This is a genomic window from Geodermatophilus siccatus (assembly GCF_900103785.1).
GTDB classification, from domain to species: Bacteria; Actinomycetota; Actinomycetes; order Mycobacteriales; family Geodermatophilaceae; genus Geodermatophilus; species Geodermatophilus siccatus.
The window spans coordinates 5,270-62,940 of sequence record NZ_FNHE01000008.1; the positions used below are offsets into that span (position 1 = coordinate 5,270).

The 57,671-nt window shown below is 72.6% G+C and carries 52 protein-coding genes, 2 tRNA genes, 4 pseudogenes and 1 other annotated feature (1 of these 59 cut by a window edge); of the genes and pseudogenes, 43 read left to right on the forward strand and 15 right to left on the reverse strand.

The genetic code is table 11. The features are described 5' to 3' along the window. Positions 1–1,323 (forward strand): hypothetical protein (locus tag BLS21_RS15145; protein ID WP_217636144.1); only part of this gene is annotated, 1,323 nt, incomplete at its 5' end. 247 nt (positions 1,324–1,570) lie between these two features. Further along, positions 1,571–2,671 carry an ISAs1 family transposase gene (locus BLS21_RS15150; RefSeq protein WP_175479580.1) on the forward strand — a complete coding sequence of 367 codons (1,101 nt, stop codon included), beginning with the start codon at positions 1,571–1,573 and terminating at the stop codon, positions 2,669–2,671. 139 nt (positions 2,672–2,810) lie between these two features. On the opposite strand, the gene BLS21_RS15155 is transcribed toward BLS21_RS15150, so the two are convergent. Beyond that, positions 2,811–3,947 carry an SUMF1/EgtB/PvdO family nonheme iron enzyme gene (locus BLS21_RS15155; RefSeq protein ID WP_091219980.1) on the reverse strand — a complete coding sequence of 379 codons (1,137 nt, stop codon included), beginning with the start codon at positions 3,945–3,947 and terminating at the stop codon, positions 2,811–2,813. Positions 3,948–4,687: 740 nt separating this feature from the next. Here BLS21_RS15155 and BLS21_RS24690 point away from each other — a divergent pair. The 5 genes from BLS21_RS24690 to BLS21_RS25600 all read left to right on the forward strand — a co-directional run bounded on the left by BLS21_RS24690 (position 4,688) and on the right by BLS21_RS25600 (position 9,004). Beyond that, positions 4,688–6,223 (forward strand): phage tail protein, encoded by a 1,536-nt coding sequence (locus BLS21_RS24690; RefSeq protein WP_139177152.1) that lies wholly within the window; start codon positions 4,688–4,690, stop codon positions 6,221–6,223. A gap of 226 nt (positions 6,224–6,449) precedes the next feature. Beyond that, entirely contained in the window at positions 6,450–7,172 is a 723-nt protein-coding gene (locus BLS21_RS15160; protein ID WP_091219982.1) for a CBS domain-containing protein, read from the forward strand. 53 nt (positions 7,173–7,225) lie between these two features. After that, positions 7,226–7,828: a hypothetical protein gene (locus BLS21_RS15165; RefSeq protein WP_139177154.1), complete on the forward strand. Its 603-nt coding sequence runs from the start codon at positions 7,226–7,228 to the stop codon at positions 7,826–7,828. Between the two features lie 26 nt (positions 7,829–7,854). Further along, complete coding sequence (locus BLS21_RS25595; RefSeq protein WP_217636145.1) at positions 7,855–8,412, forward strand: helix-turn-helix domain-containing protein; 558 nt, start codon at positions 7,855–7,857, stop codon at positions 8,410–8,412. After that, a complete protein-coding gene (locus BLS21_RS25600) occupies positions 8,306–9,004 on the forward strand; it encodes a transposase (RefSeq protein ID WP_217636146.1) in 699 nt (232 codons plus the stop codon). Before BLS21_RS25595 ends, BLS21_RS25600 begins: the two co-directional genes overlap by 107 nt. 31 nt (positions 9,005–9,035) lie before the next feature. Here BLS21_RS25600 and BLS21_RS15175 read toward each other — a convergent pair. Continuing rightward, positions 9,036–9,930: pseudogene (locus tag BLS21_RS15175) on the reverse strand (IS982 family transposase). A gap of 199 nt (positions 9,931–10,129) precedes the next feature. On the opposite strand from BLS21_RS15175, the pseudogene BLS21_RS15180 reads away from it, so the two are divergent. Next, a pseudogene (locus BLS21_RS15180) lies at positions 10,130–11,378 on the forward strand (IS3 family transposase). Continuing rightward, positions 10,408–10,535, forward strand: a sequence feature (AL1L pseudoknot). Its footprint overlaps the pseudogene before it by 128 nt. On the opposite strand, the gene BLS21_RS15185 reads toward BLS21_RS15180, so the two are convergent. The 3 genes and pseudogenes from BLS21_RS15185 to BLS21_RS15195 all read right to left on the reverse strand — a co-directional run bounded on the left by BLS21_RS15185 (position 11,358) and on the right by BLS21_RS15195 (position 13,199). Next, positions 11,358–12,011, reverse strand: coding sequence for a tetratricopeptide repeat protein (locus BLS21_RS15185; protein ID WP_245700454.1), 654 nt, complete (start codon positions 12,009–12,011; stop codon positions 11,358–11,360). The pseudogene BLS21_RS15180 and the gene BLS21_RS15185 sit on opposite strands and share 21 nt — an antisense overlap. A 38-nt stretch (positions 12,012–12,049) precedes the next feature. After that, a pseudogene (locus BLS21_RS15190) lies at positions 12,050–12,876 on the reverse strand (IS5 family transposase); the annotation flags it as partial. A 249-nt stretch (positions 12,877–13,125) separates the two neighbouring features. Beyond that, positions 13,126–13,199 (reverse strand) — tRNA-Gly (locus BLS21_RS15195). Between the two features lie 108 nt (positions 13,200–13,307). On the opposite strand from BLS21_RS15195, the gene BLS21_RS15200 reads away from it, so the two are divergent. The 5 genes from BLS21_RS15200 (at position 13,308) to clpX (ending at position 18,109) form a co-directional block, all read left to right on the forward strand. Further along, positions 13,308–13,381, forward strand: a tRNA-Pro gene (locus tag BLS21_RS15200). Between the two features lie 119 nt (positions 13,382–13,500). Then, on the forward strand, positions 13,501–15,000 hold the full coding sequence (gene tig / locus BLS21_RS15205) for a trigger factor (RefSeq protein WP_091219990.1): 1,500 nt from the start codon (positions 13,501–13,503) through the stop codon (positions 14,998–15,000). A gap of 271 nt (positions 15,001–15,271) precedes the next feature. Then, positions 15,272–15,907 (forward strand): ATP-dependent Clp protease proteolytic subunit, encoded by a 636-nt coding sequence (locus BLS21_RS15210; RefSeq protein WP_425431614.1) that lies wholly within the window; start codon positions 15,272–15,274, stop codon positions 15,905–15,907. A 20-nt stretch (positions 15,908–15,927) separates the two neighbouring features. After that, complete coding sequence (locus BLS21_RS15215; protein ID WP_091219992.1) at positions 15,928–16,554, forward strand: ATP-dependent Clp protease proteolytic subunit; 627 nt, start codon at positions 15,928–15,930, stop codon at positions 16,552–16,554. A 283-nt stretch (positions 16,555–16,837) separates the two neighbouring features. Further along, entirely contained in the window at positions 16,838–18,109 is a 1,272-nt protein-coding gene (gene clpX / locus BLS21_RS15220; protein WP_091219995.1) for an ATP-dependent Clp protease ATP-binding subunit ClpX, read from the forward strand. Between the two features lie 268 nt (positions 18,110–18,377). Here clpX and valS read toward each other — a convergent pair whose 3' ends face one another. Beyond that, positions 18,378–20,963, reverse strand: coding sequence for a valine--tRNA ligase (valS, locus tag BLS21_RS15225; protein WP_091219998.1), 2,586 nt, complete (start codon positions 20,961–20,963; stop codon positions 18,378–18,380). 42 nt (positions 20,964–21,005) lie between these two features. Here valS and folC point away from each other — a divergent pair, with 42 nt between their 5' ends. The 14 genes from folC to BLS21_RS15295 all read left to right on the forward strand — a co-directional run bounded on the left by folC (position 21,006) and on the right by BLS21_RS15295 (position 35,072). Continuing rightward, positions 21,006–22,382 carry a bifunctional tetrahydrofolate synthase/dihydrofolate synthase gene (folC, locus tag BLS21_RS15230; RefSeq protein WP_091220002.1) on the forward strand — a complete coding sequence of 459 codons (1,377 nt, stop codon included), beginning with the start codon at positions 21,006–21,008 and terminating at the stop codon, positions 22,380–22,382. A gap of 73 nt (positions 22,383–22,455) precedes the next feature. Continuing rightward, positions 22,456–22,845: a DUF4233 domain-containing protein gene (locus BLS21_RS15235; protein WP_091220005.1), complete on the forward strand. Its 390-nt coding sequence runs from the start codon at positions 22,456–22,458 to the stop codon at positions 22,843–22,845. Between the two features lie 11 nt (positions 22,846–22,856). After that, a complete protein-coding gene (ndk, locus tag BLS21_RS15240; RefSeq protein WP_091220007.1) occupies positions 22,857–23,279 on the forward strand; it encodes a nucleoside-diphosphate kinase in 423 nt (140 codons plus the stop codon). A 103-nt stretch (positions 23,280–23,382) separates the two neighbouring features. After that, positions 23,383–25,311, forward strand: a complete 1,929-nt coding sequence (locus BLS21_RS15245; RefSeq protein ID WP_091220010.1) for a TIGR03960 family B12-binding radical SAM protein — start codon at positions 23,383–23,385, stop codon at positions 25,309–25,311. Then, positions 25,311–26,075, forward strand: coding sequence for a TIGR03936 family radical SAM-associated protein (locus tag BLS21_RS15250; protein WP_091220013.1), 765 nt, complete (start codon positions 25,311–25,313; stop codon positions 26,073–26,075). The genes BLS21_RS15245 and BLS21_RS15250 overlap by 1 nt, the downstream gene beginning before the upstream one ends. Before the next feature lie 263 nt (positions 26,076–26,338). Beyond that, complete coding sequence (locus BLS21_RS15255) at positions 26,339–29,566, forward strand: ribonuclease E/G (RefSeq protein ID WP_091220015.1); 3,228 nt, start codon at positions 26,339–26,341, stop codon at positions 29,564–29,566. 277 nt (positions 29,567–29,843) lie between these two features. After that, on the forward strand, positions 29,844–30,155 hold the full coding sequence (gene rplU / locus BLS21_RS15260) for a 50S ribosomal protein L21 (RefSeq protein ID WP_072911969.1): 312 nt from the start codon (positions 29,844–29,846) through the stop codon (positions 30,153–30,155). 7 nt (positions 30,156–30,162) lie between these two features. Continuing rightward, positions 30,163–30,420: a 50S ribosomal protein L27 gene (gene rpmA, locus BLS21_RS15265; RefSeq protein WP_091220018.1), complete on the forward strand. Its 258-nt coding sequence runs from the start codon at positions 30,163–30,165 to the stop codon at positions 30,418–30,420. 74 nt (positions 30,421–30,494) lie between these two features. Beyond that, positions 30,495–31,970, forward strand: a complete 1,476-nt coding sequence (gene obgE / locus BLS21_RS15270; protein ID WP_091220021.1) for a GTPase ObgE — start codon at positions 30,495–30,497, stop codon at positions 31,968–31,970. Then, on the forward strand, positions 31,967–33,088 hold the full coding sequence (proB, locus tag BLS21_RS15275) for a glutamate 5-kinase (protein ID WP_217636147.1): 1,122 nt from the start codon (positions 31,967–31,969) through the stop codon (positions 33,086–33,088). The genes obgE and proB overlap by 4 nt, the downstream gene beginning before the upstream one ends. 13 nt (positions 33,089–33,101) lie before the next feature. Further along, positions 33,102–33,587 (forward strand): peptide deformylase, encoded by a 486-nt coding sequence (gene def, locus BLS21_RS15280; protein ID WP_091220024.1) that lies wholly within the window; start codon positions 33,102–33,104, stop codon positions 33,585–33,587. A 28-nt stretch (positions 33,588–33,615) separates the two neighbouring features. Beyond that, positions 33,616–34,398, forward strand: coding sequence for an isocitrate lyase/PEP mutase family protein (locus BLS21_RS15285; RefSeq protein WP_091220027.1), 783 nt, complete (start codon positions 33,616–33,618; stop codon positions 34,396–34,398). Positions 34,399–34,461: 63 nt separating this feature from the next. Continuing rightward, positions 34,462–34,683, forward strand: coding sequence for a type II toxin-antitoxin system Phd/YefM family antitoxin (locus BLS21_RS15290; protein WP_091220030.1), 222 nt, complete (start codon positions 34,462–34,464; stop codon positions 34,681–34,683). Continuing rightward, positions 34,680–35,072, forward strand: coding sequence for a type II toxin-antitoxin system VapC family toxin (locus BLS21_RS15295; RefSeq protein ID WP_091220033.1), 393 nt, complete (start codon positions 34,680–34,682; stop codon positions 35,070–35,072). The genes BLS21_RS15290 and BLS21_RS15295 overlap by 4 nt, the downstream gene beginning before the upstream one ends. A 45-nt stretch (positions 35,073–35,117) precedes the next feature. Here the strand turns inward: BLS21_RS15295 and BLS21_RS15300 are convergent, their stop codons facing one another. After that, positions 35,118–35,777 carry a maleylpyruvate isomerase family mycothiol-dependent enzyme gene (locus BLS21_RS15300; protein WP_091220036.1) on the reverse strand — a complete coding sequence of 220 codons (660 nt, stop codon included), beginning with the start codon at positions 35,775–35,777 and terminating at the stop codon, positions 35,118–35,120. 69 nt (positions 35,778–35,846) lie between these two features. Here BLS21_RS15300 and BLS21_RS15305 point away from each other — a divergent pair, with 69 nt between their 5' ends. Further along, positions 35,847–36,293, forward strand: a complete 447-nt coding sequence (locus BLS21_RS15305; RefSeq protein ID WP_217636148.1) for a MarR family winged helix-turn-helix transcriptional regulator — start codon at positions 35,847–35,849, stop codon at positions 36,291–36,293. Between the two features lie 4 nt (positions 36,294–36,297). Here BLS21_RS15305 and BLS21_RS15310 read toward each other — a convergent pair whose 3' ends face one another. The 4 genes from BLS21_RS15310 to BLS21_RS15325 all read right to left on the reverse strand — a co-directional run bounded on the left by BLS21_RS15310 (position 36,298) and on the right by BLS21_RS15325 (position 39,532). After that, complete coding sequence (locus BLS21_RS15310) at positions 36,298–36,690, reverse strand: Fur family transcriptional regulator (RefSeq protein ID WP_091220040.1); 393 nt, start codon at positions 36,688–36,690, stop codon at positions 36,298–36,300. 73 nt (positions 36,691–36,763) lie between these two features. Further along, on the reverse strand, positions 36,764–37,786 hold the full coding sequence (locus BLS21_RS15315; protein ID WP_091220042.1) for a metal ABC transporter permease: 1,023 nt from the start codon (positions 37,784–37,786) through the stop codon (positions 36,764–36,766). 1 nt (position 37,787) lies between these two features. Continuing rightward, complete coding sequence (locus BLS21_RS15320) at positions 37,788–38,573, reverse strand: metal ABC transporter ATP-binding protein (RefSeq protein ID WP_091220045.1); 786 nt, start codon at positions 38,571–38,573, stop codon at positions 37,788–37,790. Next, entirely contained in the window at positions 38,570–39,532 is a 963-nt protein-coding gene (locus BLS21_RS15325) for a metal ABC transporter solute-binding protein, Zn/Mn family (RefSeq protein ID WP_091220047.1), read from the reverse strand. The genes BLS21_RS15320 and BLS21_RS15325 overlap by 4 nt, the downstream gene beginning before the upstream one ends. Before the next feature lie 74 nt (positions 39,533–39,606). On the opposite strand from BLS21_RS15325, the gene BLS21_RS15330 reads away from it, so the two are divergent. The 9 genes from BLS21_RS15330 (at position 39,607) to BLS21_RS15370 (ending at position 47,838) form a co-directional block, all read left to right on the forward strand. Further along, positions 39,607–40,863: a glutamate-5-semialdehyde dehydrogenase gene (locus tag BLS21_RS15330; protein ID WP_217636149.1), complete on the forward strand. Its 1,257-nt coding sequence runs from the start codon at positions 39,607–39,609 to the stop codon at positions 40,861–40,863. A 26-nt stretch (positions 40,864–40,889) separates the two neighbouring features. Continuing rightward, the gene (locus tag BLS21_RS15335) at positions 40,890–41,777 is read left to right on the forward strand and encodes an AAA family ATPase (protein WP_091220050.1); all 888 of its coding nucleotides are present in this window, start codon (positions 40,890–40,892) and stop codon (positions 41,775–41,777) included. Continuing rightward, complete coding sequence (locus BLS21_RS15340; RefSeq protein WP_175479581.1) at positions 41,777–43,207, forward strand: vWA domain-containing protein; 1,431 nt, start codon at positions 41,777–41,779, stop codon at positions 43,205–43,207. Before BLS21_RS15335 ends, BLS21_RS15340 begins: the two co-directional genes overlap by 1 nt. A 129-nt stretch (positions 43,208–43,336) precedes the next feature. Continuing rightward, on the forward strand, positions 43,337–44,095 hold the full coding sequence (gene nadD / locus BLS21_RS15345) for a nicotinate-nucleotide adenylyltransferase (protein ID WP_245700456.1): 759 nt from the start codon (positions 43,337–43,339) through the stop codon (positions 44,093–44,095). Then, complete coding sequence (gene rsfS, locus BLS21_RS15350) at positions 44,092–44,640, forward strand: ribosome silencing factor (RefSeq protein ID WP_091220056.1); 549 nt, start codon at positions 44,092–44,094, stop codon at positions 44,638–44,640. Before nadD ends, rsfS begins: the two co-directional genes overlap by 4 nt. Beyond that, positions 44,637–45,368 (forward strand): histidine phosphatase family protein, encoded by a 732-nt coding sequence (locus BLS21_RS15355; RefSeq protein WP_091220059.1) that lies wholly within the window; start codon positions 44,637–44,639, stop codon positions 45,366–45,368. Before rsfS ends, BLS21_RS15355 begins: the two co-directional genes overlap by 4 nt. A 50-nt stretch (positions 45,369–45,418) precedes the next feature. Further along, complete coding sequence (locus BLS21_RS15360; protein ID WP_091220062.1) at positions 45,419–46,318, forward strand: DegV family protein; 900 nt, start codon at positions 45,419–45,421, stop codon at positions 46,316–46,318. 80 nt (positions 46,319–46,398) lie between these two features. Continuing rightward, positions 46,399–46,869, forward strand: a complete 471-nt coding sequence (locus tag BLS21_RS15365) for a nuclear transport factor 2 family protein (RefSeq protein ID WP_245700458.1) — start codon at positions 46,399–46,401, stop codon at positions 46,867–46,869. A 135-nt stretch (positions 46,870–47,004) separates the two neighbouring features. Further along, positions 47,005–47,838 carry a ComEA family DNA-binding protein gene (locus BLS21_RS15370; RefSeq protein ID WP_091220064.1) on the forward strand — a complete coding sequence of 278 codons (834 nt, stop codon included), beginning with the start codon at positions 47,005–47,007 and terminating at the stop codon, positions 47,836–47,838. A gap of 254 nt (positions 47,839–48,092) precedes the next feature. Here BLS21_RS15370 and BLS21_RS25935 read toward each other — a convergent pair whose 3' ends face one another. Continuing rightward, the gene (locus BLS21_RS25935) at positions 48,093–48,575 is read right to left on the reverse strand and encodes a hypothetical protein (protein ID WP_245700459.1); all 483 of its coding nucleotides are present in this window, start codon (positions 48,573–48,575) and stop codon (positions 48,093–48,095) included. Between BLS21_RS25935 and BLS21_RS25940 the strand changes: the two are divergent. Together BLS21_RS25940 and holA are read left to right on the forward strand one after the other, a co-directional pair. After that, a pseudogene (locus BLS21_RS25940) lies at positions 48,528–49,949 on the forward strand (ComEC/Rec2 family competence protein); the annotation flags it as partial. The gene BLS21_RS25935 and the pseudogene BLS21_RS25940 overlap by 48 nt on opposite strands. A 331-nt stretch (positions 49,950–50,280) precedes the next feature. Beyond that, a complete protein-coding gene (gene holA / locus BLS21_RS25945) occupies positions 50,281–51,273 on the forward strand; it encodes a DNA polymerase III subunit delta (protein ID WP_245700461.1) in 993 nt (330 codons plus the stop codon). Positions 51,274–51,504: 231 nt separating this feature from the next. Here holA and rpsT read toward each other — a convergent pair whose 3' ends face one another. After that, positions 51,505–51,771, reverse strand: a complete 267-nt coding sequence (gene rpsT, locus BLS21_RS15380) for a 30S ribosomal protein S20 (RefSeq protein WP_091220067.1) — start codon at positions 51,769–51,771, stop codon at positions 51,505–51,507. A 182-nt stretch (positions 51,772–51,953) separates the two neighbouring features. Here rpsT and lepA point away from each other — a divergent pair, with 182 nt between their 5' ends. The 4 genes from lepA (at position 51,954) to BLS21_RS15400 (ending at position 56,925) form a co-directional block, all read left to right on the forward strand. After that, positions 51,954–53,789: a translation elongation factor 4 gene (gene lepA, locus BLS21_RS15385; protein ID WP_091220069.1), complete on the forward strand. Its 1,836-nt coding sequence runs from the start codon at positions 51,954–51,956 to the stop codon at positions 53,787–53,789. Then, on the forward strand, positions 53,786–54,445 hold the full coding sequence (locus tag BLS21_RS15390) for an MOSC domain-containing protein (RefSeq protein WP_091220072.1): 660 nt from the start codon (positions 53,786–53,788) through the stop codon (positions 54,443–54,445). The genes lepA and BLS21_RS15390 overlap by 4 nt, the downstream gene beginning before the upstream one ends. A 144-nt stretch (positions 54,446–54,589) precedes the next feature. Continuing rightward, on the forward strand, positions 54,590–56,398 hold the full coding sequence (locus BLS21_RS15395; RefSeq protein WP_091220074.1) for an FAD-dependent monooxygenase: 1,809 nt from the start codon (positions 54,590–54,592) through the stop codon (positions 56,396–56,398). Then, the gene (locus tag BLS21_RS15400) at positions 56,395–56,925 is read left to right on the forward strand and encodes a hypothetical protein (RefSeq protein ID WP_091220077.1); all 531 of its coding nucleotides are present in this window, start codon (positions 56,395–56,397) and stop codon (positions 56,923–56,925) included. Before BLS21_RS15395 ends, BLS21_RS15400 begins: the two co-directional genes overlap by 4 nt. 34 nt (positions 56,926–56,959) lie before the next feature. Here BLS21_RS15400 and BLS21_RS15405 read toward each other — a convergent pair whose 3' ends face one another. After that, entirely contained in the window at positions 56,960–57,370 is a 411-nt protein-coding gene (locus BLS21_RS15405) for a VOC family protein (RefSeq protein WP_091220080.1), read from the reverse strand. A gap of 54 nt (positions 57,371–57,424) precedes the next feature. Beyond that, on the reverse strand, positions 57,425–57,671 hold the 3' end of the coding sequence (locus tag BLS21_RS15410; protein WP_091220083.1) for a Clp protease N-terminal domain-containing protein. It continues 293 nt past the right edge of the window; 247 of the gene's 540 nt are visible here — the last part of the coding sequence; its start codon lies off the right edge, out of view — the gene reads right to left on this strand; its stop codon occupies positions 57,425–57,427.

Consider the following 57,671-nt stretch of genomic DNA (forward strand, 5'->3'; position numbering starts at 1 on the left):
CACTCCGGCAGGCTCGATCACATCGCCCTCTACCGGCCCGGATTGGGCACCTTCTGGATCCTGCGCAACACCGGGGGTGCGTTCACGCCGGTCTATGCGGAGGGCTCACCCGGGCACGGCATCGACGGCTACGACCTGGCCGACGAGCGGGACCAGGCGTTTGCGGTGGACTATGACGGTTCGGGCAAGCCGGATCACGTCGTTCTCTACCGACCGGGCGCGGGCGTCTGCTGGATCCTTCGCCAGTCGGCTCCGACCATGTTCACGCCTGTTGTGCGGTCTCGCCAGCAGACGCAGACGCTGTACCAGCCTTTAAGCGAGGTGAAGGGCTGGGTGCAGGTCCAACTATCCCGCGACGGCGCGGTCCGTTTCAGCGGGCACGTGCACAACGACCCGCTCATCTCTGAGGCGTTTGACTTCCAGGTGCGCGTCCAGATTGGCACGGTACAGGCCATTGTCCTGCAACATTCGGGACACTGCGGCGGTCTCGGTGCAGGGCCGGAGGCGCGGAATGACTGGTGGGACGAGCAGGACGTTCGCTTTGAGGTGCTAAGGCATTTCGACGCCATCGTGGCGGACAGCAACCTGCAGGTTCAGGAAAGTCGCACAGGGTCTATTACTGGCCCGTTGGCCGACATCGGCGAGTTCGTCCTCGGCTGGGCTCTCGGTGCGGTGGCCATCAATCCACTGACTGGCCTTCTTATCTTCGTCGGGGGAGAGCTGGTGGGCCTTGCGCTATCCGGCGACCTCGTGCCAGTCTCCCGGATTATCGGCGGCACGCTATGGCTTAAGGGCCCATACGGCACCTTGTATGCCCTTGCAGCCGAGGGCATAGCTGCCATCGGATCTAACAGTAGGCAACTCACGCAACAGGAGTATGACTGGGCGGATGCGGAGGTGTTTCAAGGAACTCTGCCTCCTATCGACAAGATCGTCTTGACGGACACCATCACACGCATCGACAACACCGAGAGAGCATTTGTATTCCCACGATTTGACGGGAAGTTCACGCTCAACTTCGGTCCCGCGGGCTTTGCCAACCCGATGGGGCAGCCGCGGACATTCATCCACGAACTAACGCACACTTGGCAGTTGGAGCATACGCAGCTTGGCCTGGCCTGGCTCGCGGAGGCTCTTGCCACTCAGGTTTGCGCCGCTCTTGGCCAGGACGTCTACCACGTCGGCCCCCCCGGACCTCCCTTCAGCGACTTCAACTTAGAACAGCAGGCAGAAATCGTTGCCCGTTGGTGGAGCGGAGGAAAGAGCACAAGTGATCCCTACTATCGCTACATCGCAAGCAACATCAGGCTGGCTTCCCCCTAGCTAGTCGCCAGAGTGTATTGAGCCATTCATCTACTCTCATCCTTTTCTCCAGGTCAGCGCTGCGGATCCCAGCTATGCCAATCTTGCGGACGGTGGGCGTATTCGCACAATCGGCTCTCGGGCGACGCGCCATCGACTCGGGCTCGCGATTGCGGGGTGCACTCTTAGGGGAGGGAGCGCAGGGCTGCTGCAAAGTCGGGAGATGAGCTTCTGAGCTGCGCGTTTGAGGGCGGGCACGGGCCGTGTGGTGATCTGCCTGCCGCCGCAGCCTCTGGACCCGGCCGAGTCGATCAGCCTGCTGCAGGCCCTGACCGCGGTCGCCGATCCGCGCCGAGCCCGAGGACGTCGTCACAGTCTGCAATCAAGTCTGCTGCTCGCGGTCGGCGCCGTGCCGGCCGGCGCCCGCTCGTACGCGGCGATCCCCCAGTGGGCCCGCTGCGCCGAGCAGGCGGTGTCGGGATGCGGGCCGGTGCCGCACGCGACCACGTTCGGCCGGGTGCTGTCCGCCGTCGACCCAGTTGCGTTGCAGCGTGCACTGACCGGCTGGGTCAGGGCCCGCCGCGAGGGCCGCCGGCGCCGGCGGCCCGGCGACGTGCGACACCTCGGGCAGGCCCGAACCGTGGTGGCGGTGGACGGTAAGACGTTGCGGGGCGCCCGCACCTCGGACGGGGAACAGACCAAGCTGCTCGCCGTCTTCGCTCACGCCGATCAGCTGGCGATCACCCAGATCGAGGTGGTCGGCGGCGACGAGCTGGCCGCCTTCGCACCCGTGCTGGACACCGTGCCTGTCCTGCGCGGAGTCGTGGTCACCGCGGACGCGCTGCCCTGTCAGCGCACGCACGCCACCTACCTGCGCGCCCGCGGCGGGCACTACCTGTTCACCGTCAAGGGCAACCAGCCCACACTCCGCCGCGCGTGGGCCTGGCTGCCCTGGGCCCAGGCACCCGCACTGATCGAGCGGCAGGTCGGACACGGCCGGACCGAGTCCCGCTCAATCAAGGTGCTCGACTTGGAGGGCGCGCCGGAGGCCCAGCTGTTCCCGCACGGTGCCCGGGCGATCAAGGTGGTGCGCCGTCGCCGCTGCTCCGGCCGGGCCAAGCCATCGGTGGAGACGGTGTACGCGATCACCTCGCTGGGCCACCACGACGCCGACCCGCGGCTGCTGGCCGGCTGGATCAGCTCGGACTGGACCATCGAGAACTGCCTGCACGGGGTCCGCGACGTCACCGCGGGTGAGGACCACTCGAGCGTCCGGACCGCCTCGGGCCCTCAGGGCATGGCCGCCCTGCGCAACACCGCGATCAACCTCATCCGGCTCCGCGGCGGCACCAACATCGCCGCCGCCTAGCGCAGCTTCAGCTACCGACCCGTCGACGTCCTCGCTGCGCTCACCGCGGCCTGACCGAAGGACGGACGAGCAGGTCGAGCGGCACGTTCACGACTTTGCACGAGTCCTGGCCTCCCGCCCGGGCCACGAAATCTCACGCCTACGACAAATATGCTGGACGGCGAATGAGCCTGAACCCGATCACATAGTTGGAGCGTGTCGGTACTTCACCGTTGCGATATGCCGAGCGCGCACCGTCTGCTGGATAGTCCCAGCCCCCTCCACGAAGCACTTTCTTGACGGGGTCCAGTCTCTGCCCATGCCCGTAGGATCCGTAATACCAGTTATCCACCCATTCCCAGATATTGCCATGGATGTCATACAGGCCCCACGGGTTCGGCCGCTTTAGCCCTACTTCGTGCGCATATTCCGCCACATCTTTCGTTAGATCGCGATACCATCCATAAAACCGCATGTCCCGCTCGTCATCCCCGAAGCTGAAATCAGTGGTCGTACCAGCCCTTGCCGCATACTCCCACTCCACCTCCGTGGGGAGGTAGTAATTGTTATCGGGGTCCATGCGCGACAAGCGATTGATGTAATCCTGGGCATCGAACCAACTCACATCAACAGCCGGGAAGCGCTCGCCTTCGCGGACATGCCGATCGTCGGCCCACGGCTTCGTGCCCACAACTTCGAGCCACTCTTGCTGTGTCACGACATATCGAGCCATGTAGAACGGTGAATTGATGGTCTCCTGATGAGGCGGCCGCTCATTTTCTTCACGATCTGAGCCCATCGTGAACGCGCCGGGTAAGATCAGAGCGAACCGGGACCCCAAGGGACTTACCCAATCTTGCAATCCGACGGCCTTGAGAAGTTGAGCTAGTCCTGAGTGATAGTCCTTACGGAAGTCGGCGTACAGCTTGTCAGCGAGCAGCGGTGGAAGTTCGCAATCCTCGGCGAGCAGAGGGAAAACAGCTGTCGACGAGGACGCAATCTCGGCTCTGTACTTGGACTGCCACTCCCTTTCGACCCATCCTGACTCGACCGCTGCCTTAGTTATCCAGACAGCGAGAAAGTTGGCATGGGCCAAGCCCCGCTGAATGGACTGGGTGATGCGGTCGCCAACACCGATCTCCCATGCGTCTAGCCAGACGTCCAGACCCGCTCGTTTCAGGTCTTCCGCCAGACGGAGAGCATCCGCAGCATCACGGTTGGAATGACTGATGAAAATGCTTGGCGCTGGCACTGTATCGGCCCCCTTCCGTAACTCGTCGGCGAAGCACCCTTTCATGCTTTGCGCTGTTAGGAGTGTCTCGCCTCGGTGGCGTGCATCACCAGGGTCAGATGGCACGAGGGTTGCACCCCTAGAGGGCCCGTACTCCAGAAAACCGCGCAGGATGAAGCGTGATGGCCTCTCGCCAGCATTCAGGGCGCTGGGATTGGGTCACGGTTCGTGCAAAGTCCTCAGACAGGCGGTTGAGCTGCGCGGATGCTGGCGTAGAGAGGCTGTGATTCGGCGCGAAGCCTCGACCGTCACGTAGTCGGACCCACCGCCAGGTCGCTCTGACCTGGACAGGCGTCGAGTGCTCACCTCCAGGTGGAGTGCAGAGCGGTGGCTCAGGAGGCCTGACTCCGGCCGCTAGCCGCCATAACCGCAAATCAGGCCCGGCAAAGCTGACTTTGCAGCGGCCCTGCGGCAGCACCGGTCTCGAGTTCAGACCGTTTCTGTAACCCCCTCCCTTGATGATCGCTCGGTCAGAGTCGGCCATGCGTCCGCGTCCGCATCTGCGGTGACGCCCACGTGACGCTGCGGTGACGCCATGGCCCTAAAGTGCGCGCTCACCGGTAGGGGACGGGTTGGCCTCCGGTTCTAGGTGGCACCCGCCGGCTGGTCTGCCCCGAACCGATCGATCGCGACAAGGTATCCGGACTTCAACTGACGCACGTCAGTGCACCAGCATTGTTCATCCTGAAAGCCAAACCTGGACCCGTGGTCAGGGAAGTCCAGCGTTACGAACGAGGGGACTGACGGTGGCCGGCACCATCATCTGGAATGACCAATTCTACCCCGGCAGAGGTGTCAATAGCCAAACGCAGCAAACGTACAACCTCGGACTTGAGTTTTCCGATCCAATAGCCGAGGCGCCGGGCCAACGCTCCCAGTATTACCTAGAGACACTGACGTCAACGCACGATCTGATGCGGTCCTTGAACATCAGTGCTTCAGCGTCACTCGGTGTTGGCGCCTTCTCGGTGTCCGCTGAGTTCGAATTATCGAAGAACACAGAGATGAGCAGCTATTACACCTACGCTCTGGTACGCGTTCAGGTGCTGAACCCTCCTTTGGTTATACGGAACCCCCGGTTGACGCAGGAAGCTAGACAGCTTCTTGAGCAACGAGGATGGAGGGAATTCGCGGCGGCGTATGGCTGGGAGTACATCACCGGCAAGGTCACCGGCGGAGCCTTTTACGGACTTATTGAGTGTCAGACCACCACTGTACAGCAACAGCAGTCGATTCGAGCACAGCTAAGCGCCAGCTACGGTCCTTTCAAAGGAGAGGGTGAGGTTTCCAGCGAACTGAAGGAGTCCATGTCGCAGGTTGGCCTGAATGTCTCGGTGATAAGGACGGGGGATCAGGGCCCATTCCCGGTCTCGTTTGACGAGATGCTCGAGGCCGCCCGCAAGTACCCGGACAGAGTGGCGGCCGGTGCAAGCCCGGTGGTGGTGTCGGCCCTCGTCAACGATTACCGCAGTTCTGTACCCCTACCGCCTGTTCCTCCCGAGGACTCCTTGGAGGTACTACAACAACGCCTAACACTGGAAGACTTGGGGCGCGAGTACGTGCGGCTTCGTGACTATAAAGCAACATTGGACTTCGTACTGGGGCGCGATCTGTCCGAGTTTGATGATTTCAGAGATCTCGACGCGGCAGCGCTGGAGGCGCAGCGGAAGCGTTACCAAGATTCGCAACGCGCGACAGTGGCAGAGTTGAATGCAATCACCGATAGGGCAAGGAGGTGTCTGGCGGATATACGACAATGCGACACCTATGCTACTACGGTCGAGACGCTTCAGACTCCCACCATAGGAGGCAACCTTATGAACTTGAGGGAGCTTGAGAAGCGAGTCGCCGGACTCGAAACAAGTCTTATTCCTATAGGGACAATTGTACCCTTCTCCGGGTCGCTCGCGGAAGCCGAGGCCAAACGCGAGCATGGCTGGTGGATGTGCGACGGCCGCCTTATAACTGACCCGAGTTCACCGCTCACCGGCCGAAACACACCAGATCTCAGAGATCGATTCTTGATGGGCTCGGGTCATCCGCCGGCATTTCCTCCGGGGGGCAGAGGGGGCGGTACTCAGGCTACAGTCCCAGACCGCGAGGTTTGGGTTACCTCGGACTGGTTCACGGCCGAGGTTCGACCCAACACTCCCGTCGGCGTCCGGGTGGGCGAAGAATGGATCGACCGACACCACATCACCAGCAGGGGGATCGTGCCCGGCGCGACGGTGCAGACAGTTCCTCCATTCACGGCCGTGATTTACCTCGTCAAAGTTCGGTGACGCGAGCGCGTACCAACCGGAGAATCGCCCATCACACCGAACACGGCGGAATCAATGGGGTGCGGTCGAAGGTCGAGGAGCTAGCGCTCCGTACCGGCGCGGATTTGGTTCGCGTGTGATCGCCTTCCGGTAGGGCTACATACTCATACTGTCCTTACCGCAAGTTCTGGGTGGGCCTGACTGCGACTAGGGATGGGCCCGCCGATTGGAAGCGGAGGATTACGCTATGACCGGGGTGTACTCCAGGCGAGCATTGCAGGCCTTCATCATCCTGTTGTTCACCTACGGCTTGCTGGTCGCCATGCTCGTCCTGCTCCATGGGCTTGATATTCTGCGGTTCACAACGAACCTCGAAGGCAGTGTGATCCCCCTAGTCAATAGCCTCCCCTTCGTCGCACTCTACCTCCTAGTGCTACTAGCGGCGACTGCTGGATATGCTCGCGGACAGATTATGTCCAAGAGATTGCCGTTCAATCAGCTCTTGAAGGAGGAGCTCTCAAGCAGTCAGATGGAAAGCGCGGGCATCAAGACTAAGATTCGTAGCCCGGGTGGCAAAATTTATGCCGAGACTACCTTTCGGGAAGCTCTCGCCGCAGCCACCTCGGCGCGCCTGCCGATCCTCGCCGTCGTCGATCAGCAAGATGCTGTAACAGGTGTTATCACAAGCCATGACCTTCTTCAGAAGTTTCAGGACATCGCTAGGAATGAGCAGTCGACCGGTGACGAGTGGAAGTCAATACTTGGCGAGCGAGTGAATCAGGTCATTAACCCGAATCCTCCAGTCATGGCTGGAGTGGACGAAAACGTGCAGGAGGTTCTCGCCCGATTGATCAGCTACCAGCATACGAAGCTTGTGGTCGTGAAGGATCTCGTCAAGAAGGAGTATATTGGCACGGTCGACGCCCTTGATTTAGTGGGGGAGATCTTAGAGAAGTCGGTAGAGGAATAGGTGCAGGGCAAGTCGATCTTGCGGCCTTCGGCCAGGCGATATCTTCCCAGGCCTTGGACATTCAGTTGCCGAGTGACGACCTCGGACGTCTGCAGGAGCACCACGGGGCAGAAAAGCTTGGCTTCTCTGGTACGGCCCGCGACCTCGTGTTCGACTGCAGCAGCGTGGCAGACCGGCTGACCGCCTTCGATGGGCTCGACCGGCGTCGCAAGCCGCTGCTGGGCTATCGACAGTTCGACTACTGGGTGTACGAGGAGCACCGCAACGCGGTTCAGATGGTCGCCCACCTCGCCGGCGCTCGACAGCACCTCGACCCCCGCATCGCGGAGCACGTCGCCCTAGTTTTAGATCTCGCCCGGCTGCACCTGCTCAGTCTCATCCGAATGACCGGCCACATCCGCGGGGCCTTCCTCGGGGACCCCGATCTTCGACTACAGGAGTACATCTTCGGCGGCGCCACGAACCTGCGGGAGAAGGTCGAGACTGCCCGGCTGCTCAACCGTTCCAGTCCCGAAGGCACGGGTCCCCTTGACCATCTGCCGCCCTACTACGCCCCGCTTCGGGAGCTAGTGCCGCGGCTGCCAACGTTCGCCCGTCCCCGGGCGGACGAAGGAGTCCCGGCTGAGCATGGAGGCTGTCACCGTCGTCTCGTCTGATCCTGACTTCCCGCAGGAGATGCGAGATGGCGCAGCCCGTGCAGGTCCGGCCGATCAGCAGCGACGAGGGCAACCGGCTGCTGCGGATCGTGCGCCGCAGCAGCGGGTCGGTGGTGACCTGGCGGCGGGCGCAGATGGTGCTGCTCTCGGCCCAGGGCATGCCGGTGCCGCAGATCGCCGAGGTCACGTTCTCCAGCCCCGACCGGGTCCGCGACGTGATCCACAACTTCACCGCCGACGGCTTCGACTCGCTGTATCCGCGCTACGCCGGCGGCCGGCCACCGAAGTTCACCGTGGACCAGCGGGCCGAGATCAGGAAGGCCGCGCTGAGCCGCCCGGCCGATCACGGGTTGCCGTTCTCCGTCTGGAGCTTGTCGAAGCTGGCCGACTTCCTGGTTGCCGAGGGGGTGGTCGACGACATCTCCCATGAGGGTCTGCGCACGCTGCTGCGCGAGGAGGGCGTCTCCTTTCCAAGCCGTGAAGACCTGGAAGACCAGCACCGATCCCGACTACGAGGCCAAGAAGAACCGGGTGCTGGAGCTCTACGCGATCGCCGACGGACGCCGCCGGCCCGGCGTCGATGACCCGTCCGTCGTCATCTGCTGCGACGAGTTTGGCCCGCTGAACCTTCAACCCCACCCCGGCAAGCAGTGGGCACCGCAAGCGGTCGGTCGTGGCGACCAGTGCCGTCCGCGGCGGCGTCGCCGGCGGGCCACCTACACCCGACCGCACGGCGTGCGGCATCTGATCGCCGGCTACGACTTGTCAACCGACCGGCTCTACGGCCACGTCAAGGCCCGTAAGGGCCGCACCGAGTTCCTGGCCTTCTGCCGCTACCTGCGCTCGCTGCACCCGGCCGAGGTGCGGATCGCGATCGTGCTGGACAACTTCAGCCCGCACCTGTCGACCAGGACCGATCCGCGGGTCGGTAAGTGGGCGGCGAACAACGTCGAGCTGGCCTACGTGCCGTTCTACGGCTCGTGGCTCAACCGCATTGAGGCCCAGTTCACCGCGCTGCGCTACTTCGCCCTCGACGGCACCGACCACGAGTCCCACCGCGAGCAGGCGAGCATGATCCGCCGCTACATCGCCTGGCGGAACCGGCACGTCACCGACCCCAGCCTCCGCAAGGTCATCCGCCGAGCCGACACCATCAAGAGGGCGAAGGTTGCCTGACCCGGCACTAGACGAGTAAGTCCGAATGGGATCAGTGGTCGTAGGCGATCAGTGATCTTGTGACCGGCTGGCCGGTCTGGCGGTTGTGCCAGATGGCGGCGGTGAGGGCGAGTAGGCGTTGGGCGACGCGGGCGGTGACCCCGGCCAGGCTGCGCCCTCCGTGTAGTTCCAGGTCCAGTTGGCCTTTGAGGGTGTCGCTAACCGATTCGATGAGCTGGCGGATCGGCGCGAGCAGCCGCTGGCCGGGGCGCGGCGTGCGGTTGCGGTAGGACGGGCGCAGCAAGCCGATGCCGTGCTCGGTCAGGTAGCGGTCGAGCTCGGCGGAGACGTAGCCCTTGTCGGCGATGAGCAGCAGCCCGGGGCGCTCGGCGAGCAGCTCGGCGTCGTGGTCGAGGACGGTCATGAGCACCTGGCGTTCGTCGAGCTTGGGATGGGCCAGCGCCCAGGGGAAGAGGCAGTCCGGCCGGGGTGCAGATCAGGTGCAGCCGTAGTCCCCAGAAGTAGCGGGAGTGGCTGGCGCAGTAGCCGTAGCCGGCCCATCCGGCCAGGTCCGAGCGCTGCGCCGTGGGCCGGGAGCGGGCGCACTCCACCGGGGTGGAGTCCACCAGCCAGACCGGATCGGCCCACAGATCGGTGTCGGTGGCCAGCGCCCGGATCAGCCGCCGCAGCAGCGGCAGGGTGGCGCGCAGCCGCTTGTTGTAGCCGGACTGGCCGGGCAGATACGGGAACGCGCCGGGCAGGGCCGCGGGCACCGCCCGCAGCCAGCGGGCCTCGGAGCGCACCCCCAGCAGCACCTGGGCCACGGCCAGGGTGAGCAGTTCGGCGTCGGTCAGCTTCGGCGGCCGGCCGGTGCTGCGGCGAGGCCCCAGATAGTCGTCGATGCGGACGTAGAGTGCGGTCAGGAGGGTGTTTAGGTCGGTCGTCACAACCCGAGCCTGAACACCCCCCGCCCGTCTCTGCAGCGGCCTTCGACCCTCCGGGCCGTTAGGACTTATTCGTCTAGTTCTCCGGCTGCTGCGCCGCCCGGACCGCATGCAGACAGCACCGCGGTACGGGGAACTGGCCGTTGCGCTTGTCCCGTACCGGGTCTGATGGAGGCTCGCAATCCACGTGAGGATGAGAGTCATGGCGGCACCGAGGAAGTACCCCGACGAGCTGCGGGAGCGAGCGACCCGGATGGTGGTCGACGCGCGGCGTGACCCAGCCACCCGGTCCGGGGCGTTGAAGCGGATCGGCGAGCAGTTGGGCATCAACCCCGAGACGCTGCGCAACTGGGTGATCCAGGCCGAGATTGACGAGGGCCACCGGCCGGGCATGACGACCGATGACGCGACCCGGTTGGCCGAGCTCGAGCGTGAGGTGCGAGAGCTGCGCCGGGCGAACGCGATTCTGAAGAGCGCGTCGGCTTCTTCGCGGCGGAGCTCGACCGCCCCGCCCGCTGATCGTCGCCTTCATCGACGCCCACAAGCTCGAGTTCGGGGTCGAGCCGATCTGCCGCGTCCTCACCGAGGCCGGTGCGCAGATCGCCCCGAGCACCTACTACGCCGCCAAGTCGCGGGCACCGTCGGCGCGATCGGTGACCGACGCGGCGACCACCGAGGTCATCGAGCAGGTGCACAGCGACAACTACGGCGTCTACGGGGTGCGCAAGATGCACGCCGAACTACGCCGGCAGGGCCACCAGGTGGCCCGCTGCACCGTGGCCCGGCTGATGCGCCGCACGGGTCTGCGCGGGGTGAGCAGGGCGAGAGGGCCGCGCACCACCGTGCCCGACACCGGCCCGGACACCCGCTCGGACCTGGTCGACCGCGCCTTCACCGCGACCGGCCCGGACCAGCTGTGGGTCGCCGACATCACCTACTGCCGGACCTCCTCCGGCTGGGTATACGCCGCCTTCGTCATCGACGTGTTCTCTCGGCAGGTGGTCGGCTGGCAGCTGTCCCGCAGCTTGCGCACCGACCCGGCCCTCGACGCGCTGGAGATGGGCATCTCGACCCGCCGGCGGGCCGGCCGCGACGTCAGCGGGCTCATTCACCGCTCGGACAAGGGCGCTCAGTATGTCGCCGTGCGGTACACCCAGCGCCTCGCCGAGGCCGGCGCGGTCGCCTCCGTCGGCTCCACCGGTGACAGCTATGACAACGCGCTGGCCGAGGCGTTCAACTCGCTGTTCAAGGCCGAGCTGGTCCGCAGCCGCGGCCCGTGGAAGGACATCGACGACCTCGAGATCGCCGTGGCCGAGTACATCGACTGGTTCAACCACCGCCGTCTGCACGGCGAGATCGGCCTGCTTCCACCGGTCGAGCACGAGGACGTCTTCCACCGGCACAACCCCGTGGCGACTACCGTCGCCGCGTCAGTTCCGAGCCTCCACTGAACTCGGTACGGGACAGGGGCCGAGCGCCCGGCGGCAGCGCTGCAGGATGTCCTGGCCGAGGGCCCGGGCCGGGTCCGCCTCGCCCACCGAGAACAGGGCAAGGGCGAGACTGCACGCGGCGGTGAGGGTGTCGGGATGGTCGGGGCCGAGGACTGACCGCCAGCGATCGAGTAGCCGCTCGGAGACGGCCCGGCTCCCGCGGCTGTCGCCGTGGGCCTGCAGATAGCCGATGGTGTCCAGGACCAGTTTTCGGACGGCGTGAGAGTGGTCTCCCAGCGGGCCGGCGAGCACGTGCGGAGCGAGCGCGGCGTAGGCGGGCCAGCCGGCCGGGCCCTCGGGGTCGCCGGGGGAAGCGGCAGCTAGCAACGCCATCGCCCGCTCGGCAGTGGCCTCGTGCTGCTCGGGCGAAAGCTGCTCGCGGATCACCAACTGCACCAGCCGGTGGACCTGAAAGTCGTCGGGGGAGCGGCGGGCCAGGGAGTATCCGACCAGCGTCCCAAGGGTGTCGGCCAGGGCGTCGGGACCGGCGGCGACGCTGCGCAGCGGCTCGCCGAGCAGCTCGGCGTGGTCACTGAACAGACACAGTGGAATGGGTTCGGGCGCCAGGAAGGCGGCCAGCCCCAGCAGCTCCACCGCGGCCGGGTCCTCACATCTAAAAAGACGTTGCAATAGTTTGTCGGGAGCCGGCGGGCGCAGATCAGGATGGCGGCCAGTCGGGCCAGCGCCGTGATGGTGGTGGCGGTGCGGTCGTAGCGCAGCGCGAGGCGTTTGTAGGACAGCAGCCAGCCCAGCGTCCGCTCGACTACCCAGCGATGCCGGCCCAGTCGGGCGCTGGAGTCACGCCCGATCCGGGCGATGCGGGCGGTGATGCCCCGGCGGCGCAGGTAGCGGCGGACCCGCGGGATGTCATAGCCCTTGTCCCCGTGCAGCTTGACCGGCCGCCGGCGGGGGTGGCCGCGGCCACCGATCCGGATGGCCGGCATCGAGTCCAGGATCGGCTCGACGAACAGGCTGTCGTGCCGGTTCGCCGCTGAGACGAGCACGTTGAGCGGCAGCCCGGTGGCGTCGACGAGCGGGTGGTACTTTCTGCCGGCCTTGCCCCGGTCGGTGGGGTTCGGGCCGGTCAGCGCGCCCCCCTTTTCGCCCGGACGCTGACCGAGTCCAGGCTGGCCCGCGACCAGTCCAGCCGACCGCTCTCGCCGAGCCGATCCAGGACGGCCTGGTGTAGCCGGTCGAAGACGCCGGCGTCGGCCCATTCGTGCATCCGGCGCCAGCAGGTCCAGCCTGAGCCGTAGCCCAGCTCGATCGGCAGCTTGGTCCAGCCGATGCCGGTGGACAGCACGAAGGCGATGCCCTCGAGCACGTCCCGATCCGAGGCACGCGGCCGCCCGGTGCGCCCGTGCACCGCCGGCGGCTGCGGAGGGATCAACGGCTCGAACAGCGCCCACAGCTCATCGCTGATCAGCCGGGGCGGCGGGGACGACGCCGGCGACGACATGTCCGCGAGCCTGCGCCGGGTTGTCAGGTCGAAATAGAGCCCGACGACCTACTTCTGCAACGTCTTCTTGGAACCCTCTGCCGCTCTGAGTCTCATGCCGGCGGGCGCTGCGGCCGTGCCTTATCCGTGCCTTAAGCACCGGCCAAAGCCGGTGGTCAGCGGTCAACAGAGGTCAGCACCCCTAAGGCACGGAGGGAGCGACGCTGCTCAGCTGACCTGCGCATACCTGCATTTGAGCTGGTCAGGAGGTGGAGCGGGTGACGGGAATCGAACCCGCATGGCCAGCTTGGAAGGCTGGGGCTCTGCCATTGAGCTACACCCGCGACGGTGCTCCGACAGCGTAGCCGCCCCGGGTCCGCGGCCGGTCGCCAGGCGGCGGTCGTCCGCGTCGCGCCGTCCCCGGCCGGGCGGGACCTAGACTCGACCCGCCACGGGGTGTGGCGCAGCTTGGTAGCGCACCCGCTTTGGGAGCGGGGGGCCGCAGGTTCAAATCCTGTCACCCCGACCGTCCCCGTCCGCCGGACCGGCACCTGTCCGGCTGTCTCTAGACTCGGGGGTCGACCCGGCGTCGTCCGTCGTGCCCGGCGCCCCATCCCCGTCTGTCTATCGAGGAGCACTGCTGCTGTGAAGAGCACCATCGAGGAACTGGGCCCCACGCGGGTCCGGATGGCGATCGAGGTGCCGTGGGGGGACCTGGACCACGCCTTCGGTGAGGTCTACAAGGAGCTCGGCCGCCAGGTGCGCGTGCCCGGCTTCCGCCCCGGCAAGGTGCCCAACCGGGTGCTCGACCAGCGCATCGGCCGGCCGCTCGTGCTCGAGCAGGTCGTTCAGCACGCCATCCCGGAGGTCTACTCCGAGGTCGTGCGGGAGAACCAGGTGCGCGTCCTGGGCCAGCCCGACATCGAGGTGACCCGCCTCGACGACAACGACACCCTCGCCTTCACCGCCGAGGTGGACGTCGCCCCCAAGATCGAGCTCCCGTCGCTCGACGCCCTCGCGGTCACCGTCGACGACGTCGAGGTCACCGACGACGAGATCGACCAGCAGATCTCGGTCATGCGCGAGCGCTTCGGCATGCTCACCGGCGTCGACCGCCCCGCCCAGGACGGCGACTTCGTCTCCATCGACCTCGAGGCCAAGCTCGGCGACGAGGTGCTCGAGGACGGCTCGACCACCGGCATGTCGTACGAGGTCGGCTCCGGCAACCTCATGGAGGGCCTCGACGACGCCGTCCGCGGGCTGTCCGCCGACGAGTCGACGACCTTCCAGACCGCGCTGCTGCAGGGCCCGAACGCCGGTGAGACGGCCGACGTCACCGTCACCGTCCGCTCGGTGAAGACCAAGGAGCTCCCCGAGCTCGACGACGAGTTCGCCTCCACCGCCAGCGAGTTCGACACCCTCGAGGAGCTGCGGGAGGACATCCGCACCCGGCTGGCCCGCACCAAGGTGCTGCAGCAGGGCGCGCAGGCCCGCGACAAGCTGGTCGAGCACCTGCTCGAGACCGTCGAGGTGCCGATCCCGGAGAACCTCGTCGACCGCGAGATCGAGTTCCGCAACCAGGCGATGCAGAACGAACTGCAGCAGGCCGGCATGGACTGGGACAGCTTCCTGCAGATGACCGGTGTCGAGAGCCAGGAGGCCTACGACGCCGACCAGCGCAAGAACATCGAGGAGGCGGTGCGCACCCAGTTCATCCTCGACGCCATCGCCGACGCCCGTGAGGTCACCGTCGACAACGAGGACCTCTCGGCGCAGATCATGGCGCAGGCCCAGCGCAACCGGATGAGCCCGGAGCAGTACGCCCAGCAGCTGCAGCAGGGCGGCAACATCGCCGAGTTCGTCGCCGACGTCCGCCGCACCAAGACCCTCGCCCAGCTGCTCGAGGAGACGACGATCACCGACGCCTCCGGCAACGTGGTCGACCTCGAGGCGCTGCGGCCGCGCACGGTGCAGGCCCCGGCCGCCGGCAGCGACACCGCCGAGGCCCAGGACGCCGACGGCGAGACCGCCGACGCCGATGCCGACGTCGCCGACGAGGCGCCCGACGCCGAGGTCGCCGACGCGGCGGCCGTCGAGGCCACCGAGGGCGCGACCGAGGACTCCGAGGACGTCACCAAGGGCTGACGCCCACCGCGCCGCACGACCGACGCCGTCCCACCCCGAGGCCCGGGGTGGGACGGCGTCGTGCGTCCCGGACCCGACCGGCGCACCCGGCGCTGCGCCCACGGCGAACACCCCCCTGCGCCGGGACTGTCGCTGCACGGGTCCGCGTTAGGGTCGACGCAGACTCCGGCGAGCACCGGGGAAAGACACCCCCGGGGGCCTCTCCCGGGCCCCGCACCACCCAGCCCGCCCAGATCGTCTGCACGACAGTCCTACGGAGGTCACCGCACCCGTGAGCACCAACCCGAACCAGGCGAGCGCGCCGCTCCTGCGTGGCGCCGCCGGGGGGATGAACCTCGGCGACTCCGTCTACGAGCGGCTCCTGCGCGAGCGCATCATCTTCCTGGGCACCCAGGTGGACGACGTCATCGCCAACCAGCTGGCCGCGCAGATGCTGCTGCTGTCCGCCGAGGACCCCAAGCGCGACATCCACCTGTACATCAACTCGCCCGGCGGCTCGGTCAGCGCCGGCATGGCCATCTACGACACGATGCAGTTCATCGACTGCGACGTCGCGACCTACGGCATGGGCCTGGCCGCCTCGATGGGCCAGTTCCTGCTGACCGCCGGCACCAAGGGCAAGCGCTACGCCCTGCCGCACGCGCGGATCATGATGCACCAGCCGTCCGCCGGCGTCGGCGGCACCGCGGCCGACATCGCGATCCAGGCCGACCTGTTCCGGCGCACGAAGCGCGAGCTCAACGAGCTGCAGTCCTTCCACACCGGCCAGCCGATCGAGCAGATCGAGCGGGACTCCGACCGCGACCGCTGGTTCACCGCGCAGGAGGCCCTCGAGTACGGCTTCGTCGACCACGTCGTCAGCCGTGCCGCCATGACCGACCAGGCCAACCCGGTCACCGACAACTGACGGTTCGGAGGAGAACTGACATGAGCTTCGAGATGCCCTCCAGCCGTTACGTGCTGCCCTCCTTCGTGGAGCGCACCAGCTACGGCATGAAGGAGTCGAACCCGTACAACAAGCTCTTCGAGGAGCGGATCATCTTCCTCGGGGTGCAGATCGACGACGCGTCGGCCAACGACGTCATGGCCCAGCTGATCACGCTGGAGTCCAACGACCCCGACCGCGACATCACGATCTACATCAACTCGCCCGGTGGCTCCTTCACCTCGCTGATGGCCATCTACGACACGATGATGTTCGTCCGGCCCGACATCCAGACGGTCTGCATGGGCCAGGCCGCCTCGGCCGCCGCCGTCCTGCTCGCCGCCGGCACCCCCGGCAAGCGCCTCGCGCTGCCGTACTCCCGCGTGCTGATCCACCAGCCCTCCGGCGAGGCCGGCGGTCAGGTGTCCGACCTGGAGATCCACGCCGCGGAGATCGAGCGGGTGCGCACCCAGATGGAGCAGATCCTGGCGCGGCACACCGGTCGCACCGCCGAGCAGGTCCGGTCCGACATCGACCGCGACAAGATCCTCACGGCCGAGGAGGCCAAGGAGTACGGGATCGTCGACGCGGTGATCCAGAGCCGCAAGCTCAACGCGCTCCCGGGCTGATCTGCCGAAACGGGACGGGTCGAGTGCGCGCGTGTCGGGCGCTCGACCCGTACCGTCGAGGGACGCGGGACGCATGTGGTCAAGGCGCCGTCCCCGCCGGGCGAGTCATCGCCCTCCGGGGCCGGTGCCGGCAGGTACGGTCGGCGAGCACCCGATCCCCGGCCCCACGTGCTGGGAGGAGAGCCTCGCCGGAGCGGGGCCGAGCACGGGACGTCAGCACCATCAACAGGCGGGCACCTGAGACCAGGAGCCTGGAAATCCCCCCCGAGGTGGAGGTCAGCAGGTGGCACGAATCGGTGAGAGCGGTGACCTGCTCAAGTGCTCGTTCTGCGGGAAGAGCCAGAAGCAGGTCAAGAAGCTCATCGCTGGCCCCGGGGTCTACATCTGCGACGAGTGCATCGACCTCTGCAACGAGATCATCGAGGAAGAGCTCTCGGAGTCGTCGGACCTGAAGTTCGACGAGCTGCCGAAGCCCAAGGAGATCCACGACTTCCTCGAGCAGTACGTCATCGGCCAGGACAAGGCCAAGCGTGCGCTCTCGGTCGCGGTCTACAACCACTACAAGCGGGTGCAGGCCGGCGGCGCCGGCAGCCGCGACGACTCGGTCGAGCTGGCCAAGTCCAACATCCTGCTGATGGGCCCGACCGGCTGCGGCAAGACGCACCTGGCGCAGACCCTGGCCCGGATGCTCAACGTCCCGTTCGCCATCGCCGACGCCACGGCGCTGACCGAGGCCGGCTACGTCGGTGAGGACGTCGAGAACATCCTGCTCAAGCTGATCCAGGCCGCCGACTACGACGTCAAGCGGGCCGAGACCGGGATTATCTACATCGACGAGGTCGACAAGATCGCCCGCAAGAGCGAGAACCCGTCGATCACCCGCGACGTCTCCGGCGAGGGCGTGCAGCAGGCGCTGCTGAAGATCCTCGAGGGGACGACGGCGTCGGTGCCCCCGCAGGGTGGTCGCAAGCACCCGCACCAGGAGTTCATCCAGATCGACACGACGAACGTGCTGTTCATCGTGGGCGGCGCCTTCGCCGGGCTGGAGAAGATCATCGAGCAGCGGGCCGGCAAGCAGGGCATCGGCTTCGGCTCGGAGATCCGCAGCAAGAAGGAGATCGACGAGGCCAACGCCTTCGCGGAGGTCATGCCCGAGGACCTGCTGAAGTTCGGGATGATCCCCGAGTTCATCGGCCGGCTCCCGGTCATCACCAGCGTGGAGAAGCTGGACCGCGACGCGCTGATGAACATCCTCACCGAGCCGAAGAACGCCCTGGTGCGCCAGTACCGGCGGCTGTTCGAGCTCGACGGGGTGGACCTCGAGTTCACCGACGACGCGCTCGAGGCGATCGCCGACCAGGCCATCCTCCGCGGCACCGGCGCCCGCGGCCTCCGGGCGATCATGGAGGAGGTCCTGCAGTCGGTGATGTACGACGTCCCCAGCCGGGACGACGTCGCCTCCGTGGTGATCACCAAGGAGGTCGTGCTCGAGCACGTCAACCCGACGATCGTGCCGCGCAAGCCGAGCCGCGCCCCCCGCGAGAAGTCGGCCTGATCCCAGGCGCAGAGCGACGGCCCGTCTCCCACCGGGGAGGCGGGCCGTCGCCGTTCCCGGGGTCCGTGGTGATGCGCGCCGACGGCGCATCCCGTGGCGGAGACGCGCCGTAGCTGCACATCACCGGCCATCGAGGAGTGCCCGCCGGGCCCGGCAGACCGCGAGGACGTCGCCTCGCGCCGGCTGTGGGTGTCCGGTGGTGTGCGGTCGTGGCGCATGCGTCGGTCGAGACGCGCCACGACCGCACACCACCGGGGAGTCGCCGCGGTCAGGCCTCGGCGGGTGGGGCGAGGACGACGTCGACCGCCAGCGGCCCCTCGCTCGCGACGACCTCCAACGAGGCGATCCGGCCGGCCTCGACCAGGTCGCTGCGCGCGGCCTCGACCAGCGCCACCTGCTCGGCCGGTGCGGTCACCGTCGCGGACTGCACGTCGGCGCGCATCGAGACCTTCGCGTCGGACTTGGCCTTGCGGACCCCGGCCAGCGCGGTCGCCACCACCGACACCACCGCGGGGTCCCCACCGGTCGGCAGCTCGGTCGCGGCCGGCCACGGCGCGCGGTGCACCGAGCCCGACTGCCACCAGGACCAGACCTCCTCGGTGACGAACGGCAGCACCGGCGCGAACAGCCGCAGCTGCACCGACAGGGCGAGCGCCAGCGTGGCCCGGGCGGACTCGGCGGCCGGCCCCGACCCGTAGGCGCGGGACTTCACCAGCTCCACGTAGTCGTCGCAGAACGACCAGAAGAACGCCTCGGCGACCTCGAGCGCGCGGGTGTAGTTGTAGGACTCCATCGCCGCGGTCGCCTCGTCGACGACCTGCGCCAGCCCGGCCAGCAGGCCGTGGTCGATCGGCTCGGTGACGGCCGAGGCCGACAGGTCCGCCGACGCCCCCAGTCCCAGCACGAACTTGCCGACGTTGAGGATCTTGATGGCCAGCCGTCGGCCGACCTTCATCTGCGCCTCGTCGAACGGCGAGTCCGCCCCCGGCCGGGCGCCGGCGGCCCGCCAGCGCACCGCGTCGGTGCCGTAGCGCTCGAGCACGTCGATCGGCGTGACGACGTTGCCCTTGGACTTCGACATCTTCTTGCGGTCCGGGTCGACGACGAAGCCGGAGATCGTGGCGTGCGTCCACGGCACCGTGCCGTGCTCGAAGTGCGAGCGGACGACGGTGGAGAACAGCCAGGTCCGGATGATGTCGTGGGCCTGCGGGCGCTGGTCCATCGGGAAGACGTGCGCGAACAGCTCCGGGTCGGTGTCCCAGCCCGAGGCCACCTGCGGCGACAGCGACGACGTCGCCCAGGTGTCCATGACGTCGGGGTCGGCGACGAAGCCGCCGGGCACGCCGCGTTGGTCCTCGGAGAAGCCCGGGGGGACGTCGGACGACGGGTCGACCGGCAGGGACTCCTCCGGCGCCAGGATCGGCTCGTCGTGGACCGGCTCACCGGAGGGGTCGAGCCGGTACCAGACCGGGAACGGGACGCCGAAGAACCGCTGGCGGCTGATCAGCCAGTCGCCGTTGAGCCCCTCGACCCAGTTCTCGTACCGGTGCCGCATGTGCTCGGGCACCCACTGGATCTGCCGGCCGCGCTCGATCAGGGCCTCGCGCAGCGACGCGTCCCGGCCGCCGTTGCGGATGTACCACTGCCGCGTGGTGACGATCTCCAGCGGCCGCTCGCCCTTCTCGAAGAACTTCACCGGGTGGGTGATCGGCCGCGGGTCGCCGTCCAGGTCGCCGGACTCGCGCAGCATCTCCACGATCCGCTGCTGCGCGCTGAACACGGTCCTGCCGGCCAGCTCGGCGTACCGGTCGGCGGGGACGCCGGGCGGTGCGTCGGGCAGCAGCCGGCCGTCCCAGCCGACGATCGCGCGGGTGGGCAGCTGCAGCTCGCGCCACCAGGTGACGTCGTTGAGGTCGCCGAAGGTGCAGATCATCGCGATGCCCGAGCCCTTGTCCGGCTCGGCGAGGCGGTGGGCGACCACGGGCACCTCGACGTCGAACAGCGGCGTCCGCACCGTCCGGCCGAACAGCGGCTGGTAGCGCTCGTCGTCGGGGTGGGCGACCAGCGCGACGCAGGCGGGGATCAGCTCCGGCCGGGTGGTCTCGATGAACACCGGGCCGTCGGCGGTGTGGAACGCGATGCGGTGGTAGGCGCCCGGGCGCTCGCGGTCCTCGAGCTCGGCCTGCGCGACCGCCGTGCGGAACGTGACGTCCCAGAGGGTCGGCGCCTCCTGGGCGTAGGCCTCACCGCGGGCGAGGTTGTGCAGGAAGGCGCGCTGCGCGGTGGCGCGGGAGGCCTCCGAGATCGTCCGGTAGACGTTGTGCCAGTCCACCGACAGCCCGACCCGCCGCCACAGCTGCTCGAAGGCGCGCTCGTCCTCCTCGGTCAGCCGCATGCACAGCTCGACGAAGTTGCGCCGCGAGACCGGGACCTGGTCCTTGCCCGGCTTCGCGGGGGGCCGGAAGTCCTCGTCGTAGGGGAGCGAGGGGTCGCAGCGGACGCCGTAGTAGTTCTGCACCCGGCGCTCGGTGGGCAGGCCGTTGTCGTCCCAGCCCATCGGGTAGTAGACGTGCTTGCCGCGCATGCGCTGGTAGCGGGCGACGATGTCGGTGTGCGTGTAGCTGAACACGTGCCCGACGTGCAGCGATCCGCTCGCGGTCGGGGGAGGGGTGTCGATCGAGTACGTCTGCTCCCGCGGGGCGGAGAACGCGGCCGCGCGGTCGAAGGCGTAGGTGTCGCTCTCGGCCCAGCGGGCGGCCCACTTCTCCTCGAGCCCGTCCAGCGACGGCTTCTCCGGTACACCGGCGCCCGCTCCGGGGACGGTGGTCTCCGGGGTCTGGATGTCGGTGGTCATGCCCCTCATCGTAGGTAGTGGCCGACTGGCATCCTGGACAGGATGAGCACCACGGCGGGTACGGGGCACAGCGGCGGAGCCGTCGATCTCGCCCGCGTCGAGGAGGAGCTCCTGGCGCGCTGGCCCGAGACGCGGCTGCAGCCCTCGCTGGCCCGCATCTCCGCCCTGGTCGACCTGCTGGGGGCTCCGCACCGCGCCTACCCCGTCGTCCAGGTGGCCGGCACCAACGGCAAGACGACGACGGCGCGGATGGTCGACGAGCTGCTGCGCGGCTTCGGTCTGCGGGTGGGCCGGTTCACCAGCCCGCACCTGCAGTCGGTGCGCGAGCGGATCGTCCTCGACGGCGAGCCGGTCAGCGCGGAGCGGTTCGTCGAGACCTACGACGACATCGCGCCCTACGTGCAGATGGTCGACGCCGCCGGTGAGCACCCGATGAGCTTCTTCGAGGTCATGGTCGGCATGGCCTACGCGACCTTCGCCGACGCGCCGGTCGACGTCGCCGTCATCGAGGTCGGGATGGGCGGCACCTGGGACGCGACCAACGTGGTCGACGCCCGGGTCGCCGTCGTCACCCCGGTCGCGCTCGACCACGCCGAGTACCTCGGCCCGGACGTCGGCACGATCGCCGGCGAGAAGGCCGGGGTGATCAAGCGCGACGCGGTCGCGGTGCTGGCCCGCCAGCAGCCCGCGGCGCTCGACGCGCTGGTCCGCCGGGCGGTCGAGGTGGAGGCCGTGGTCGCGCGCGAGGGCACCGAGTTCGGCGTCCTGGACCGGCGGGTCGCCGTCGGCGGTCAGCAGCTGCGGCTGCAGGGCCTCGGCGGCGAGTACGAGGAGGTCTACCTCCCGCTCTTCGGCGCGCACCAGGCGCAGAACGCGGCGACCGCGCTCGCCGCCGTCGAGGCGTTCCTCGGCGCGGGAGCGGCGACCGGGCCGATCGACCAGGAGACCGTGCGCGCCGCGTTCGCCGCCGTCCGCTCGCCCGGCCGGCTGGAGCGGGTGCGCACCAGCCCGACGGTGCTGGTCGACGCGGCGCACAACCCGGCCGGCATGGCCGCCACGGTCGAGGCGGTCCGGGAGTCCTTCGACTTCACCCGGCTGGTCGGCGTGGTGGGCGTGGTGCACGGCAAGGACGTCGAGGGGATGCTGCGCGAGCTGGAGACCGTCTGCGCCGAGCTGGTGGTCACCCAGAACAGCTCGTCGCGCGCGATGCCCGCCGACGAGCTGGGCGCGCTGGCCGTCGACGTCTTCGGCGCCGACCGGGTCAGCGTCCAGCCACAGCTGCCCGAGGCGCTGACCGAGGCCGTCGAGCTGGCCGAGGCCGGTCCCGACGACGCCCTGGGTGGCTCCGGCGTGCTGGTCACCGGCAGCGTGATCACGGCGGGGGAGGCCCGCACGCTCATGGGCGGGCAGCAGGCGTGACCGGGCCCGCGAGGTCACGGGTGGGCACAGCACGGCGCCGCACGGTGTCGACGAGCGCCGGCGAGGAGACACCGTGACGGCCGCGGACCCGGTGCGGGCGACCCGCGCGCTGCGCGGTGCGGCGGCCGGCGTGCTGGTGCTCGAGGGCATCGCCGTGCTCTTCGTGCCGCGCGGCATCGCGCAGACCGCGGAGGGCCTCGGCGGCGTGCGGCTGACGCTGCTGCTGGTGCTGGCCGTCGGCCTCGTGCTGGCCGGCGGGGTGCAGCGCCGTCCCCCGGGCCTGGTGGTCGGCACCGCGCTGCAGGTGCCGCTGCTGCTCACCGGTCTGCTCAACGCCGCCATGTGGTTCGTCGGCGGTGTCTTCGTGCTCATCTGGCTGTACCTCCTGCAGGTCCGCAAGGAGCTGCTCGGCCATCCCTTCCGGGAGCCCGCTCCGCGTGGGGACGGCGACCCCGCCGCGTAGGCTCCGCGCTCGTGTCTGAAGCCACCCCCGCCCGCACCCTCGTCCTCGTCAAGCCCGACGGCGTCGCCCGTGGCCTGGTCGGCGAGGTGATCTCGCGCCTGGAGGCCAAGGGCCTGCGCCTGGTCGCCGCCGAGCTGCGCACGCTGACCCGGGACGTCGCGGAGGAGCACTACGGCGAGCACCGCGAGAAGCCGTTCTTCGGCCCGCTGGTCGAGTTCATCACCGGCGGCCCGCTGCTCGCCCTCGTCGTCGAGGGCCCCCGGGCGGTCGAGGCGTTCCGCGCCCTGGCCGGCGCCACCGACCCGGTGAAGGCCGCTCCCGGCACCATCCGCGGCGACTTCGGCCTCGAGGTGCAGAACAACATCGTCCACGGCTCGGACTCCGACGAGTCCGCCGCCCGCGAGATCGCGCTGTTCTTCCCGAAGCTGGGCTGAGGCTCTCCGCCCGCGAGATCTGCACACTGGTCGTCATCGGCGCGCTGAAGGCCGCCACTGTGCAGATCTCGCGGCCGCGGGGGCCGTCTACCCTGGACGGGTCATGAACGGTGAATCGCTGTACCCCCGTCTCGAACCGCTCCTCGCGCAGGTGCAGAAGCCGATCCAGTACGTCGGCGGTGAGCTGAACGCGCAGGTCAAGGCGTGGGACGACGTCGCCGTCCACTGGGCGCTGATGTACCCCGACGCCTACGAGGTCGGGCTGCCCAACCAGGGCCTGATGATCCTCTACGAGGTGCTCAACGAGCGGCCCGACGCCCTGGCCGAGCGCACCTACGCCGTGTGGCCCGACCTCGCCGCGCTCATGCGCGAGCACGGCGTCGGCCAGTTCACCGTCGACTCGCACCGGGCGGTCGCCGACTTCGACCTGCTCGGCGTCAGCTTCGCCACCGAGCTGGGCTACACCAACCTGCTCGAGGCCCTCGACCTCGCCGGGGTGCCGCTGCACGCGGCCGACCGCGACGAGACGCACCCGGTCGTGGTGGCCGGCGGGCACGCCGCGTTCAACCCCGAGCCGATCGCCGACTTCGTCGACTGCGCCGTCCTGGGCGACGGCGAGCAGGTCGTCGGGGACATCACCGACGTGGTGGCGGCGTGGAAGGAGCAGGGCCGCCCCGGCGGGCGCCTGGAGCTGCTGGGCCGCCTCGCGCGGGTGGACGGCGTCTACGTGCCGCGGTTCTACGCCGTCTCCTACGGCCCGGACGGCGCCATCGCGGCGGTCACCCGCACCCGCGACGACGTCCCGGCGCGGGTCGGCAAGCGCACGGTCATGGACCTCGACGAGTGGCCCTACCCGAAGACGCCGCTGGTGCCGCTGGCCGAGAGCGTGCACGAGCGGATGAGCGTGGAGATCTTCCGCGGCTGCACCCGCGGTTGCCGGTTCTGCCAGGCCGGCATGATCACCCGCCCGGTGCGCGAGCGGACCATCACCGGCATCGGCTCGATGGTCGACCAGGGGCTGCGCGCCACCGGGTACGAGGAGGTCGGGCTGCTGTCGCTGTCCAGCGCCGACCACTCCGAGATCGGCCAGGTCGCCAAGCAGCTCGCCGACCGCTACGAGGGCACCAACACCGGGCTGTCGCTGCCGTCCACCCGCGTCGACGCCTTCAACGTCACCCTCGCCAACGAGCTGTCCCGCAACGGCCGGCGCTCCGGCCTGACCTTCGCCCCCGAGGGCGGCAGCGAGCGGATCCGCCGGGTGATCAACAAGACGGTCTCCAAGGACGACCTGGTCCGCACCGTGACCACCGCCTACGCCAACGGCTGGCAGCAGGTGAAGCTCTACTTCATGTGCGGTCTGCCGACCGAGACCGACGAGGACGTGCTGGAGATCGCCGAGCTCGCGGTCGAGGTCATCCGGGCCGGCCGGGAGGCCAGCGGCCGCAAGGACATCCGCTGCACGGTCTCGATCGGCGGGTTCGTGCCCAAGCCGCACACGCCGTTCCAGTGGGCCGGGCAGGCCAGCGCCGAGACGATCGACTCCCGGCTGCGGCTGCTGCGGCAGGTCATCAACGCCGACCGCCGCGTCGGCCGCTCGATCGGCCTGCGCTACCACGACGGCAAGCCGGGCATCGTCGAGGGCCTGCTCTCCCGCGGCGACCGCCGGGTCGGCCGGGTGATCGAGCGGGTGTGGCGTGAGGGCGGCCGGTTCGACGGCTGGAGCGAGCACTTCTCCTACGAGCGCTGGACCGCCGCCGCGGCCGCCGAGCTCGAGCCCCTCGGCATCGACCTGGACTGGTACACCACCCGCGAGCGCGGCCAGGACGAGGTCCTGCCCTGGGACCACCTGGACTCCGGGCTGGACAAGGAGTGGCTCTGGGACGACTGGCAGGAGGCCCTGGCCGAGGAGGAGGTCGCCGACTGCCGGTGGACCCCCTGCTACGACTGCGGCGTCTGCCCGACCAACGGCACCGAGATCCAGATCGGTCCCACCGGGCGCAGCCTGCTGCCGCTCACGGTCGTCGGCCGCTAGTGGCCCGCCAGCCCGAGGGGCCGCCCCCGCCGCCCACCGTGCAGAAGCTGCGGCTGCGCTACGCCAAGCGCGGCCCGCTGCGCTTCGCCTCGCACCGCGACCTCGCCCGCGCCCTGGAGCGGGCGCTGCGCCGCGCGCGAGTGCCGATGGCCTTCTCCGCCGGCTTCTCGCCGCACCCGAAGATCTCCTACGTCGGCGCGGCGCCCACCGGCGCGGCCAGCGAGGCCGAGTACGTGGAGATCGGCCTGGCCGAGCGGCGCGACCCCGAGGAGGTGCGCGCCGCGCTGGACGCCTCGCTGCCGCCGGGCATCGACGTCCTCGAGTGCGTGGAGGCCCTGGGCCCCGGGTCGCTGGCCGACCGGATCGACGCGGCGACCTGGCGCGTGGAGCTGCCGGGGGTGGCGCCGGCCGAGCTGGCGCAGGCCGTCGAGGCGTTCCTCGCCGCCGACGTGGTCACCGTCGAGAAGCGCACCAAGAACGGCCTGCGCGACATCGACGCCCGGCCGGCCGTGGCCAGCGCGTCGGCGGCCGAGGAGGCAGGTTGTGCCATACTGCACATGGTCGTCCGGCAGGTGACGCCCGCCGTTCGACCCGACGACGTGTTGGCCGCCCTGGTTGCCGTCGCCGACCTGCGCCCGCCGTCGCCCCCTCGGGCCGTGCGTGAGGCGCAGGGCCGGCTCGACGACAACGGGACCGTGGCCGACCCGCTCGGCCCGGACCGGGTCGCGAGCACCCGCTGCCAGGGGGAGCCCGCCACGGTCTGACCGGTGGGCCCCGGGGCCGCACGCCGTCGAGCGACACGGCTGCCAGACGTGACGCACCCCGAGATCTCGCACCACCGCAGGACCCGCACCACCGGCGCCCGGCCGCGGCAACTCCTCGCCCGGACACCGACCCCCAGACTTCGCGGGTCGCGCCTGCCGCCGCACCCGGCGCGGGGGCCCGACCCGTCCGACCCCGTGCTCCTGCGCGGCCGCCAGTCCCCGTGATCGGCGCCCGGGAGCACCACACAGGAGGCGAGCCACGCGTGGCCGACCAGACAGACGACAGCACGACCACCCCGGCCGACGAGGGCCTCGACCCCGCCGCCCTGCCGCAGGGGGCGGAGGGGGCCGCCGCCGAGGACGACGTCCGCGTCGCCGAGGCCGGTGACGACGACGCCGGCGAGCAGGCCGCCGTGGAGGAGCTCGCGGCCGCCGAGGAGGACGCCGAGAGCCCCGAGCCGGCCGCCGAGCCCGAGGAGCCCCCGGTCTCCCGCTTCGGCGCCGAGTTCAGCTCCCCGGAGCCCACCGCCGTCATCGCCCGTCCCCGCCGCCGGGCCACCCGCCCGGCCGGCGCGGCCGACCCCGGCGACCACCCGCCCGCGCCGCCCGCCGCCCCCACGATCCCGGCGTTCGTGAGCTTCGTCGCGCCGACCGAGGCCGACGTCCCGCCCCCGCCGCGCCGGCGCAGCCGCCGTCCGCTGGCCGAGTCCCCGGTGGTCGAGGAGACCGACGTCGAGCCGGCCGAGGACGGCGAGGACGAGACCCCCGCGCCGCGCTCGCGGCGCAGCCGCTCGCGCCGCCGCTCCGCTGGTGCGGACGAGACCCCCGCGACCGACCAGGACACCGACACCGACACCGACTCCGACTCCGACGAGGAGCTGGCGGACGCCGAGGGCGACCCCGGTGTCGACGACGGCGAGGACAACGGGGCCGGCGGCAGCCGGCGCCGCCGCCGGGGCCGGCGCGGGCGCGGCCGTGGGCGCAGCGGGGACGACGCCGCCGACACCGAGGGCGACGACGACGCCACCGACGACTCCGCCGACGAGGATGTCGACGAGGACCAGGGCGCCGAGGAGACCGACGAGGACGCCGACGCCGACAGCGGCGAGGACACCGCCGAGGGCGACGAGGGCGAGGGCGGCTCGAGCACCCGCCGCCGGCGCCGGCGGCGCCGCCGTGGCTCCAGCGGAGAGGCCGGCGAGGCGGCCGCGGGGAGCGACGACGACCGTCCCGAGCGGGCCGGCCGCAACGGACGCACCACCAGCGACGACGACGTCAAGGGCGTCACCGGGTCCACCCGGCTGGAGGCCAAGCGCCAGCGCCGCCGCGACGGCCGGGACAACGGCCGCCGCCGGGCGCCGATCCTCACCGAGGCCGAGTTCCTCGCCCGCCGCGAGGCCGTCGACCGCAAGATGGTCATCCGCCAGCGCGGCGAGCGCACGCAGATCGCCGTCCTCGAGGACGACGTGCTCGTCGAGCACTACGTGACCCAGGCGCAGGCGACGTCGTTCGCCGGCAACGTCTACCTCGGCCGGGTGCAGAACGTGCTGCCCAGCATGGAGGCGGCGTTCGTCGACATCGGCAAGGGCCGCAACGCCGTCCTGTACGCCGGTGAGGTCAACTGGGACGCCGCCGGGCTGACCGGCAAGCAGCGCTCCATCGAGCAGGCGCTGAAGTCCGGCGACAAGGTGCTGGTGCAGGTCACCAAGGACCCGATCGGCCACAAGGGCGCCCGGCTCACCCAGCAGGTCAACCTGCCCGGCCGCTTCCTGGTCTACGTGCCCGGTGGTTCGATGACCGGCATCAGCCGCAAGCTGCCCGACACCGAGCGGCAGCGGCTCAAGGACGTCCTCAAGAAGATCGTCCCCGAGGACGCCGGCGTGATCATCCGGACCGCCGCCGAGGGGGCCTCGGAGGAGGAGCTCACCCGCGACGTCGCCCGGCTGCAGGCGCAGTGGGAGGTCATCCAGACCAAGGCGTCCTCGTCGAACAACGCGCCGACGCTGCTCTACGGCGAGCCCGACCTGGCCATCCGGGTCATCCGCGACGTCTTCAACGAGGACTTCAAGGAGCTCGTCGTCCAGGGCGACGACGCCTGGGACACCGTCGAGGCCTACGTCGCGCACGTCTCCCCGGAGCTGACCGGCCGGCTGACCCGGTTCACCGGCGAGGGCGACGTCTTCCGCGACCTGCGCATCGACGAGCAGCTGGCCAAGGCGCTCGACCGGAAGGTGTGGCTGCCCTCCGGCGGCTCGCTGGTCATCGACCGCACCGAGGCGATGACCGTGGTCGACGTCAACACCGGCAAGTTCACCGGCTCCGGCGGCAACCTCGAGCAGACCGTCACGCGCAACAACATGGAGGCGGCCGAGGAGATCGTCCGCCAGCTCCGGCTGCGCGACATCGGCGGCATCATCGTCATCGACTTCATCGACATGGTCCTCGAGAGCAACCGCGACCTGGTGCTGCGGCGGCTCACCGAGTGTCTGGGCCGCGACCGGACCAAGCACCAGGTCGCCGAGGTGACGTCGCTGGGCCTGGTGCAGATGACCCGCAAGCGGGTCGGCCAGGGGCTGCTCGAGGTCTTCTCCGAGCCGTGCGAGCACTGCCGTGGCCGGGGCGTGATCGTCAGCACCGACCCGGTGGACGAGAAGCGCCGCGGCAACGGCGGCGGAGGCGCCGGTGGCGGCAACGGCCGGCGGGACCAGCAGCGCGGTGGCGGCAGGGACAACGGTGCCCGCGACGACGCCAGGGACGCCGCGCCGGCCGAGACCGTGGCCGTCGGCGCCGAGGCGCCGGCCGCGGGGAGCCCGGACGGCGACGGCGAGGGGCAGCGCTCCGGCGGCGGCCGGCGCAACCGCGGCCGCCGCAACCGCAGCCAGTCCGGTGAGGAGCGCGCGGCCGAGGACGCCGCGGTGCTGACCGCCGCAGGCGCGCCCGTCGAGGACGCGGTGGGCGCCGACGCCGGTTCCCCGGACGCCGGGACACCGGACGCCGAGGCCCCGGACGACGCGGTGGTCGCGGTCGAGCCGGATCAGCCCGACGCCGTGACCCCGGAGGCGGCGCCCGAGCCCGTCGCCGAGGAGCCGGCCACGCAGCCCGCTGCCGAGCCGGCCGCCCAGGAGCCGGTCGCCCAGGAGCCGGTCGCGCAGCCGGCTGCCGAGCCGGCCCCGGCGGAGCCCGCTCAGGCACCGGCGCCCGCGGACCAGGCGCTCGCCGAGCCGTCGCCGGCCGGGCCGGAGGACCAGGCCGGGGCGGCGGAGGGGGCCGACGACGAGGCCGTGCCCGCCGGCGCCGGCCCGGACGACCCCGGCCCGATGGACGCCGAGCCCCCCGCGGAGCCGGTGCCGGCCGACACGCCGTCGTCCGCGGGCACGGCGGGGGAGACCCGGCCGCCGGTGGCCGACGACGGCAGCGGGACCGCCACGCCGGTCACCCGCCCGCGCCGCCGCCGGGCGGCCAGCCGCCCGGCCGGCCCGCCGGCCTCCTGAGGTCCCTGCGGGGGCCCGCCGTGAGCGGCTGGGGGGCACGGGGGTCCTCCTCCTTCCCCCGTTCGACCGGAGGAAGGACCCCGCCGCCCCCCACCGCTGGCGAGCTCGCGGTGGGACCCTGCGGCGGGGCCGTTGCGGCTCGGGTACGCTGGTCGGGTTGCACCGCCCCGGCGGGGCACCGCACGGTGCCGCCTGGGAGGCGGGCAACCCGTCCAGCACCCGGCGCCCGACGTCCGGGCGCACGCAGGACACGACAGAGCGATCGAGGAGTTCAGTGGTGTACGCAGTCGTGAAGGCCGGTGGCCGGCAGCACAAGGTGGCCGTGGGCGACCGGTTCACGGTCAACCGTCTCGTGGGTGAGGCGGGCGACACCGTCACCCTCCCGGCCCTGCTCCTGGTCGACGGCGACACCGTCACCAGCGACGCGGAGACGCTGGCCGGGGTGACCGTGACCGGCGAGATCGTCGGCCACGGCAAGGGCCCGAAGATCCGCATCCACAAGTTCAAGAACAAGACCGGCTACCACAAGCGTCAGGGGCACCGTCAGCCCCTCACCGACGTCGTGGTCCGCGACATCACGAAGGGCTGACGCCGACATGGCACACAAGAAGGGCGCCTCGTCCTCCCGCAACGGCCGCGACTCGAACGCGCAGCGCCTCGGCGTCAAGCGCTTCGGGGGGCAGGTCGTGAAGGCCGGCGAGATCATCGTGCGCCAGCGCGGTACCCACTTCCACCCGGGCCTGGGCGTCGGCCGCGGCGGCGACGACACGCTGTTCGCGCTGCAGCCCGGTGCCGTGACCTTCGGCACGCGGCGGGGACGCAAGGTCGTCTCCATCTCCGCGGTCGAGGCCTGAGCACTCGAACGATCCGCTTCACGAGCGCACGGGCCGCGGCCCGTGCGCTCGTGGCGTCTCGGGACAGCTGACACATGGCCGCTTTCGTCGACCGCGTGGTCGTGCACGTCGCCGCCGGCAACGGCGGGCACGGCGTCGCCTCGATCCACCGCGAGAAGTTCAAGCCGCTCGGCGGCCCTGACGGGGGCAACGGGGGCAACGGCGGGGACGTCGTCCTCGAGGTCGACCCCAACGTGCACACGCTGCTGGACTTCCACCACCACCCGCACCAGAAGGCCGGCAACGGCCGCCCGGGTGCGGGCAGCAACCGCCACGGCGCCCGCGGCGAGGACCGCGTGCTGCGGGTCCCCCCGGGCACCGTCGTCAGCACGCCCGACGGCCGGGTCATCGCCGACCTGGTCGGCGCCGGCACCCGCGTCGTCCTCGCCCACGGCGGCAAGGGCGGCCTCGGCAACGCCGCGCTGGCCAACCCCCGGCGCAAGGCCCCCGGCTTCGCGCTGCTCGGCGAGCCGGGCGAGACCCTCGACGCCGTCATCGAGCTCAAGAGCATCGCCGACGTCGGCCTGGTCGGCTTCCCGTCGGCGGGCAAGTCCTCGCTGATCGCGGCCATGTCCGCCGCGCGGCCCAAGATCGCCGACTACCCCTTCACCACGCTGGTGCCCAACCTCGGCGTGGTCCGGGCCGGCGACACCGTCTTCACGATGGCCGACGTCCCCGGGCTGATCCCCGGTGCCTCCGAGGGCCGCGGGCTGGGTCTGGAGTTCCTGCGGCACATCGAGCGCTGCGCGGTGCTGGTGCACGTCGTCGACATGGCCACGATGGAGCCCGGCCGCGACCCGGAGAGCGACATCGAGGCGCTGCAGCACGAGCTGGCGCAGTACCGGGAGGACCTCGTCGACCGGCTGCGGGTCGCCGTCCTCAACAAGATCGACGTGCCCGACGCGCGGGAGCTGGTCGACCTGGTCCGCGAGCCGCTGGAGGCGCGCGGCCTGGAGGTCTTCCCGGTGAGCGCGGCGACCGGCGAGGGGCTGCGCGAGCTCGGCTTCGCCCTGGCCCGCGCGGTCGAGGAGCACCGCGCCGCGCTGCCCGAGCCCGAGCCGGTGCGGGTCACTCTCACCCCGCGGGCGGTGGACGACAGCGGCTTCACCGTCGAGCGCGACCCGGACGACGAGGGCGCGTTCACGGTGCGCGGCGTCAAGCCCGAGCGCTGGGTGCGCCAGACCGACTTCACCAACGACGAGGCCGTCGGCTTCCTCGCCGACCGCCTCAACCGGCTCGGCGTCGAGGACGCCCTGCAGGAGGCCGGCGCGCAGGAGGGCGACACCATCGTCATCGGCGACGTCGCCTTCGACTTCGTGCCGACGCTGCCGGCCGGCACGCTGAGCGCCGAGGAGACCGCGGGGCTCGGCGGGCGGGGCACCGACTCCCGCATCGACGCGCCGCACCGGGTGCGCGCCGAGGAGCGGCTGGCCGCCAAGCGGGCCCGCCGGGTGCCCTACGAGCTCACCGAGACCTGGACCGACGACGACCTGCCCGAGGACGACGAGTGAACCTGCGCGCGGAGATCGCCGGTGCGCGGCGGGTCGTGGTCAAGGTCGGCTCGTCGTCGCTGACCAGCCTGCCCGGTGGGCTGGACGAGCAGCGGCTGACCGCGTTGGTCGACGTCCTCGGCGCGGTGCACGCGCAGGGCCGCGAGGTCGTCCTCGTCTCCTCGGGGGCCATCGCCGCCGGCCTGGCCCCGCTCGGGGTCGTCGGCCGGCCGCGGGACCTCGCCACCGCCCAGGCCGCCGCCAGCGTCGGCCAGCTGCGGCTGGTGCAGACCTACGCCGACGCCTTCGCCCGGCACGACGTCACCGTGGGCCAGGTGCTGCTGACCGCCGACGACCTCACCCGGCGCAGCCACTACCGCAACGCGCAGCGCACGCTGGAGCGGCTGCTGACGCTCGGCGTGCTGCCGATCGTCAACGAGAACGACACGGTGGCCACCGAGGAGATCCGGTTCGGCGACAACGACCGGCTGGCCGCGCTCGTCGCGCACGTCGCGCGGGCCGACGCGCTGCTGCTGTTCAGCGACGTCGACGGCGTCTACGACGGCGACCCGCGGCAGGGCCCGGCGCAGCTGATCGACACCGTGCGCGACCCCGCGGACCTCGGCGAGGTCACCCTCGGCACCGCCCGCCGCAACGGCGTGGGCACCGGGGGGATGGCCACCAAGGTCGAGGCCGCGCTGATCGCCGCGCACGCCGGCGTCCCCGTCGTCGTCACCTCGACCGCCCAGGCCGCCGCCGCGCTGGCCGGGGAGCCGGTGGGCACCCGCTTCGCCGTCATGGGGCCGCGGCCCCGCGCCCGCCAGTTCTGGCTGCGCTTCGCCACCCGCCCGCGCGGCCGGCTGCACCTCGATGCGGGGGCGGTCCGGGCGCTCCGCGAGCGCGGCGCCTCGCTGCTGCCGGCCGGCATCACCGACGTGGCGGGGGAGTTCCTCGCCGACGACCCCGTGGAGCTGGTCGGCCCCGACGGCGTCGTGGTGGCCCGCGGCCTGGTCGCCTACGACGCCCGAGAGCTGCCGCCGCTGCTGGGCCGCAAGACCAGCGAGCTGGACCCGGAGTACCAGCGGGAGATCGTGCACCGCGACGAGATGGTGCTGGTGAGGCGCCCGTCCCTGGGCTGAGAGACTGGCCTGCGTGACGATCCGTCCCATCCGCGAGCTCGGTGACCCGGTCCTCCGCACACCCGCCGACGAGGTGCGCAGCTTCGACAAGGAGCTGGCCGCGCTCGTGCGCGACCTGGAGGACACCGTCGCCGACCCCGGCCGGGCCGGTGTCGCCGCCCCGCAGATCGGCGTCGGGCTGCGCGCGTTCTCCTACAACGTCGACGGACGCATCGGGCACGTGGTCAACCCGCGGATCGTCGAGTTGTCCGAGGAGACCCAGGACGGCGACGAGGGCTGCCTGTCCATCCCCGGCCTGTGGGCGCCCACGGTGCGGGCGATGCACGCCGTCGTGGAGGGGTTCGACGTGCACGGCGAGCCGATCCGGCTGGAGGGCACCGGTCTCATGGCCCGCGCGCTGCAGCACGAGGTCGACCACCTCGACGGCAAGGTCTTCCTCGACCGGCTCACCGGTGAGGCGCGCAAGGCCGCGCTCCGGGCGCTGCGCGACCGCGGCTGATCGCCTGCGCGGCCCGTACGGTGGCCGCGTGACCGACCTCGCCACCCGCGCCCGCACCCTCCTCGACCTGCACACCGCCCCGGAGATCCTGGTCCTCGCCAACGTGTGGGACGTCGTCTCCGCCCAGGTGGTGGCCGCCACCGACGGCGTGCGTGCCCTGGCCACCGCCAGCCACGGCATCGCCGCGACCTTCGGCTACGAGGACGGCGAGAACATCCCGCTCGACCTGCACCTGGACATGGTCGGCCGGATCACCGCCGCGGTGGACCTGCCGGTGAGCATGGACATGGAGGCCGGCTACGGGGACGCCGGCGAGACCGCGCGCCGGGCCATCGGGCTCGGCGTCGTCGGCGGCAACCTCGAGGACCAGATGAAGCCGCTGGACGAGGCCGTCGCCGCCGTCGAGGCGGTGCTGCGGGCCGGCCGGGACGCCGGGATCGACTTCGTCCTCAACGCCCGCACCGACACCTTCATCCGCGCCGCCGAGGGCGCCGACCGCGGCGAGCTCGTCGCCGAGGCGATCCGCCGCGGCCGCGCCTACCTCGAGGCCGGCGCGCCGGTCGTCTTCGTCCCGCGCCTGGTCGACCGCGACGAGATCGCCGCCGTCGTCGAGGGCCTCGGCCGCAACAAGCTGACGCTGATCAGCGTGCCCGGCGCCTCGCTGCCGGCCCGCGAGATGCAGGAGCTCGGCGTGGCCCGCGTCTCCACCGGCCCCTTCACCCAGCGGGTCGCGCTGACCGCGCTGCAGGACGCCGCAGCCGAGATGGTCGCGGGCGGCACGCTCCCCGCGGGCACCCGCGCGCTGAACTGAGCCTCACGTCAGCTTGGCCAAGCAGACCTGGCCAAGCTGATCGGGCTGCTCTACCGTGGGGGCATGACTCACGTCAACGTGCAGGAGGCCAAGACGCGGCTGTCCCAGCTGCTCGCGGCCGCCGAGCGTGGCGAGGAGGTCGTCATCGCACGGGGCGGCCGGCCGGTGGCACGTCTCGTGCCGGTCGACGAGCCTGCACCCCGCCCCGTCGGCTTCGTGGCGGGCTCTGTCCCGGAGACCTTCTTCGAGCCGCTGTCGGACGACGAACTGGCCCGGTGGGAGTGACCACGCTCCTGCTCGACACCCACGCCCTGCTGTGGGTCCTGCTGGATCCGGTACGCATCCCCGCGAAGACCCTCGCGACCGTACGGGCGCCGGACACCACCGTGTACGTCTCCGCGGCCAGTGCGTGGGAGCTCGCCACGAAGCACAGGCTGGGCAAGCTGCAGGGCGCTGCCGCGGTGGTCAGCGGTTACCGGGAACACCTCGCAAGGCTGCGGGCGGAGGAGTTGCCGATCACCGGGCACCACGCGCTCACCGCCGGCACCCTGCAGTGGTCCCACCGCGACCCGTTCGACCGGGTGATCGTCGCCCAGGCACTGCTGGAGTCGCTGGCCGTCGTCACGAGTGACGCTGCGCTCACGGAGTTCCCCGCCATCCGCACTCTCTGGTGAGCCAGGGGGTGGGCCCCGGAGCACCGGTCCCAGGCCGGCCGCCGGTCATGTCGGATTCCTCGGCGAGCCGTCGCGGTGGCCCGGTGCCGCCGCCAGCCGGGAGGCACCCGCGCCGGAGAGCCGGTCGACGGTGGCGCTGCGGCCGGTGACCAGCAGCAGCAGGTCGCCGGTCGTGCCCTCGACCGGGGCGCCCTGCCCGAGGACGAGGTCGCCGTCGGTGGCCACCAGTCGCAGGCCGGCCAGCCGTCGGCGGGCGTGGAACGGGAAACCCATGTCCCACGCCCGCCGGGCCGCGACCGCAGCGGCGACCGGCGGCACCGGTCGCTCCCGGCCCAGCGGGACGGTGATGTCCTGGCCGTGCACCAGGACGTCGATGAGCGGCTCCACGGGGGAGATGAACGGGGCCGTGCGCCGCGAGCCGACCATCGCGCGCAGCCGCCGTGCGCACTCCTCCGGCGAGAGCGGGACGGCGCGCAGTGCGGCGTCGCGGATCATCCGGTCGAAGCTGCCGCGCGCGCGGACCGCCCCGACCAGCGCCTCCCGGAGGCCCATGTGCGCCTGGGTGAGGTGGACGGCGACGTCGCCCACCCGCCAGGCGTCGCACAGTGAGGCCGTGTGCCACTCGGTCGGCGAGAGGTCCTCGAGCAGGTCGGCCAGGCTCGACCGCTCCGCGTCGATGGCCCGCCAGATGTCGTCGAGGTCCATGGCCCCTCCACCGGTCGTACGATGTTCTGACCATTCCGTCAGATCATCTGACCATCGTCAAGGGGTGCTGTGATTGATCCGGCAGGGGGGCGGCAGAACCTGGGGCTGCTCTGCTTCTACCCGTACCGGGCTCTGGAGGCGCGGCTGCTCGCGGCGCTGGCGGCCGCGGGGTTCGACGACATCACCACCGCGCAGGGCCGCATCGCCGCGCGGATCGCGCCGGGGGGCACGCGGCTGACCGCGCTGGCCGAGCAGGCGCTCGTGACCAAGCAGACGGCCGGTCACCTGGTCGACCAGCTGGAGCGGGCCGGCTACGTCCGCCGGGTGCCCGACCCCACCGACGCGCGGGCGCGGCTGGTGCAGATGGCCGAGCGCGGCCGGCAGGTGGTCGCGGTGGCCCGCCGGGTCGAGGCCGAGGTGGAGGCCGAGTGGACGGCCCACCTGGGGGAGGAGGTCGCCGCCCAGCTGCGTGCGGCGCTCGAGCGGCTGCGGGAGGTCACCGACCCCTACCGCTGACCGTTCAGCGGGCGGCGCAGGCCGCGCAGGTGCCGAAGACCTCGAGCTGGTGCTGCACGTCGGCGAACCCGTGCTCGGCGGCCACCTTCGCCGCCCAGCGCTCGACCGGCGGGTCGGCCACCTCGACGGTGCGCCCGCACGAGCGGCACACCAGGTGGTGGTGGTGCACCGGCGAGCAGCGCCGGTAGGCGGCCTCGCCCTCGTTCCGGAGCACGTCGACCAGGCCGTCGTCCACCAGGGCCTGCAGCGCCCGGTAGACCGTCGCGAGGCCGACGGCGTCGCCGCGCTCGCGCAGCAGCGCGTGCAGGTCCTGGGCGGTGCGGAAGCCCTCCTGGTCGTCGAGCAGGGCCAGGACGGCGCTGCGCTGCCGGGTCTGCCGGCGGGGGCCCTCGGTCACGGCACCTCCTCGCCGGCGCTCGTCGGCGTCGGGACCGACGGTGCTGCACCCATCGGTGACCTCGCGAGCTCGGTCACGCGCGTCCCCCCGTCCCCGCAGGCGGTGCCGCGTGCTCGCCGTGCTCGTCGTAGTGCACGCCCGCGCCGGTGCGGTGGGGGGCGTGCAGATGGCCGTCGTGGTGGTAGTCGACGTGGTCGCCGTGCGGCACCGCCGGGTGACCGCAGCCCGCGCCGTGCTCGTGCGGGTGGGCGGCGTGCACCTCGGCGCGGCGCCGGTGCCGGCGGCGGGCGGTCGCCTCGCGCAGCGCGACCACCGCCGTGGCGAGCAGGAACAGCCCGATCGCCAGCAGCACGATCGTGCCGCCGGACGGGGTGCCGGTGTAGTAGGAGGCGGTCGTGCCGGCGACGCTGGTGACCAGGCCGATGGCGCAGGCCAGGTACACCGTCTGGCGGAAGCTGCGGGCCAGCTGCTGGGCGACCGCGCTGGGCACGATCATCAGCGCGCTGATCAGGAGCAGGCCCACCACCCGCATGGACAGGACGACGGTCGCCGCGACCAGGGCGGCGAGCACGACGTTGAGCGCCAGGACCGGCAGGCCCACCGCACGGGCGTACTCCTCGTCGTCGCTGACCGCGTACAGCCGGCTGCCGAGCAGCCACACGACGCCGAGCACGACGACGGTGATGACGCCGAAGACCGCGACGTCGGCGGTCGTCGTGGTGGTGATGGCGCCGAACAGGTAGGCCTCGAGGTTCGTGGCCTGACCGCGGGGGGCGAGGCTGAGCAGGACGACGCCGCCGGCGATGCCGCCGTAGAACAGGACGGCGAGGGCGACGTCGCCGCTGGTGCGGCCGCGGGCGCGGACCAGTTCGATGAGGACCGCGCCCAGCACGGCGGCCACGAGCGCCGTCCCGACCGGGGCGGTCGAGGTGAGGACGCCGATCGCGACGCCGGTGAGCGCCACGTGCCCGAGGCCGTCGCCGAGCAGGGAGAGCCGGCGCTGGACGAGGAAGACCCCGACCGCCGGCGCGACCAGGCCGACCATCAGCGAGGCCAGCAGCGCCCGCTGCATGAAGTCGTACTCGAGGACCTCCACGTCAGCGCCCTCCGTCCGTGGTCACCCGGGGCTGGTCCTGGCGGTACCCCCGCGAGGGTGGCAGGCCCGTGCCCTCGGGGTGGTGGTGCCCGCCGGCGCCGGCGTCGGCCGCGGCCCCGGCCAGCGGGCCGTCGTAGGCGATCCGGCCGTGGTCCACGACGACCGCGCGGGTGAGGACGCCGGCCAGCGCGGCGGTCTCGTGCGTGACCACCAGCAGGGTCGTGCCGGTGGCCGACACGTCGGCCAGGACGGCGGCCAGGGCGTCCTGGCTCGCGGCGTCCACCCCGGCGGTGGGCTCGTCCATGACCAGCAGCTCTGGCTCGGCGGCCAGCGCGCGGGCGACCAGCACCCGGCGCTGCTGCCCGCCGGAGAGCGAGGCGACCGGGTCGCCGAGCCGGTCGGCCAGCCCGACCGCGGCGACGGCGTCCTGCACGGCGGCGCGGTCGGCCGGGCGCAGCCGGCCGAAGGGGCCGAGGCGGGCCAGCCGGCCGACGCCGACGACCTCGCGGACCGTCGCCGGGACCGCGCCGCTCACCGTGTGCCGCTGCGGCACGTAGCCGATCCGGCCGCGTTCACGCGGACGGCCGACCGGGGCGCCGAGGACCTCCACCTCACCGCCGAGCACGGTGGCCAGGCCGAGCAGCCCGCGCGCGAGGGTGGTCTTGCCCGACCCGTTGGAGCCGAGGACGGCGACCGCCTCGCCGTCGGCCACGGTGAGGTCGACGCCCTGGACGACGGCGACGTCGCCGTAGCCGATGCGGGCGCCCCGCAGCCGGACGGCGCTCACGAGCAGGACTGCCCCTCCTGCAGGGTGGCCAGGTTGGCCCGCATGACCTCGAGGTAGTCGCTGCCGGCCGACTCGTCGGTCAGCCCCTCGATCGGGTCCAGGACGGCGGTCCGCACGCCTGCCTCGCTCGCGACGGTCTCGGCGACGGCCGGGTCGACGAGGGTCTCGGTGTAGACGGTGGTGATGCCGCGCTCCCGGACCAGCTCGGCGATCTCGGCCTGGGCGGCCGGGCTGGGCTCGGCGGACGGGCTGAGCCCGCTGATGCCGACCACCTCGAGACCGTACCGGTCGCCGAGGTAGCCGAAGGCGTCGTGGCCGGTGACCAGGGTGTCCACCGCGCAGCCGGCCAGGCCGGCCCGCATCTCGGCGTCGAGCGCCTCGAGGTCGGCACGCAGCGCGGCCGCGTTCTGCTCGTAGGTCGCCGCGCCGTCGGGGTCGGACTCGGTCAGCCGGTCGGCCAGGGCGTCGCCGACCGAGGCGAGGCGCACCGGGTCCAGCCAGAAGTGCGGGTCGACCGCGCCGTCCTCGTGGGCGTGCTCCTCGTGCTCCTCGGCGGTCTCGCCCTCGTGGGCGTCCTCCTCCGCGGTCGGCACGAGATCGGCGGCCCGGCCGGCGTCCCACGCCGTGTCGGCGGCCTCGTTCTGCGCAGCCTCGTCGAGCGCCGGCTGGAAGCCGTCGAGGTAGACGAGCAGATCGGCGTCGGCGACCGCAGCGACGTCACGCGGCGCGAGCTCGAGGTCGTGGGCCTCGGCACCCGGCGGGGTCAGCGAGGAGACGTCGACCCGGTCGCCGCCGACCCGCTGCGCCGCCCACTCCAGCGGGTAGAAGCCCGCCACGACGGTGAGCCCGTCCCCGCCGGTGCTGCCCGCGGTCGCGTCGGCGCCCCCGCACCCGGCCAGCACCAGAGCGGCGGCGGAGGCGGTGGCTGCGGTCACGGCGCGCGCCGTCCACGTGTTCATGGGAATCATTCTCACATAAGCGCCGCCGCTCGAGGCGGCCGGAGGCCCTCGCCCGCCCGCGTAGGCTCGCGGACGTGTCCGACGTCTCCGGCCTGCCGCTGATCGGGGCCGCGGCGCTGCGCGCCCGCGCCGCCGCCCGGGTGCTGCGCACCCTGCCCACCGACACCAAGGACGCCGCGCTGCGCGCCATGGCCGACGCGCTGGTCGAGCGCGCCGACGAGGTGCTCGCCGCCAACGCCGCCGACGTGGCGGCCGCCGCGGCCGACGGCACCCCTGCCTCGGTCCTCGACCGGCTGCGGCTCGACGCCGGCCGCATCGCCGGCGTGGCCGACGCCCTGCGCCAGCTGGTCGCGCTGCCCGACCCGGTCGGCGACGTCGTCCGCGGGTCGACGCTGCCCAACGGGCTGCAGCTGCGCCAGGTCCGGGTGCCCCTCGGCGTGGTCGGCATCGTCTACGAGGCCCGGCCCAACGTGACCGTCGACGCCGCGGGGCTGTGCCTCAAGAGCGGCAACGCGGCGCTGCTGCGCGGCTCGGCCTCGGCGTTCCGGACCAACACCGCGCTGGTCGCCGTCCTCACCGAGGCGGCGGAGAAGTCCGGGCTCCCGGCCGGCTCGGTCGAGCTGCTGCCCGCCGACCGCGCCTCGGTGGGCGAGCTGCTGAACGCCCGCGGCCTGGTCGACGTGGTGATCCCGCGCGGCGGGGCGTCGCTGATCCAGCGCGTGGTGCGCGAGGCGCGGGTGCCGGTCATCGAGACCGGCGAGGGCAACTGCCACGTCTACGTCGACGCCTCGGCCGACCCCGCGACCGCCGAGGCCATCGTGCTCAACGCCAAGACCCACCGGGTCAGCGTCTGCAACGCCGCCGAGACGCTGCTGGTGCACCGCGACGTCTCGTTCCTGCCCCGGCTGCTGTCCGCGCTGGCCGACGCCGGCGTGACGCTGCACGGCGACGAGCGCGCGCAGGCCGCCCACGACGCCGTCGTCCCCGCCACCGACGAGGACTGGGCCACCGAGTACCTGTCGATGGACATGGCCGTGCGCGTGGTCGACGACCTCACCGACGCGCTGGACCACATCGAGCGGTGGGGCAGCGGGCACTCCGAGGCGATCGTCGCCGACTCCGCGCGCGCCGTCGCCGACTTCACCGCCGGGGTGGACGCCGCCGCGGTGCTGGTCAACGCCTCGACCCGGTTCACCGACGGCGGGGAGTTCGGCTTCGGCGCCGAGATCGGCATCTCCACGCAGAAGCTGCACGCCCGCGGTCCGCTGGGACTGCCCGAGCTGACCTCCACCACCTACGTCGTCACCGGGAACGGCCACACCCGCCGCTGACCGACCTCACCGTTGACAGGAGCCGCATGCCCCGCCCGCCGTCGCAGTCCCCGCAGTTCTCCTCGGTCAGCGACGTCGGCAAGCGGCTGGCGTCGGCCGGCTACCTGCCCGACGCGCAGATCGCGACGACGGTCTTCCTCGCCGACCGGCTGGGCAAGCCGCTGCTGGTCGAGGGGCCGGCGGGCACCGGCAAGACCGAGCTGGCCAAGGCGCTGGCGGCGGCCACCGGGTCCGACCTGATCCGGCTGCAGTGCTACGAGGGCCTCGACGAGGCGCGCGCGCTCTACGAGTGGAACTACAAGAAGCAGCTGCTGCGCATCCAGGCCGCGCAGGGCACCGACGGCGCGGACTGGGGCACCGTCCACGACGACATCTTCGGCGAGGAGTTCCTGCTCTCCCGGCCGCTGCTGACCGCGATCCGGCGCACCGAGCCGACCGTGCTGCTGATCGACGAGACCGACAAGGCCGACGTCGAGGTCGAGGGCCTGCTGCTGGAGGTGCTCAGCGACTTCCAGGTGACGATCCCCGAGCTCGGCACGGTCACCGCGGCGCGCCGGCCGATGGTGGTGCTGACCTCCAACGCCACCCGCGAGCTGTCCGAGGCGCTCAAGCGGCGCTGCCTGTACCTGGCGCTGGACTACCCCTCGGCCGAGCGCGAGCGGGAGATCGTGCTGTCGCGGGTGCCCGACCTCGCCCCGGGCCTGGCCGAGCAGCTGGTGCGCACTGTGCGGGCGCTGCGCGCCCTGGAGCTGAAGAAGTCGCCGTCGATCTCCGAGACCCTCGACTGGGCGCAGACGCTGCTCGAGCTGGGCCTGGACACCCTGGATGACGAGGCCGTGCGGTCGACCCTCGGCGTGGTGCTCAAGCACGCCAGCGACCAGGACCGGGCCGCGGCCGAGCTGCGGCTGAACTGATGTCGGCCCCGGCTCCGGCTCCCGGGTCCGGCGGGCTCGCCGGGCACCTCGACGGCTTCGTCCGCGCGGTGCGTGACGCCGGCATCCCGGTCGGCATCAGCCAGGCCGTCGACGCCGCCGAGATCCTCACCGTGGTCGACCTGCTCGACCGCGAGCAGCTGCGGCACGGGCTGGCGGCGGTGCTGCTGCAGCGGGCGGCGCAGCGGCCGGCCTACGACGTGCTGTTCGACCTGTGGTGGCCGCTGTCCGACCGGCCGGCAGCGCCCGCGGCGGACGACGAGGCCGGCAGCGAGCCGGGGGAGTCCGCGGAGTCGACGCTCGACCTGCCCGACGGCACGGACCTGGCGCAGCTCATGCGCGAGGAGCTGTCCCGGTTGCTGCTCGACGGCGACGAGGAGGCGCTGCGCCGCTTCGCCCGCGAGGCGGTCGACCAGCTGGGCCGCACGGCGCCGTCGCCGTCGGGCCAGTCCTTCTTCACCTACCGGGTGATGCGAGCGCTCTCGCCGGACACCCTGGTCGCCCGGCTGCTGTCCGGCCTGCTCGGGGACGCCGAACGCGGCGGGCTCGCCGAGCAGGTGGCCCGCCAGACGGTGCGCGAGCGGCTGGCCGCCTTCCGGGCCGCGGTGGAGGCCGAGGTCCGGCGGCGGACGGCGGCCGAGCGCGGCCGGGACAAGGTGGCGAAGAACGCCGTCCGCCCGCTGGCCGACCAGGTCGACTTCCTGCGCGCCCAGGCCGCGGACCTCGCCGAGCTGCGTCGGACGGTCGCCCCGCTGGCGCGGCGGCTGGCCGTGCGGCTCTCGGCGCGCCGGCGGCTGGGCCGGGAGGGCCGGCTGGACTTCCGCACGACCGTCCGGGCGTCGCTGGGCACCGGCGGCGTGCCGGTGGTGACCCACCACCGGCCGCGGAAGGTGCACAAGCCCGAGCTGGTGGTGCTCTGCGACGTCAGCGGCTCGGTGGCGGGCTTCAGCCACTTCACCCTGATGCTGACCCAGGCGCTGCGCGAGCACTTCTCCGGTGTGCGGGCGTTCGCCTTCGTCGACTCCACCGACGAGGTGACCCGCTTCTTCCGCCCCGGTGCGGACGTCGCCGACGCGGTCGCCCGGATCGGGCGGGAGGCCGACGTCGTCGGCTTCGACGGGCACAGCGACTACGGGACGGCGTTCGAGGTCTTCGCCGAGCGGTGGCCCTCGGCGGTCGGGCCGAAGACGTCGCTGCTCGTGCTCGGGGACGGCCGCACCAACTACCGCCCGCCGGGCCTGCCGGTGCTGGCCGACCTGGTCCGCCGTTCCCGCTCGGCGCACTGGCTCAACCCCGAGCCGCGCCGGCTGTGGGGCAGCGGCGACTCCGCGGCCGACCGCTACGGCGAGGTGGTCGACATGGTCGAGTGCCGCAACGCCGCCCAGCTCGCGGACTTCGTCACCACCCTCTAGGCGGGCCGGCCGCAACCCGGTCCACCGGGACCCGTCGGACCCGGTGGGTGCCGGGCGGGGAGGTTCCGTGCGGCTGTCCGGGGTCGGTCCTCGCGGGCCGGCCCCGGACGGCCCGGATACGCTCGATCGGTGGCAGGTCGGCGGGTCGGGGTGATGGGCGGGACGTTCGACCCCATCCACCACGGGCACCTCGTGGCGGCGAGCGAGGTCGCGGTCCTCTTCGGTCTGGACGAGGTGGTCTTCGTGCCCACCGGCCAGCCGTGGCAGAAGAGCGACCGCGACGTGGCGCCGGCCGAGGACCGCTACCTCATGACCGTCATCGCCACCGCCTCCAACCCGCGGTTCTCGGTGAGCCGGGTGGACGTCGACCGCGGCGGCCCCACCTACACGATCGACACGCTCAGCGACCTGCAGCGGCAGCGGCCCGACGACGAGCTGTTCTTCATCACCGGCGCCGACGCCCTCTCGCAGATCCTCAGCTGGCGCGACAGCGACCGCTGCTTCGAGCTCGCGCACTTCATCGGCGTCACCCGCCCCGGCTTCGACCTGGGCGCGTCCCACCTGCCGGAGGGGGCGGTCAGCCTGGTCGAGGTGCCGGCGCTGGCGATCAGCTCCAGCGACTGCCGCGACCGGGTCGGCCGCGGGATGCCGGTCTGGTATCTGGTCCCCGACGGCGTCGTGCAGTACATCGAGAAGCGCGGCCTGTACCGGTCGGGCGCCGATGCCCGCGCCCTCGCACGCGAGGGCATTGCCCCCCGCCGCGTCCCCGGCGACGACCCCCCGTCCGGGGATCGCCCGACCTACGACCGGCCACCCGCGACGGCTCCCCGGACCGAGGGCACGCCTCCCGAACCACCGACCACCGATCTCCAGGAGGTACCCCGATGACCGCCTCGACCGAGGCGCGGGAGACCGCACTGCTGGCCGCCCAGGCCGCCGCCGACAAGCTGGCGACCGACGTCGCGATCGTCGACGTCAGCGAGCGGCTGGCCATCACCGACGCCTTCGTGCTGGCGTCGGCTCCCAACGAGCGCCAGGTGCAGGCGATCGTCGACGAGGTGGAGGAGCGCCTCCGGCAGCACGGCGTCAAGCCGGTGCGCCGGGAGGGCGTGGCCGAGGCGCGCTGGGTGCTGCTCGACTTCGTCGACGTCGTCGTCCACGTGCAGCACGCCGAGGAGCGCGCCTACTACGCCCTCGAGCGGCTCTGGAAGGACTGCCCGACGATCCCGTTCGTCGACCGCGCCGCGCCGCAGGGCGACGGGGCGGCGACCGGCACCGCGACCCTGTCGACCGACGACGTCGACCCGGCCAGCGCCGACCCGACCCCGCTGGCACCCGAGCCGGCGGACGAGGGCACGGCGGACGGGGGCACGGCGGACGGCGGTCCGCTCGAGGACGGGGGTCCGTCCGCGCCGGAGACGGCCGGCCGGTGAGCGACGTCCCGGCGCTGCCCGTGCCGCGGCTGGTCCTCTGGCGGCACGGGCGCACCGAGTGGAACGCCGTGGGCCGCTTCCAGGGGCAGCTGGACCCGCCGCTGGACGAGGTGGGCCGCCGCCAGGCGCTGCGAGCCGCTCCGCACGTGGCCGCGCCGATGCCGGAGGGCACGATCGTCGTCTCCAGCGACCTCGGCCGGGCCGCCGAGACCGCGGTGGCGCTCACCGACGTGCTGGGGGTGCCGCTGCGGCTGGAGCCCCGGCTGCGCGAGGTCGGCATGGGCTGCTGGGAGGGACTCACCCGCGAGGAGGTCGCCGAGCGCCACCCCGACCAGTACGCAGACTGGCTGGCCGGGCGGCCCATCGTGGGCCGCGGCGGTGAGGAGGCCGCCGACGTGCCTGCGCGGGCGCTGGCCGCGCTGCGCGACCTGCCCGAGGCACCGGCCGCCGTCCTCGTCACCCACGGCGGGACCTCCGCGCGGCTGATCGAGGCGCTGCTCGGACTGGGCCCCGAGCACCACCGGGTGCTCGGTCCCCTGGCCAACTGCGCCTGGAGCGAGCTGGCCGAGCAGAGCGGTCGGTGGCGGCTGCTGCGGCACAACACCACGGCACCCGAACTGGCCGACGGCCCGGTTCCTCCGCCGCAGCCGGCCGGGCGTCGCCCGGACGCCGGCGCCAGCCCCGAGGAGGGGGCGCCGGGCCCTCCGCAGGATGCCGACGCACTGTGATCCCCGCCGTGCCCGGTCGGCCGCGGGAAGGCGCGGGCTAGCCTCGCCGGGTGTCCGTCGCCGTGGTCACCGACTCCTCGGCGTACCTGCCTGCCCGCCTGCTGGAGCAGTACGCGGTCGAGGTCGTCCCGCTCTACGTCGTCATGGCCGGTCACTCGGGCCGCGAGGGCGACGACATCGGACCGGCGGACGTCGCCCGCGCGCTCGGCGTCCGGGGCCAGCGCGTCTCGACCTCCCGGCCGACGCCCGGCGACTTCGTCGCCGCCTACCGCCGGCGGCTGGACTCCGGCGCCGACCGCATCGTCTCGGTCCACCTCTCCGCGGAGCTCTCGGGCACGGTGGACGCCGCCCGGCTGGCCGCCGCCCAGGTCGGGGAGCACATCGTGACCGTCGTCGACTCCCGCTCCGCGGCGATGGGCAACGGGTTCGCGGTGCTCGCCGCGGCCCGGTCGGCGGCGCGCGGCGAGGACATGGCCACCGTGGCCGCGGCCGCCCGGGACACCGCCGCAGCCACCCGCACCCTGTTCGCCGTCGACACCCTCGAGCACCTGCGCCGGGGCGGGCGCATCGGGCACGCCGCCTCGATGATCGGCACCGCGCTGTCGGTCAAGCCGGTCCTGCACGTCGCCGACGGCCGGGTGGTGCCGCTGGAGAAGGTGCGCACGACGGCCCGGGCCCTGGTGCGCCTGGTCCAGCGCGGGGTGGAGGCCGCCGCGGGCAGGCCGGTCATGGTCGCCGTCCACCACCTGGCCGCACCTGAGCGGGCCGAGAAGCTGGCCGCCGACCTCGAGGAGCGGCTGCCCGACCTGCGCGAGCTCTACGTCAGCGAGCTCGGCGCGGCGGTCGGCGCGCACGTGGGGCCGGGGGCGGTGGGTCTGGTCGTGGCACCGGCGGTGCCCGCGCGGCCGCCCGACGCCGCGGACCGTCCGCGGGCGGCGGAGGACCGGTAGCCAGTGGCCCTTCTGCTCTGTCCTGCCCCGTGCGCCCGCCAGTAGCTTCGGCCGCCTCAGGGCGACGCGAGGGGGTGGACGTGAGCGGTGGTGGACCGGCGGCCGGGGTGGCGGCGGACTGGGCCCGGGCCTACCTGGACGCGTGGAACGCACACGACAGCGCGGCGGTGACCTCGTTCTGGGCCGACGACGGGGTGTACCAGGACTTCGCGCTCGGCGAGCGGATCGAGGGCGCGGCCGCCGTCCGGGCCTTCGTGGATGCCATGGAGAGCGGCTTCTCCACCGACTACCGGTTCGAGCCGGGCCCCGTTGTCGGGGACGGCGAGGGCTACGCGCTGGAGTGGGTGATGATCGGGACCAACGACCGGGCCGACCCCGAGCACGGCCTGCCGGCCACCGGGCGCTCCTACCGGGTGCCCGGCGTCTCGGTCGGCCGGGTGCGCGACGGCCGGATCGTGGAGAACCGGGACTACTGGAACCTCGCCGACTACCTCCAGCAGGTAGGCCTCCTGCCGAGCCCCGAGGACGACGCAGTCACGACCGGCGGGTGACGACCGGCGGCTCGGCCGCTCAGGCGCTCGACGGCGGGCACGTGACGACGTGCTCGGGATCCACAGCGGCGGCGGCCGTCCACAGCCCCCCGCCTGACCGGCCGACCGGGGCCGCAGCTCCCTAGCGTCGCGCCGGTGCGCCTCCCTCCCCGCCGCAGCGACGACGCCGACCTGATCCGGCAACGGCTGCGGGCCCTGCTGCAGGAGAGTCGGCCACCCGGCTGGGTGCCCGACGACCCCGACCCCGCCGACCTCGACCCCGAGCCGGAGGAGCAGCTCCCCACCGCAGCGGCGGGGGACGGGCTGCCGGTCGGCATCGGGCGGCACCGCTCCCCGGGCAGCGCCGTCCGGCTGGCCCCCGGCCGCCGCGCCGCCTGGTCGTTGTGGGTCGCCGGGCTGCTCGCCGCGCTCCTCGTGGTCGGCGGCACGTGGCTGGACCGTCCGCAGGTGCAGCCGGCACCCGTCGAGCCGGCTCCGGCCGGGCCACCCGCGGGGGAGGAGCCCGCCGCGACGCCGTCGGTGGGGGTGGCGGCCGGGTCGGCGGCCACGGTCGTCGTGTCGGTGGTGGGCTCGGTGGCCCGCCCGGGTCTGGTCACCCTGCCCCAGGGAGCGCGGGTGGCCGACGCGGTGGCGGCCGCCGGTGGCCTGCTGCCGGACGCCGACCCGGCCTCGGTCAACCTCGCCGCGGTCGTCTCCGACGGGCAGCAGGTGGCGGTCGGCGTCCCCGGGGCGGGGGTCGTCGGCGCCGCCGACGGCCCGGGCGCAGCAGGCGGGGGCGGGCCGGTCGACCTCAACGCCGCCACCGCCGCCGACCTCGACGCGCTCCCGGGCATCGGCCCGGTGCTGGCCCAGCGGATCGTCGAGCACCGGGAGCGCAACGGGCCCTTCCGCAGCGTGGAGCAGCTCGACGACGTCCCCGGCATCGGCCCGGCCACCTACGCCGAGCTCGCCGAGCTGGTGACCGTGTGAGCACGGCTCGGGAGCGCTGGTCGTGGCTGGACCTGCGGCTCGCACCCGCGGCGGCGACGGTCTGGGCCACCACCCTGCTCGCCCCGGTCCTGCCCGTACCGGTGCTCGCCGGCGCGGTGCCGGTGACCACCCTGACCGCGGTCGCGGTGGCCCGCCGCAGCCGGTCGCCCGTGGCGGTCGTGCTGCTGGGCGTCCTGGCCGCGCTGGCCGTCACCGCGGCGACCGCGGCGGTGCGGGAGGCGGCACGGGAGAGCTCACCGCTGGCCGGGGTGGCCGAGGGACGGCGGACGGTCGAGCTGCTCGTGGAGCTCGACGGCGACCCGACCGCGGTGCGCGGGGCGGGCCCGCCGCGGACCGTCGTGGAGGCCACCGTCACCGTGCTGGAGGACGGCGGCGCGCGCACCCGGCTGGACGACGCCGTGGTGCTCTTCGGCCCCGCCGACGAGTGGCGCGGACTGCTGCCGGGCCAGGTGGTCCGGGTCCGCGCCGCGGTCGCCCCGGCCGCCGCGGGGGAGGGCGTGGTGGCGCGGCTGTCGGCCCGGGCGCCGCCGGTGCCGGTCGGGGAGCCGTCGGCGGTGCAGCGGGTCGCCGGGGGTCTGCGGGAGGGGCTGCGCGAGGCCGCTGTCCGGGTGCTCGGGCCGCAGGCGGGCGGGCTCCTGCCGGGCCTGGTCGTCGGGGACACGCAGGCGATGGACCCGGTGCTCCTCGAGGACTTCCGGCGGGCCGGGCTGGCACACCTCACAGCCGTGTCGGGCGCGAACGTGGCCATCGTGATCGCCGGGGTGCTCGCGCCGCTGCGGCGGCGAGCGGTCGACCGACGGGTGCAGGCGCTGGTCGCGGTCGTCGCGCTGGCCGGGTTCGTGGTGCTGGCCCGGCCCGGCGCCAGCGTGCTCCGGGCCGCGGCGATGGGCGCGGTGACGCTGCTGGCGCTGGCCACCGGGCGGTCCCGCGCGGCGCTGCCGGCCCTCGGGGCGGCCGTCGTCGTGCTGCTGCTCCTCGATCCCGGCCTGGCCCGGGATGCCGGTTTCGCGCTCTCGGTCGCCGCCACCGCGGCCATCGTGCTGCTGGCGCCGGGCTGGTCGCGCCGCCTGCGCGGCCGCGGCTGGCCGCTGGTCCTGGCCGACGCGGTCGCGGTCGCCGCGGCCGCGGGGCTGGCCACCGCGCCGCTGGTGGCGGGGCTCTCCGGGCTGGTGAGCCCGGTGTCGCTGCCGGCCAACCTGCTCGCCGCGCCGGCCGTCGCCCCGGCGACCGTGCTCGGCCTGCTGGCCGCGGTGACCCTCCCGGTCGTGCCGCCGCTGGGCGAAGCGCTGGTCTGGGTGGCCGGGTGGCCGGTGCGGTGGCTGGTGGTCGTGGCCCAGCGCGCGGCGGCGCTGCCCGACGGTGCGACCGGCTGGCCGGCCGGCACCCGGGGCGCGGTGCTCCTGACGGTCCTGCTCCTGGCGCTGGGCTGGCTGCTGTGGCGTTTCCCCCGCGCCCGGCCGCTGGCGCTCGCGGCGCTCGTCGGCGTAGTGGTGCTCGGGTGGCCGTTGCGGCAGGTCACCCGCGGGTGGCCGCCCGAGCGGACGGTCCTGGTCGCCTGCGACGTCGGCCAGGGCGACGCGCTGGTGGTGCCGACCGCGCCGGGGGAGGGGCTGCTCGTGGACGCCGGGCCCGACGTCGGTCCGGTCGACCGCTGCCTGGACCGGCTGGGCATCGACCGGCTGCCCCTGGTGCTCGTCACGCACCTCGACGCCGACCACGCCGGGGGCCTGGCCGGGGCGCTGTCCGGGCGGGACGTCGGCGTCGTCGCCACCGGCACGCTCTCACCCGCCGAGGACCGGGCCGCCGCCCTGGACGCGGCGGCGCGGCGGGCCGGTGCCGAGCGCGCCGTCCTGGTCCCCGGCGACCGGAGGACGGTGGGGACGGCGACCGTCGAGGTGCTCGCCCCGCCGCCGGAGGTCGCCACCGCAGCGGTGCCGGCCAACGACCTGTCGCTGGTGGTCCGGGTGACCCAGCGCGGGATCCGGGTGCTGCTCACCGGCGACCTGAGCGGCGCGATGGAGGCGCGGATCGTCGCGCGCGAGGTCGACCTGCGTGCCGACGTGCTCAAGGTGCCGCACCACGGCAGCGCCGACGCCGACCGCGGCTTCCTCGCCGCCACCGGGGCACGGGTCGCGCTGGTCTCGGTGGGCGCGGACAACACCTACGGCCACCCGACGGCGCGGGTGCTGTCCTGGCTGGCGCAGCAGGGGACGCGGGTGCACCGCACCGACCGGGAGGGCGACCTGGCCGTGGTGGGCGACGCCGGCGCGTGGGGCGTGGCCGTCCGCGGGACGGGCGGCAGTGCCACGGCGGCCGGCCGGTCCGGCGCGGTGGGGGAGCCACCCGCCGGGACGGCCGACGGTCGGCCGGGACCCCGCGCGGGACGGCGGGAGCGTCGGTCCCGCGTGACACCATGCCGGTGTGGCCGCAGCACCCCCCGCACCGACCTCCCGCCTGCGCGCCGTGGTGGGCGAGGAGGAGCTGCTGCGCTCGCGCGCCGTCTCCGCCGTGCGGGCCGCCGTGCTCGAGCGCCACCCCGACGCCGAGCTGCACGACCTGCCGGCGCAGGGGCTGCCGGTGGGCCAGCTGGCCGACGTCCTGGCGCCCTCGCTGTTCGGCACGCACCGGCTGGTCGTCGTCACCGGGGTGCACGAGGCCGCGGGCGCGCTCGCCGACGCGCTCACCGGCTACGCGAAGGACCCGGACCCCGACCTGACGCTGGTGATCGTGCACCCCGGCGGCAAGCGCAACGAGGCCCTGGTCAAGGCGTTCACCGCCGCGGGTGCGGCCGTCGACGACTGCCCGAAGGTCAGCTCGGTGGGCGACCGGATCGCCTTCGTGCGCAACGAGGTGCGCTCGGCCGGCGGCCGGATCACCCCGGACGCCGCCTCGGCGCTGGTCGAGGCGATCGGCGCGGACCTCCGTCAGCTGTCGTCCGCCGCCACGCAGCTGGTCTCGGACTTCGGCGGCACGGTCGACGCCGACGCGGTCGCCCGCTTCCACCGCGGCCAGGCCGAGGTCACCGGCTTCACCGTCGCCGAGCGGGTGCTCGTCGGCGACCGGCAGGGCTCCCTGGAGATGCTGCGCTGGGCGCTGCAGCGCGGTGTCGCGCACGTCCTGATCGCCGACGCGATCGCCGACGGCGTGCGGACGGCGGCCCGCGTCTCCTCGGTGCGCAGCTCCAACCCCGGCGACCTGGCCCGCACGCTGAAGATGCCGCCGTGGAAGGTCAAGCGGGCGCAGTCGCAGGCGCGCGGCTGGAGCATCGACGGCCTGCAGCAGGCGATCGGCGTGGCCGCCGAGCTCAACGCCGACGTCAAGGGTGCGGCGGCCAGCGCCGACTACGCGCTGGAGCGGGCGATCCGGCGGATCGTCGCCATCCGCCGGGAGACCGGCCGCGGCGTCCGCGGCTGAGAGAGGCCTCCTGCCCCCCACCGTGGAAGGCCCCCGTCCTCCTCGCCGCTCGGAGGAGGACCGCCTGCCCCACCGCTCGCAGGCTCGCAGCGGAACCCTGGAAGGGGGTATGGGCCCCGTGACGGGGCCGGCGGCGGGGCCGTGCAGGGGGGACGGCCCCGGAAACGCGACGAGCCCCCGTCCCGCAGGGGGAGAGGGCTCGTCGGACGGTCGCGCGGACGCGACCGGAGGTCAGCGAGAGAGGCCGGACAGCTGCTTGGCCATGCCCGACTTGCGGTTCGCGGCCTGGTTCTTGTGGATGACGCCCTTGCTGGCGGCCTTGTCCAGCGCCTTGCTGGCGGTCTGCAGCGCGGTCGTCGCGGCCGCGGCGTCCCCGGTGGCAGCGGCCGCGCGGAAGCGGCGGACGGCCGTCTTCAGGGCGGACTTGACGGCAACGTTGCGCTGACGCGCCTTCTCGTTGGTCTTGTTCCGCTTGATCTGGGACTTGATGTTCGCCACGCGTGAGCCTCGGGGGTGTCTCGGAGGGGGGTACTTCTGGACAGTGCGTCCGGACGGCATGCGTCAGCGGACCGGTCTGCCAAGATACCAGCGTCGTCCGCCCGGCCCCAACTGACGGGTACGCGCCCGGGGCCCCGGCGGTGGCTGGACGACGCGGCCGGGCGTGGGACCATGGGGGCACTGTGACGACTCCCGCCTCCACCGACCCGGCCCGCATCCGGAACTTCTGCATCATCGCCCACATCGACCACGGCAAGTCGACGCTGGCCGACCGGATGCTCGAGGTCACCGGGATCATCGAGGCGCGGCAGATGCGTGCCCAGTACCTCGACCGGATGGACATCGAGCGCGAACGCGGCATCACCATCAAGGCGCAGAACGTGCGCCTGCCGTGGCAGGTCGGGGACACCGAGTACGTCCTCGACATGATCGACACCCCCGGCCACGTCGACTTCACCTACGAGGTGTCCCGGTCGCTGGCCGCCTGCGAGGGTGCCGTGCTGCTGGTCGACGCCGCCCAGGGGATCGAGGCCCAGACGCTGGCCAACCTCTACCTGGCCCTGGAGAACGACCTCACGATCATCCCGGTCCTCAACAAGATCGACCTGCCGGCCGCCCAGCCCGAGAAGTACGCCGCCGAGCTCGCGCACATCATCGGCTGCGACCCCTCCGACGTCCTGAGGGTCAGCGGCAAGACCGGCGAGGGCGTGCCCGAGCTGCTGAACGAGATCGTGGCGCAGATCCCCGCGCCCGAGGGCGACGCCGAGGCCCCGGCCCGGGCGATGATCTTCGACAGCGTCTACGACATCTACCGCGGGGTCATCACCTACGTGCGGGTCGTCGACGGGCGGATCGCCAGCCGCGAGCGGATCAAGATGATGTCGACCGGCGCCACCCACGAGCTGCTCGAGATCGGCGTCATCTCCCCCGAGCCCAAGCCGGTCGAGGGCCTCGGCGTCGGCGAGGTCGGCTACTTCATCACCGGCGTGAAGGACGTCCGCCAGTCCCGCGTCGGTGACACCGTCACGCTGCAGCACCGCCCGGCCGCCGAGCCGATCGGCGGCTACAGCGACCCCAAGCCGATGGTCTACTCCGGCCTCTACCCGATCGACGGCAGCGAGTACCCGCTGCTGCGCGAGGCGCTGGACAAGCTGCTGCTCAACGACGCCGCGCTGACCTACGAGCCGGAGACCTCCGCGGCGCTGGGCTTCGGGTTCCGCGTCGGCTTCCTCGGCCTGCTGCACCTGGAGATCGTCCGCGAGCGCCTGGAGCGCGAGGCCGGCATCAGCCTCATCTCCACCGCGCCGAACGTCGTCTACCGGGTGGTCATGGAGGACGGCTCGGAGATCACCGTGACCAACCCGAGCGACTGGCCCGAGGGCAAGATCGACCGGGTCTACGAGCCCATCGTCAACGCGACGATCATCGCGCCCAGCGACTACACCGGCGCCATCATGGAGCTCTGCCAGAGCCGCCGGGGTCAGCTCGGCGGCATGGACTACCTGAGCGAGTCCCGGGTCGAGCTGCGGTACACCCTGCCCCTCGGCGAGATCATCTTCGACTTCTTCGACGCGCTGAAGTCGCGCACCCGCGGCTACGCCAGCCTCGACTACGCCGAGGCCGGCGAGCAGGAGGCGAAGCTGGTCAAGGTCGACATCCTGCTGCAGGGCGAGCCCGTCGACGCGTTCAGCGCGATCGTGCACAAGGACAAGGCCTACAGCTACGGCGTCATGATGGCCGGCAAGCTGCGCGAGCTCATCCCGCGGCAGCAGTTCGAGGTGCCCATCCAGGCCGCCGTCGGCTCCCGGGTCATCGCCCGCGAGACGGTCCGCGCCATCCGCAAGGACGTCCTCGCCAAGTGCTACGGCGGTGACATCACCCGCAAGCGGAAGCTGCTGGAGAAGCAGAAGGAGGGCAAGAAGCGGATGAAGATGGTCGGGCGCGTCGAGGTCCCCCAGGAGGCCTTCGTGGCCGCGCTCTCCACCAGCGAGCCGTCCGCCTCCTCCGCCAAGAAGTGAGCCCCGGCCGGGTCGAGGCGGTCTGCGTCTCCGGCTCCGACCTGCTGCCGCTGCCCGGCCGGCGACCGGGCCGCAGCGGCATCGACAAGCGGCCGGTCGCCGGGCGGGTCGCCGTCCACCCGCTCGGGCTGGACGGCGACGTGCAGGTCAACCGGAAGTACCACGGCGGCGAGGGGCAGGCGGTCTACGCCTACGCCCAGGAGGACGCCGACTGGTGGGCCGCCGAGCTGGACCGCGAGCTGCCGGCCGGCCGGTTCGGCGAGAACCTGCGGACGACGGGCCTGGACCTCACCGGCGCGGTGCTCGGTGAGCGCTGGCGGGTCGGGACGGCGCTGTTCGAGGTGACCGCCTGCCGCATCCCGTGCGCCAACTTCGAGCGGTTCTGGGGCGTGCCGCAGCTGGTCAGGCGGTTCACCGCCCGCGGGGCCAGCGGCGCCTACCTGCGGGTCCTCGAGACCGGCGACGTGGGCGCGGGCGACGCCGTCGAGGTGGTCTCCCGGCCCGACCACGGCGTCACCGTCGGCCTGCTGTTCCGGGCGACGACGACGCAGCGACGCCGGCTGCCCGAGATCACGCCGGCCCTCGCACACCTCCCGCTCAAGGACCGGCCGAAGCTCGCGGCCCGGATCGAGAAGCGGCTCGGCGCCACGGCCTGACCGGCCCCCCGCCTGGACGGCGAGCCCCCGTCCACGGTGGCGGGAGCGGCCCGCGGGTCACCGGCCGCCGGGCGGCTCCTTCCGCTGCCCCGGCTCCCGCCCCACCATCAGGGGTGTCGGACACGGCGCCTCCGGGAGGTACCGATGGCACGAGCACAGTCCCCCTCCGGTGTACCGGTGCAGCGACGCGGGTCCCCGGACGCCGACGTCCTCGTCGTGGGCGCCGGCCCGACCGGCCTCGCGCTCGCCTGCGACCTGTGCCGCCGCGGCCTGGCCGTCCGGGTGGTCGAGCGGCTGCCGCAGCCCGAGGTCAAGTCGCGCGGCAAGGGCGTGCAGCCACGCACCCTGGAGGTCCTCGACGACCTGGGCGTCGTCGACCGGGTGCTCGAGGCCGGGTGGTCCCGCGACCTGAGCGTGCGCTGGTACGTCCGGCGGGAGCTGCTCGTCGACCTGCACCTGCCCGGGCGGGACCCGCTGCCCGACGTCCCTCACCCCAACCTCGTCCTGATCCCGCAGTGGCGCACCGAGCAGATCCTGCGGGAGCGCCTGGCCGAACTGGGCGGGGCGGTCGAGTGGGGCCGCGAGCTGGTGGGCCTGGAGCAGGAGGAGGACGGCGTGGTCGCCCGCGTGGCGACGTCCCCCGGCGGTGCCGTGGAGACGATCCGGGCCGCCTGGGTGGTGGGCTGCGACGGCGGCCACAGCCGGGTCCGGGACCTGCTGGAGCTGGCGATGGAGGGGGACTCGCGCGAGGAGCGCTTCCTGTTCGGCGACGTGGAGATCGAGGGGCTGGAGCCGGCCGACAGCGGGTTCGTGTGGTTCGACGGCGGGGAGTACCTCGCGGCCAGCCCGTTCCGTGGCCTGCGCTCGTGGCAGGTGCAGGCCAGCCTGCCGCCGGCGGCCGACGGGACGGAGCAGCCGGAGTCGCTGGAGCTGCTGCAGCGGCTGTTCGCCGAGCGCAGCGGGCTGTCGCACGTCCGCCTCTCCCACCCCACCTGGCTCTCCACCTGGCACAGCAACGTGCGGCTGGTCGACCGCTACCGGGTGGGCCGGGTGCTGGTGGCCGGCGACGCCGCGCACCTGCACAGCCCGGTCGGCGGCCAGGGGATGAACACCGGCGTCCAGGACGCCTACAACCTCGGCTGGAAACTGGGACTGGTGGTCCGGGGCCGGGCATCCGACCGCCTCCTCGACACCTACGAGGAGGAACGCCGCCCGATCGCGCGGGCCGTCCTCAGCGGCAGTGACCTCGGGTACCGCGCGGTCTTCGGTGCCGACCCGGTCACCACCTTCCTGCGCGAGCACGTCCTGACACCCGCGCTGCGGGTCCCGGCCGTGCAGCGGGCCATCCTGGGGGGCGTCAGCGAGCTGGACCTCGACTACCGCGAGAGCTCCCTCGCCGAGGACCACCGCGCCCGGGTGACCGCGACCCGGTGGCGCCCCGGTCACGACGACGAGCGCGCCGACGCGGTGGACCGGGTCCGGTTCGCCCGGGGCGTCCGCGCAGGGGACCGGGCCCCCGACGGCGCGGTCCAGGACGCGGACACGGGGCGGCCCACGCGGCTGTTCGACGCCTTCCGCGGCCCGCACTCCACCCTGCTGCTCCTCGACGGCGAGGCCCGCACGGACGACGGCTACACCTCGCTCGCGGGGATCGCCGACCGCGTCGAGCGGCTGTTCGGCGCCGACGTCCGCCCCTGGGTGGTGGTGTGGGGACGCCGGTCGCCCGTCGGGCTGGCCGGGCGGCGGGTGCTGCTCGACCCGGACGGCGAGACGCACCGGCGCTACGGCGCGACCGCCGAGGCCCTGTACCTGGTGCGCCCGGACGGCTACGTCGGTCTGCGCGCCCAACCGGCCTCGGAGGAGGTCCTCGTGCGGTACCTCGGACGGGTCCTGGACCGCGTGGCTGCTGACCGTGAGCCGGCGTCCACCTCCCCGGCGGGGAGCGCGCGGTGAGGGCGGCGGACCGCTTCGGGAGGCTCGCCGAGTGGGCCTGGGCCCGGCACCACAACGTCCTGAGCTGGTACGTCCGCCCGCTGTTCCTCCTGCCACTGGCGTGGTCGGCCCACCGGCGCAGCCCGGCCGGCATCGCGGTCACCCTGGTCGCCCTCGCCACCAGCATGGCCTGGTTCCCGGCTCCGGCCCGGGTGGACCCGCGCGTCGCCGAGTTCCTCCGCTTCGAGCGGGAGTGGCTGGGCGGGGACTGGACCGGGCGCAAGCTGCTGCTGACGGGCCTCGTGCCGCTGAGCCTGGGCGCGTTCTGCCTCGCGTTCTGGCGGCGCTCCCCGGGCTGGGGACTGGTCCTGCTGAACGCGATGGCCGCCGGCAAGGTCCTGTGGGGCGTGGTCTCGGGCAGGGGCACCGGCTGGGCGATGCTCGCGCCGGCCGGTGCGGGGGTCGCGGTCGGCGACGTGGTCCTGGTCGTCGCCGCCCGGTCCCGACGGCGCCGCCGCGAGAGCGGGAGCGCCGTCGCGTCGGCGTGACGCACCGAGGACACCCCGGCCGGGTGCCGGCCGCTCAGTGCAGCCAGGGCGCGAAGGACAGCCCCACGACGAGCCCCTCGGGCGACTGCAGCCGGGCGACCGTCTGGCCCCACGGCTCGGTCCGCGCCCCGTGCAGCAGCCGGTGGCCGGCGGCCTCCAGTTCCGCCGCGCCGTCGGCCACCGCAGCCGGGTCGGCGAGCTCGAACTCGATGCTGGCCTGCGGCACGGGCCGGTCGGCCGGCCACGCGGGGGTCCCGAAGCAGGCCTGGGCCGCCTCGGTGAGGGGCCAGACGCCGAAGTGCTTGCTGCCTCCGATGTGCTCGCTGGCGAAGTACTCGCCCTCGAGGCGTTCGAGGGGCAGCCCGAGGGCGTCCACGTACAGGCGCCGGCTCTCCACCGGGTCGGGCGCGATGACGCTGACGCTGGCGACGAAGAGGATCTCCACGCCGGCACCGTCCCACCGGAGGGTGACAGGGCGGCCCTGCAGGAGGGTCCTCCTTCAGGCGGCCGGCGACCGGGTGAGCTCGGCGCGCAGGGCGCCCGGGTCCACGCCGCGCTCCCGCAGCACCTCCAGGACGGTGCCCCCGCCGCGCAGCAGACCGAGCACGATGTGCCCGTCGGTGATGGAGCGTGACCGCATCGCCAGCGCCTCGCGCAGCGCGAGCTCCAGGACCTTCCTGGCGCCGGCCGTGAACGGCATGTGCGCAGGGCTGCTGCGCCGGCGTCGGCGGCGGGGCGCGTCCAGG

Excerpts from the sequence above, each read along its gene's own strand:
- BLS21_RS15155 (WP_091219980.1), bottom strand. The coding sequence starts at position 3,947 with ATGAAAGGGTGCTTCGCCGACGAGTTACGGAAGGGGGCCGATACAGTG.
- BLS21_RS15160 (WP_091219982.1), top strand. The coding sequence starts at position 6,450 with ATGACCGGGGTGTACTCCAGGCGAGCATTGCAGGCCTTCATCATCCTG.
- BLS21_RS25595 (WP_217636145.1), top strand. The coding sequence starts at position 7,855 with ATGGCGCAGCCCGTGCAGGTCCGGCCGATCAGCAGCGACGAGGGCAAC.
- BLS21_RS15215 (WP_091219992.1), top strand. The coding sequence starts at position 15,928 with ATGAGCTTCGAGATGCCCTCCAGCCGTTACGTGCTGCCCTCCTTCGTG.
- valS (WP_091219998.1), bottom strand. The coding sequence starts at position 20,963 with ATGACCACCGACATCCAGACCCCGGAGACCACCGTCCCCGGAGCGGGC.
- folC (WP_091220002.1), top strand. The coding sequence starts at position 21,006 with ATGAGCACCACGGCGGGTACGGGGCACAGCGGCGGAGCCGTCGATCTC.
- BLS21_RS15245 (WP_091220010.1), top strand. The coding sequence starts at position 23,383 with ATGAACGGTGAATCGCTGTACCCCCGTCTCGAACCGCTCCTCGCGCAG.
- rpmA (WP_091220018.1), top strand. The coding sequence starts at position 30,163 with ATGGCACACAAGAAGGGCGCCTCGTCCTCCCGCAACGGCCGCGACTCG.
- obgE (WP_091220021.1), top strand. The coding sequence starts at position 30,495 with ATGGCCGCTTTCGTCGACCGCGTGGTCGTGCACGTCGCCGCCGGCAAC.
- BLS21_RS15290 (WP_091220030.1), top strand. The coding sequence starts at position 34,462 with ATGACTCACGTCAACGTGCAGGAGGCCAAGACGCGGCTGTCCCAGCTG.
- BLS21_RS15300 (WP_091220036.1), bottom strand. The coding sequence starts at position 35,777 with ATGGACCTCGACGACATCTGGCGGGCCATCGACGCGGAGCGGTCGAGC.
- BLS21_RS15325 (WP_091220047.1), bottom strand. The coding sequence starts at position 39,532 with ATGAACACGTGGACGGCGCGCGCCGTGACCGCAGCCACCGCCTCCGCC.
- BLS21_RS15335 (WP_091220050.1), top strand. The coding sequence starts at position 40,890 with ATGCCCCGCCCGCCGTCGCAGTCCCCGCAGTTCTCCTCGGTCAGCGAC.
- BLS21_RS15340 (WP_175479581.1), top strand. The coding sequence starts at position 41,777 with ATGTCGGCCCCGGCTCCGGCTCCCGGGTCCGGCGGGCTCGCCGGGCAC.
- rsfS (WP_091220056.1), top strand. The coding sequence starts at position 44,092 with ATGACCGCCTCGACCGAGGCGCGGGAGACCGCACTGCTGGCCGCCCAG.
- BLS21_RS15395 (WP_091220074.1), top strand. The coding sequence starts at position 54,590 with ATGGCACGAGCACAGTCCCCCTCCGGTGTACCGGTGCAGCGACGCGGG.